The following is a 57,019-nucleotide window of genomic DNA, read 5'->3' as shown; positions in this document are numbered from 1 at the left end:
GGATGAGGCTCTCGATCTCGCGGCAGAGCGTTTGCTCGATATCCGCAAGAACTACGGGAGTGGTGCCTTGGCGGGCTTCGGTTCGGCCAAATGCAGCAACGAGGAAGCGTATCTTTTCCAAAAGCTGGTGCGCACGGCCTTTGGCACCAACAACGTCGACCATTGCACCCGGCTGTGTCACGCGTCTTCGGTGACTGCGCTGATCCAGATGATTGGCTCCGCCGCAGTCACGACGACCTTCGGCGATGTCGAAAATTCAGACTTTGCAATCGTCGCCGGCTGCAATCCGACCGCGAACCATCCCGTGGCCGCGACCTTCTTCAAGGACGCCGCGGCCAAGGGGACCAAGCTACTCGTGGTCAACCCCCTCGACATTCCGATCGCCGATCACGCCTGGCGCTTCTGCCAGATTCGGCCGGGTAGCGATGTCGCGTTCTTCAACGCCATGATGCACGTCGTAATCGCCGAAGACCTGCTCGATCGCGACTACATCGAACAGCACACCCGAGAGTTCGACACGGTCGCCAAGACGGTTGAATCCTATACCCCGGAGCTCGTGGCCGGGATCTGCGGGATTGACGCGGAAACCATTCGGGAAGTCTCGAGGGAATACGGCCGCGCCCGGGCCGCGATCACCTTTTGGGGCATGGGGATGAGCCAGCACGTGCACGGCACCGACAACTGCCGCTGCCTCATTTCGCTGTGCTTGATGACCGGCAATATCGGACGCCCCGGCACCGGCCTGCATCCACTGCGCGGACAGAACAACGTCCAGGGCGCATCGGACGCTGGACTCATCCCGATGAGCTACCCCGATTACCAACCGGTATCTTCTCCCGAAGTACGCGCGCACTTCGAAGCGGCCTGGAACATCCCACTCGACCCCAAGCCCGGTTTGACCACGACCGAGATCATCGAAGCGGCTCACAGTGGAAGCGTTCGCGGGATGTACATCCTCGGCGAAAACCCGTTTTTGAGTGATCCCAATACCAACCACGTCCGGGAAAGTCTAGGCAACCTCGACTTCCTCGTGGTCCAGGACATCTTCTTCACCGAGACCGCAGAGTTTGCCGACGTCATCTTGCCCGCGTCGAGCGCACTCGAAAAATCCGGCAGCTTTACCAACACCGACCGTCGAGTTCAGCTCGGCAACCCCGTTCTCAGCCCACCGGGCGAAGCCCGAACCGACTGGCAAATCATCTGCGATCTTTCCACGCGCATGAACTACCCAATGGACTATGAAAGCCCGGCAGAAATTTTCGACGAGTTCGTTTCACTGACCAAGAACTACCAGGGTCTCGCCCATCACAACCTCGGCGCGACGGGCAAGCTCTATCCCTGCCCCAACCCCGAGACCTCCGACGGAACCGTGGTGATGTTCGGCGACGGATTCCCCACCGAGGATGGGCGCGCACGGTTCGTCGCGGCCGAGCACACTGGGGCCGACGAATTGCCCGATCACGAATATCCCCTGATTCTCGTCACCGGCAGGGTGCTGGAACACTGGCACACCGGCGTCATGACCCGCCGCTCGAAGGCCCTGGACGCCATCGAACCCGATGCTTTCGTATCGATCCATCCGACCGACGCGAAGCAGCGGGAAATTGGCCCTGGGGATTGGGTCGAAGTGCGTTCGAGGCGGGGAGCGATTCGCCTCGAGACACGTGTCGAAACGTCGACGCAACCCGGCTCGATCTTCATTCCCTTCCACTATCGCGAAGCCGCTGCCAACATCTTGACGACGGACAAAGTCGATCCGGACGGGAAGATTCCCGAGTTCAAATTTTGTGCGGTCGAGATCGCGCTCGCGAGCGAAGACTAATTTCGCGAGCGAAAGAACCCAAAGGCACTCGTGTAGCCGTGGAGATAGGGTTTCCCCGCAATCGGACCGATTTCTCCATTACCGAAAAATCCCGCCACCGGGATCTCCCCGAGATGCCGACGCAGGGCATCGCTGTCGTGATTGGCGACGCCGTACATTCCGCGGCCGCGACCCATACACGAAAACAGTAACGAGCCGCTGACCGCAGGTCGTTCCTTGGCGTACTTCGAGAGTCTTTCATCGAGTTCATTCGAAGCCGACTCACCGTCGCGCAGGTGAAATTGCACTACCTGGTTTTCAACGAGTTCGGCACCGATCGAAAGCCCACCGTTCACGGGATCGGCGCCCAGCAGATTTCGCACCAGAAAATCGCCGGCCTCGACCGTAACCTTGTTGTGGTCCATCTGAATTCCGATGAACAGCGAGCCCCGGAACAGTGGGATGTCGGCTTCGGGTCCTTCGGCGGCAATTTCTTCGAGGACGTCGATCGGTCGGCGACCGTCGAGTTCGAGAATCTGGTTTCCCCGGAAAGCCGTAACGAACATGGGCGGACCCACAGCGCGACAGCCCTGGGACACGACCGATTCGAGCACGACATTTCCGCTCATCGCAATGCCAATGAAACCATCGCGATAGACCTTTTCGCCCAGGATGAGTTGATTTTCTCCAGGCTGACCGCCGCCGCTTGCGAGTCCCCCGACTTGTACGCTCTGGGGATAGCTGTGCGCGATTCCGCGCAGGATCGCTTCGGCGTCTCCGGAATAGGGATCGCCAAGCAGAAGCAGACCCGGGTCGTTGCAGTTCTCAACACCTACCCGCGCGCGCCACGCGTCGGTGTCGCTGCCCAACGCGTGCAGTTCTGGACCCGAGATGGCAAAAGGCGAGAGTGAGACATCCGGCAGCCGTGCCGCCGCCAGGGCTACCGCAGCACCTTCTTCCATCTCCCTGCCCGCCCCAATAACGCTCGCGGCGGTACAACCAAACAACAGCGCAGTTGGGAACTCGGCCGCAACCATGCACGCCACCTCGCTCGCGCGTTCGGCGTGTGAACCGGACACGAAAATCACCACCAAATCCGCCGGTTGCGAAGCGAGTTCGCGTCGAATCGCTTCGCTCGCCTCGCTCACGGCCGCCTGGCTATCGGACTGCAGCGAGATTCCTGACCCCCAGATCATCCAAACTTCTCCTCGGATCGTTACAGCCCGATCTCTGAAACTGCTGTTGCGCGAAAAATCTCAAAAGGGTGTAGCGATTTCGCCTCCGTCGAGCACAAGAAGCGTCTAGCACCCAAAAGCACCGAAAATCATCGAATATTGTTTACACAGCTTGCGACGCTGCGGGTCTACAATCGTAACAGGATCTGTAAATGATCCGAAAAAGGAGGGCCCCCATGACGAGCTTTACCCGCTTTACCAACGGCCAGTTCTCTTGGATCGACATCATGACACCGGATCTGCGAGCAAGTCGCAACTTCTACAGTGAGTTGTTCGATTGGGACATGGTCGATACTCCGGACGATCAAAGCGGAATCTATGTAGAGTTTCAGTTTGCGGGTCACTCCGTAGCGGGCATGTCGCAAATGCCGGTCGATCTCCGCAACAGCGGAATGCCCGCTGTCTGGTCAAGTTACATCAACGTCGATGATGTCGACGCCACCACGGACGAAGCCGAATTCCTGGGTGCGACCATCGAGCTGCCACCGATGCAAGTCATGGACGCCGGACGCATGGCGACCCTGATCGATCCTGTGGGCGCGCGGGTTTCGCTCTGGCAGCCCGGCGAACACATTGGTGCGGCGCAGGTGAACAATCCCACGTCGCTTTGTTGGAACGAACTCGTCACCCCGACCCCCGAAGAATCGCTTCGCTTTTACGGGGACTTGTTCGATTGGGAGTTTCGCCGATCCGATGAAGACGGTTCGGTTTACTACGAAATTTTCAATCAAGGCCGAGCAAACGGCGGCGTGATCGAAATGACGGAAGAATGGGGAGGCCTGTCGCCTCACTGGATGCCCTACATCTCGGTTTTCGACTGCGACGAGACCATCGAAAAGGCGATCAAGTTGGGAGGCGTCGTCGACATGGACCCGATCGATATCGCAGCCGGTCGCTTTTCCGTCGTCATCGACCCGCAGGGCGGAGCCATTACGGTGATGAAGCTCAGCGAACCGGACTGAAGTCCGAGCGCTCGGAGCTACGGTTCAGTTTTAGACGTCAAGGCTTGAAGGTTGGGTAGTAGGCCTCGCCACCACCCTGGGCTTTGACATCGTCGAGCCAACTGCCCTCATAATCCTCGGTGGGGCCTTGGGCGGGGTCCGCGATCGACCAGGCCTGACGCTTGTAGGTCCAGTTGCCGGGAACCAGGCGATGCGCTTCGCGCCAGTGCTGGATCGCATCCCGCTCATTGCCTCCACGGTACAAGTGCTGGCCGAGTTCAAAGCAGGCCGCCGCGCGAGCCGCATCCATATTGCGCGGCCCCGAGCGCTCGACGACCTCGGCCGGGGACCAGGCAAACTGGCTGTTCACACCCTTCTCAGCCCAATCGCGCAAGGCAGCCAGGTAGGTCTCGTGGTCGGTCTGGATTTTCTGGGCCTCGCGCAATACTTCTTGCAAGTGCGGGGGGATGTCGTCGGTAATTTTCATCGTGCGAATCGGACTTTCCCGGGTAAACGCAGCATCGCCAAGCCGCACCAACATACCCCGCTCGTCGACCCAGGCGGACATGGGTACGTTCACGAAGCCGAGTTTTTCGCCCAATACGTGGGCCGAGTCGATCAGCGAGGGATGGCTCGGCTTTGCGAGTTCGATCCATTCGCGGGCCACGGCGGCACCTTGGGTATCCATCGCAACCGTTACGATCTCCACGCCTTTGGGCCGGAGTTCTTCTGCGAGAGCCTGCCACCCGGGCAGGTCAGCTTTGCAGCCTCACCACGACGCCCAGCTGACGATCACGACCTTGCGCCCGCGCAGGGAAGAAATTGAAAAATCGTTTCCGTCGAGGTCGGGCAGAACAATTTCTGGACACGCGGCGCTCGTCAACAGGGGGCCACCCGACTCGGGGCCGACCGCGTAGAGACCGTGCGCTTCATCGTGCACGATGGGCATGCCCAGGGTCTCGCTCAATATCCGCACGTCGACGGTGTGCGCAGCGGAATCGATCGCCTGAAGCGGTACACAGCGATCGCCTTTGCAGGCGCCCTCTGGCTTGAGCGACCAGCCGGTCTGGGCTTCGAAGTCTGCCTTGGGAATCTCGAGGGACGGAATGATCATGGGTCGAGCATATCACGGGGAGTTCGCTTGGGTTAGAGTCGGAGCCCCAAACCGGAGGAAATCCATGGCACTCGAAACATCGACAGTCGAAATTCTCCTGAGCAGCGGCGGCACCATGGGGGGCTACCTGGCACGTCCCCAAGGCGACAAAACCCTGCCTGGCGTGTTGGTCTTCATGGAGATCTTCGGCATCAACGGACACATCCGCCAGATCACCGAACGCATTGCCCAAGAGGGCTACGTCGCCCTGGCCCCAGACTACTTTCACCGCACCGGCCCCGGCATCGAACTGGCCTACGACGAAGCCGGCATGAACGAGGGCATGGGGCATCTCGAGCAACTCCAGGCCGACTCGATGATCGAAGACGCCCGCGCCGCGATCGACTTCCTGCGAGGCACTTCCTTCGTCAAGGGGGAGAGCATCGGCGCCATTGGATTTTGTATCGGCGGGCACATGACCTACCTCACTGCATGCGAAACGGACATCAAGGCCGCCGCCGCTTATTATGGCGGCGGCATCGCGGCGCCGACGGGTCTCGGCGGGGGTCCGTCCACCGTTTCTCGCAGCGGCAAGATTCAAGGACAATTGATCTGCTACTTCGGCGGCAAAGACACCATGATTCCCTCGGATCAGGTCGACGCCATACGCGACGCTCTCGAGCAGACCGGCGGCAGTCACGAAGTCGTGGTCTATTCAGACGCGGATCACGGCTTCAATTGCGACCAACGTGATTCCTATCACGAAGCTTCGGCCAACGACGCTTGGTCCCGCACCTTGGCACTCTTCTCGAAATCGCTTTGACGGTTTCGGTGTGAGTTGATCTTCAGTTTCCACCTTTTACGGGGCTTGAAGGAGGAGGCTCGGCGGGTCTTGCCGTACTGGGCATGTTGCCAGATGGGCGGTTAGGGAAAAGGGCCGGTTTGGTAGTGCGGACGGGGTGGGCGTCGGCGAGGGGACTGGGTGGGGGAGAGTTCTTAGCCAGGTGTTGCGGAGAGGTCGATTAGGCCGCGTTTGCGCCAGCCTTTGCTGAGGAGCCAGCTCGCTGCCTTGGCGACTCCTACATCTTCCTGGCTGAATACCTTCACGCGCAAGCTTTCGGAGCTTGCGCGCCAACCGTCGAACTGGCTGCCCGAAGATGCTTCATCGATATTCACCGGCGGCGCATGACCGTTCCGCTGCTTGAAGTGCTTCCGAATATTGAGAAGCACGTAACGAAGCGCGTTGCGCACCTGCTGTGGCGAAGTGAGAAGCTGAACGTGATAACGGCCTGCGATCACCTGACCGGTTCGCTTAAAGACACGATTCACAGCCAGTGCAAACCGAGCCGCAATCGACTTCATGCCCCGGGAGAGAGCATCCTGAGACTCAGCCTCAACGATTATGTGAAGGTGAAGGTGAAGGTGAAGGTGAAGGTGATTGTGCTGGATGGAATACTCAACCAACCGAAAGTCGCCGCGCTCACACCCCTGGGCAAAGGTCTTCCGCACTTCCATCACGAGCGATCGTCGCCGAAGGTTCGAGAGCCCCTTTACAACACGCAACGTCACATGGGCGGGAGTGAGTTTCTGAAATCCAATTCGCTGTCGATGAGGCACCTGCCCCAGCCCAACCCGCTTGGCCCCAGCCCCTTTGCGCGGCCCACCATGTCCAGAGCTCATGCGCTTCTGCAAGACATAGTCAGCGAGTTCGAGCTGCTTGATTACTGCCATGTCTTAACAATAGCAGAATCATAGCCCTTATCAACCTAATAATGCGTCAGATATATAAAATAAACACAGCTACAGTTCGCGAACTTTTATTCACCCACTGTCCGCGCCACCGCCACACCCCGCACCAACCCACCACCCCTCAACTACCCTTCCCCTCATTGCCCAAATGGCAACAAGCTCAGTAGAGCAAGACCCCCGAGCCTCATTCCCAAAGCCTCGCAAGCAAACGCCCTCGCGACCAAACCCCCGCCAACCCCCTAAGCCGCCGCCCCGTTCTTTGCCTTTGGGAACGTCTGCAATCCGAGTCCGGCCAGTTCTTCCAGGATGCGTACGACCTGGCGGCTGTAGCCGAACTCGTTGTCGTACCAGACGTAGAGTACGCAGCTTTTGCCCATGCAGATTGTGCTCTTGGAGTCGACGATGGCGGCGTAGCGGCTTCCGACAAAATCGCTGGAGACGACCTCGTCCGAGTTGGTGTAGTCGATCTGGTTTACCAGATCGCCTTCGAGGGAATTCTTGAGCAGGTGGGCGTTGAGTTCCTCGACGGAGACTTCGGTGTCGAGGTCGAGTTTGAGGATCGCGAGGGATACGTTGGGCGTGGGGACGCGGACGGCATTTCCACTCAACTTTCCTTTGAGCTCGGGAATAGCCTTGCCGATGGCCTTCGCGGCGCCGGTCGAGGTAATGACCATGTTGAGGACGGCACTGCGTCCGCGCCTCGCCGTGGGGTGATAGTTGTCGATCAAGTTCTGGTCATTGGTGAAGGAGTGGCACGATTCGATGTGTCCGTGATCGATCCCATACGCCTTGTGGATGACGCTGAGGATGGGCACGATGGCATTGGTTGTGCAGCTGGCCGCGGAGAGCACAGGGCCCATCTGACAGATGCCCTTGTGATTGACGCCGTAGACGATGTTCGGGATGTCGTCCTTGCCGGGGGCGGTGAGCAACACAGACGAAATTCCAGGGGCCTTGAGATGTCGCTCCAGACCTTCGCGGGTCGTCCATTTCCCCGTGTTGTCGACCAGCAGCGCTTCGTCGATTCCGTACTTGTTGTAGTCCACGCTCTCCGGTGCGTCGGAGTAGATGATGTGGATCAAGTTGCCGTTGACGACCAATGCGTTCTCGGATTTGTCGAGCAGCACACTGCCCCGAAAATCGCCGTGTACGGAATCTCTTCGCAGCAAGCTGGCACGCTTTTCGAGATCGTCCTCAGAGCCTTTGCGCACCACGATGGCGGCGAGTCGCAAACTTTCTCCGCCACCGGTCTTGCCGACCAGAATACGCGCGACCAGACGACCGATGCGGCCAAATCCGTAGAGCACAACGTCTTTGGGTTTATCGAGCAGGGGTTTGCGACCGGTGTCGACCTCGGAAAGTTCATTGCCGACGAACTCGGCCGCGCTCTTTACTCCGCCCGTATTTCGCATGTGGGTAAGGAGGTTGCCGATGTCGATCCGCGCTGGCGCCAGGTCCATCGCACAAATTGCTTGCAGCAGTGGCAGCGAATCGGTCGTCTTGATTTCGCTGCCCTCAATCTGGCTGGCCGTCTGGTGGAAGTTCATGATTTCCACCGGGCCGCGATTCACCAGCGAGTTGCCGTAGCAGGTGATGATGACGCCGTGTTCGCGGTAGAGATTCCCGACCAACGGAAGCATTGCCTCCGCACACTGTTCGTTCTGCTTCCATTCGCGAAGGTAGGAATCTGCCTTTTTGTTCCGCATCTGCGTACGTTCCTTATCAAAATCAAAGCTGGGATCTGGACGGGAAATCGAGCCGTATCGGCCAGTCAATTGTCTAATTCGGTGCGCGCATTATAGAACTCGGTGCTCGCCCTGGGGAGACCAGTCAGGACTTCTCCCCTGGGGTATCGGCAAAATGGGGGGGAAAGCTAAGGCCGAAACGCCCCCGACCCAGATTGGGGACGGGGGCGAATTCGGTCTTTCACGGTAGTTCGCGACGGACTTAGCTCAGTAACTGCAGCGCCGACTGGGTCGAGATGTTGGCCTGCCCGAGAATCGAGACCCCCGCCTGTTGCAACACTTGGTTGCGGGTCAATTCGGCCGTTTCCGAGGCGAAATCCACGTCGCGAATCTGTGACTCGGCCGCCGCTGTGTTTTCGAGCGCTACTGCGAGTGATCGAATCGTCGACTCGAGCCGATTCTGCACCGAACCGAAACTCGCGCGCAATGAGGCGACGGTCGAAATTGCACTGTCGATGGTGTCGATCGCATCCGTCGCTCCGGTGGCCGACGACACACTGACGGTGGAGCCGATGCCAATCGCCGACGCCGTCGCCTCCACCCCACTCACCGAAATCGTATCGCTACTCGTTCCTTCACTTCCGATCTGGAATGTGATCGCCGAGGTGTTGTTCAACAAAGAGGTCCCGTTGAACTTGGTCACCGTGGCGATGCGGGTGATTTCTGATGCAAGGTCCCGAAACTCGCTCTCAATCGTGGAGCGCTCGCTACTACCCAGGGTGCCATTGGCCGACTGAATCGCGAGTTCGCGCATGCGAATGAGCAGGTTACTCGTTTCGTTGAGTGCGCCTTCAGCGATCTGCAGCAGCGAGATACCGTCGTTTGCGTTGCGAGACGCCTGGGCGAGCCCACGGATCTCAGCGCGAAAACTCTCGGAGATCGCAAGGCCCGCAGCATCATCCGCTGCACGGGTGATTCGCAGACCGGAAGACAACCGTTGCAGCGACTTCTGCAGTCGCTGCGTAGTATCCGCCAGGTTCCTCTGCGCGTTGATTGAACCAATGTTGGTGTTGACTCGAAGTCCCATACCGTTTGACCCTCCATGCGATTGGTCTTCCGCCCCGCACTTCCGTGGCAGGACGTAGTCGCGGTGTGCACCCTTCCAGACTCACCGCGTAAGTTTTCGCGTTTGTTTAAATGACGAACCCGAGACCTGCCCCGAGCTAGTCCTGTTAGTCAGCCATTCCGGACCTCCGAAGCGGCTGACATTCTCTAAAGCAAAGAGGATGCCAATTCATTCTCGAGCGAAATGGTTCGGGTTTTCACCATCGAGAACGTGCAGCTCGCATCGGAAACATCCGGAATGGGAGAGTCCCCGCAGATGCCGGGTGAGAATGAACTTCCACTGCGAGAAGCACGAAAAAGTGTTTCGGGATGAAACGCGATTGCAGATTGAAACGTCGCTTTGAAACGTTTGGGGCCTGGCCTCGCAATGCCCGGGAAAGCGACGGGCTAATCGGGCTTGGAGCAACCGAGCAGAAGGGGTGCACTCACGTTGCCCTTGCGGAGTACCGCGACCAGGAACCGTGCTTCCAGATTCTCGCTTGACATGAGCTCACGGTCGAGAGTCGCAAGTTGATCAAAGATCTTGCGATGTTCGAGTTCCTTGACTTTGAAGTTCGGGCCAAACTCGGGGCCGGCGAGGGATTCGATCAGGTTTCCCGCGGTGAGTTTGACTTCGAAATCGAAGCGGTCCTCGAGCAGTGCGACGATACGTTGGGTCGTCGAAGCGTCCTGTGATTCCCGGCGGTCGACGAATTCTTCTTCGAACGCGCCTTCGAGCTTGTTCTTTCGCTGCTTCTCGCTGAGTGCCCCGAAGATTCCGCCAATCGCGTCAAGGGCGGCCTGGGGCAGAGCCGTTGCGGTTCCGATCCGATCCGTCATCAAGAAGATCGCTCCGGCCTCGCAGCTCGCCTGAATCCTGTCGAGCAGCGCATCGGGATCCTTGGCCGAGCTGATCGATCCGTCCGCGATCACGAAGTCGCAGGCTGCGTCTGCAGGCCAGTTCTCGAGATCGCCGTCGAGGGTGTCGAACTTTTCTCCCAGTTCGAGCCCATTGACGAGCATGGTGCGCTGTTTCTTGAGTTTCTTGGGCTGGCTGTCGAGTATGTGAAACATGTAGTTCCCGACCTGCTTTTCTTTGAGCAGTGCCGCGACCCTTACTTCGATCTGGGTATCGCCTCCGCCGAGGCTCCAGATTTGAATCGTGTCGTCCGGGCGCGCCTTGCAGCAATCCTCGATCCATTTGTAGAAGAGCGTGTCCACCGAATTGATGGCTTCATCCGGGTGTTCTCGTTCGATCTCGGTGTCTCGCCAGTAGCGAAGCATGGGCGGGATCAGCGGGGGTACGTCCTTGAAGTAGAGTTGTGTTTCTTCTTCTTCCGTTGCGGATGCCGGTTCCGGGCTCGCGGCCGGGGGCGCGCTCTCGGTTGCGGCGTCGACTGTCGTAGTCGGGGTTTCCGCGGCGGGTTCCGCGATCGGCTCTTCGGCAACGGGTTCGGCTGCGCCCGGCGCCCCATCAGGGAGAGCGACTTCGACGGCAGCCGGGTCGGCCTGGAGAGTCTGGGCAGGCGCTGCAGCGGTTGCCGGAGCGGGAACCATCGAGGGCTGCAGGGCGGGGATACTCGCTACTTGGGGGTGGGGCAGGGCTTCTGCTCCAACCGCACCACTGGCGATCTGTTCCAGGCTGCGGAGTGTTTCCTGCAGGAAGGCGATGCGATCGTCGCGCAGGACGATCGCCTGTCGCGAGCTCTCGAGCATCGCGCGCTGAGTCTGGACTTCGCCTTCGAGCAAGGAGAGCTGTTCGTTCGATCGATCGAGCTCTTTACAGAATATGGCCAACTGCTGGTCGCGGTCTTCGATCCCGCGTTCGGCGATCGCAACATGGGCATCTCGCGAAGACATTTCACGATCGCGGCCAGCAAGGGTCGCGAGGGTCGTTTCGATCGTGCTCTGTGCTTCGGCGAGTTCGGCTTCGACGAGACTCACTCGGGCCAGGGCAGCACGATGGTCACCGCGCAGGGCCGTAATTTCGTCTTCACGCAATTCGAGGTCGACGCGCAGCGCATCACCGTGGGCACGTGCAAGCAAACCGGAAGAACGAAGTTCTTCTACCGTTTCGCGCGCCACCGCAAGCGCCGCTTGCAGGCCTTCGATCTCTGCGCGCAGCTCTTCGTTTTCGCCGCCCGGGCGATCATTTTCGTCGTCAGACGAAGTCATTTTCCCCTCATCAAGCCTCGAAAATACGATGGCCAGATCCCTGCTCCTAAAATTCGGCAAGCCCTCGGTGCGGCTTGAACCTCGATCACACTCGTCGTCATGGAAACGCACGCAAGAAGAACGAGAATCGAAGGACATCGAAATTACGCCCGATGAAGTTTCTCGTGATTTACTCGGAGACACTTCTCAGGGTATAGATCTAGAAATCCCTGCTGGGTCACCAAACACGTTTTGCATTTCATTTTGAACTCCACAGGTGTGCGCGGTGGGCCGATGGGTTGTGAAAACCACGATCGTTCAATCTGAAAGTTGCAATATGAAACGTGTCACCGTCATTAAGTGGGGATCTGCTCGGATGCAACACCGCGACGGCTCGTGCGTTGACACGAATCGCGTGACCGGGTTTCACGGGTGGAGAAAGCCATGACTGCGAGTCTCTATCAGATCGATCCAGCTACTGCGCTCGTCAGATCGGCGACTTCGTATACCACCGCGACCACAGCCTTTGGCCAGGGAACATCGGTCGCGGGTACGCTCGCCTCGCAGTTCATCAAACAGCAGGGTTCGCTGATCTACAGCCGCTACTCGACCAGCGATCGCGTGTTCATTCACCAGGGAATTCAGGACCGGGCCCAAACTCTCGAACGAGCCGCTCGAACCCTGTTCTCGCGCAATTACGGGGAGTCGGTGTTCGACCAACGTGAAGTCGTCGTTTCCAGTTCGAGTGCGGTGTCGGGTACCGCGGAGCGCCTCACTTCGCCCTTTACTTTCGGGATCGAAGTCGAGCAGCTCGCCCAGGCGCAAAAAGTCGTCTCCGACGATTTGAGCGATGCGGGGGATAGTTTCACGGACGGAACCGAAGCCTTTTCGTTGACCGTGGAGGGGACGACGTTTTCGTTTTCGATCACCGTCGATGCTTCCGACACCAACTACGACGTCCTCGGGAAGATTGCGGACGAGTTCAATGGGGCCAACAGCAGCGGCATCTACGCCGAAGTCGTGAGCGACAGCACGACCGGTGAGTCGTCATTGCAACTCATTGCGCACTCGACCGGAACGGATTCCGAGTTCACCCTGAGTGGCAGCATTCTATCCGGCATCAACCTCGAGGAGACGGTCTCGGTGGATACGGACGCGGGCACCGGTGGGCTCCAGGTCAGCGCTCAGGACGCCATCTATAATCTGGATTCGGGTTTCTCTGTGACTTCCCAGACCAACACCATCACCCTGTACGACGAAAGAATCGAACTGGTGCTCTCGGCAACGACGGGTGGCGAGGCGGTGACTGTCAGCATCGAACCCAATACCAGCGAGATCGAAGAGGATCTGGAAACCTTCATCACTGCCTACAACGACGCATTGAGTTTTGCCCTCGCGCTGCCGAGCGAAGCGACTACGACTTACGCTCTCGAACTCGCTGCCGCGGTGTCGCCCTTCGTGATCAGCCTGGAATCGATCGGGATTGAGCGCGATGGCGACGGCGAACTATCGATCGACAGCGACGAACTGGCCGAAGCGCTCACCGATGGCCGCTTCGCCCGGGCGAGTGCTTTGTTTATCGGTCCCGCCGGGCTGGCAACCACCACCGAGCGGGTGAGCCGAAACCTGCTCGACCAGGGGGGCAAGTTTCTCACCCAACCGGACAACCTCGTAGAACGCGTCTCCCTGCTCGCCATCAATCGCTACCAGAATCTCGGTCTGCTCGTCAATCTCATCGCTTGATTGAAGCCGTGTTCAGCCGAGAGTCCGGACGGTAGTATCCGCAGCATGCCAATGAGAGTCGATCGGGAAATCGACGGGGGGCGCTGGGGATGCATGAACATCAGGTCGAAATTGAAAAACTTCTCTACCACTACGCGGAGCAGATCGATCTAGGAAACTTCGAAGCCCTGGCCGATCTGTTCGAGCACGCCGTGATCACTTCGCCGGGGATCCCTCCCGGGCCCGGAGGGCGCGATGCGGCGCTCGAGGCCTACACCAGGTCGACCCGCCTGTACGAAGACGGCACGCCCCGAACCAAGCACGTGACCACGAACATCGTCGTCGAGGTCGACGAAGCGTCGGACACTGCGACCGCTCGGTCCTACTTCACGGTTTTCCAGGCCCTCGAGGACTTTCCATTGCAAGCCATCATCGCCGGTCGCTACCACGACAAGTTCGATCGAGTCGACGGACGCTGGCGTTTTTCCGAGCGCGTGATCATTCCAGAACTCATGGGAGATCTGAGTCGCCATCTTCTGATCGAAATCTGATCTGAGAGGAAGGCTCGCGTTTCGGAACGGGCGCCGATGTTTTGACACACAGATCCGTCACATATGGTCGGATGACGACGCCCCGTGGGGGAGCTGGCTCGATTTGTGGGCTATAGGCTCTCTCAGCGGTGTTTCGCCGGGTGCCTGACCAATTGATTTGACGCGGGGGTGACGAATTCAGATTACTCCGCCGCCGACTATTCTGATCACGGGAGAAAGTATTTCCCCTCCAACGTGCAATTCCGACTACATTATTGCCTACACATGGCAGCGCATAATCGTGCGCGACATGGGTAATGTGTGAATATGTAAAAGAAGACTTACGACGACTTAAGACGGCGAACGACGCTTTTAAGACGACGAAAGATTCGGAACGACGCAAGGAGAAAGTAGATTGGCTAAGGGCACCGTTAAGTGGTTCAGTGAACAAAAAGGCTACGGCTTCATTACTCCGGACGAAGGCGGCAAAGACCTCTTCGTGCATTTCTCGAGCATCATCGGGGATGGTTTTCGGAATCTCGAAGATGGCCAGCAAGTCGAATTTGAAGCAGCCGAAGGACAAAAGGGTCCCGAAGCGCAGAGCGTTCGACTGGTTTAGATCACAAAGCCGGTTTTGATGAAGCCCGTTCTTCAACCTGAAGAACGGGCTTTTCAGTTTCAGTCGATCCGGAGCAACAAAAAATAAGAAGTAAAAGCAAGAAATATGAATCCCGAATCGAGCAGGCGCATCGCGAAGAACGTCCTACCGGGAATTTTGGTGCTATTCGGCGTTGCCGGGATCGTTCTCGCGATCAGTTTCAAGAGCGAGCCGCAAACCAGCGCACCTGTCTTCGAACCTCCCGTCGTGCGCGTTCAAGAAATGCGTTCCCAGTCCTGGCAGTACGTGGTGCAGGCCTATGGCAGTGTCGCGCCGCGCAGCGAGAGCAATTTGATTCCCCAGGTCTCGGGTGCCGTGGTCTGGGTCTCGCCGTCCCTCGTCTCCGGGGGATTTTTCGAAGAGGGTGAAGCGCTTTTGCGCGTCGATCCGTCCGACTACGAGGTGAATCTCGAGATGGCATTGGCCGCAGTGGCCCGGGGCAAGAGCGAGCACGCTCGCGCGAACAAGGAACTCAAGCGCCAGCAGCGATTGGCCAGGAGCAGTGTCGCCAGCGATGCCGCCTACGACGACGCCGTCAACCGAGAAGTGGTTGCCGGCGCCGCCCTGCGCGAGTCTCGGGCGCGTTTGCTTCAGGCCGAGCGCGACTTGGAGCGAACGACCATCGTGGCGCCCTACGCGGGGCGCGTGCGTAGCGAAGAAGTCGACGTCGGCCAGTTCGTGAGTCGAGGGGATCTCCTCGCCAAGATCTACGCGGTGGACTTCGCCGAAGTGCGGCTACCGATTTCAGATGCTGAGCTTCAATATCTGGATCTCCCTTTGCATTTTCAAACTGACGATCAGGGTCCGCTGGTTCGACTGAGCGCTCGCTTTGCGGGCAAAGAACGCGAGTGGAGTGGCCGAGTGGTGCGGACCGAAGGAGAAATCGACGCAAAGAGTCGAATGATTCACGTCGTCGCACAGGTCGACGATCCATACCGGATGATGTCCGACGACGAATCTTCCGCGGCGCCTCTTGCAGTCGGCCTGTTCGTCGAGGCCCAGATCATGGGGCGTACCGTTTCCGAGGTCATGCTCGTGCCACGTCGCGCATTCCGGGGTGGCGATCGGGTGCTCGTGGTATCTCCCGACCTTCGCATGCGCTATCGCACGGTCGAAGTGCTGCGCTGGGAACGCGATGTTGCGATCGTCGGTTCCGGCTTGCGGGACGGCGAGCTGGTCTGCGTCTCGCTGATCCAGTCCGTGGTAGATGGAATGCGAGTGCGGGTTGCCGACGAACAAACGGATGTCGCAGCCGCGAGATTGAACCGGTGAACGGCATCATCACCTGGTTCGCCCGCAATCACGTGGCCGCCAACTTGTTGATGTTCGCGCTGATCGTGATCGGCCTGGCTTCCTTTCCCAGCATCGAACAGAAATCATTCCCAGACATAGAGATCGACATCATTCAGATCACCGTTCCCTACCTCGGTGCGGCGCCGGAGGAGGTGGAAAGCGGTGTCTGCATTCGGATCGAAGAGGCAATTCAAGGAATCAACGGAATTGAACTGATCAGATCCCTGGCCGCAGAGGGAGCGTGCACGGTTTCGGCGGAGTTGATCGAGGGTTATTCCAAAGCCCGAGCGCAGAGCGAAATCAAGAACGCGATCGACGCCATCGACAACTTTCCGGTCGAGACCGAGACCCCGATTGTGGCGCAGTACGAGTTGCGCAGGATGACGATTCAAGTCGCACTTGCAGGGGACACTGAAGAACGAACCCTGAAGGTGATCGGCCAGCGGGTCCGGGACGAGATTGCCGCGATCGACGGAATCACCCAGGTCGATCTCAGCAATGCGCGAGCCTACGAGATTTCGATCGAGGTGTCCGAGGTCAATCTGCGCCGCTATCAGCTGAGCTTCGACGAGGTCGTTCGCGCGGTGCGTCGTTCGTCGATCGATCTGCCCGGCGGTGCGCTCAAGACCAGCAAGGGCGAGATCTTGCTGCGCAGCCAGGGACAGGCGTATACCGGGCGGGACTTCGAGAAGGTCGTGATCCGAACCGGTGAAGATGGAACGCGTTTGCTGCTGGGTGAAGTTGCGACGGTGATCGATGGCTTCGAAGAAGACATCCGCTACGCGCGTTTCGATGGCAAGCCGGCCGTGATGATCCAGGTGTATCGCATCGGTAGTCAACGAGTTCTGGATTTGGTTCAAAAGGTTCGCAGCTACGCGGATACCACCCGTGCCTGGTTGCCGGAAGGCATCGAACTCACCGTGTGGCACGACCGTTCGACCAGTCTGCGCGACCGGCTCGATATCCTGACGCGAAACGGGCTGCAGGGCTTTGTGCTCGTCTTCTTGTTGCTGGCACTTTTCTTGCGCCTGCGACTCGCCTTCTGGGTCAGCGTCGGCGTGCCGCTTTCCTTTCTAGGCGCCTTGGCTCTGTTTCCCATAAGCGGAGTGTCGATCAACGTCATTTCGCTGTTTGCGTTCATCATGGTGTTGGGGTTGCTCGTCGACGATGCAATCGTCGTAGGGGAGAACGTGCACTCCCATCAGGAGCGCGCCGAAGATCCTCTCGAATCCGCAATCGCGGGTACCCGCGAAGTTTCGATCCCCGTAATTTTTGGCGTCCTGACTACGGTCGCCGCTTTCCTGCCGTTGATTGTGGCAGACGGCGTGATGGGACAGATCTTTTCAGACATCGGCAAGGTCGTCGTGTTCTGTCTGATCTTTTCGGTGATCGAGAGTCAGCTGATCCTGCCCGCTCATCTCGGTCGTTCGAGGCCTCAAACAGAACCCACCGACATGGGCCCATTGCAGCGGCGCTTCAAGAGCGTTCAGAAATACATGTCCGGGTCGCTGACCCGACTGGCCCGGCAGGGGTACCGCCCGCTGCTGGATCGGGCGATCGAATGGCGATACACGACCCTGGCCATCGGCGTGATGTTGCTCTTGTGGACGTACGCGATCCTCAGGAGCGGATTCCTTCCCACCTCTTTCATGCCGGTCGTCGAAGCCGACTATGTGACGGCGAGTCTCGAAATGCCTGTCGGTGTGCCGGTGGAGTCGACGGCGGAGGCGATCGCTCAACTCGAGGCATCGGCAGAATTGCTGCGAGTAGAACTCGCCCAGGAGTTTCCCGACGCAACCGAACCCGTCATCAAACACATCCTTGCTTCAGTGGGCGCGCATCCCATGGCAGCGAGTCGACACGGCGGGGGCAGGGGGCGTCGGTCATCGGGTGCGAGTCATATGGGTGAGGTGAGCATCGAGCTCCAGAGTTCGGAATCCCGGCCGATCGATGCGACCGAGATCGAAAGACGCTGGCGCAATTCGACGCCCAGAATTCCAGACGCAGTCGAGTTGACATTCTCCGCATCGCTGTTCGATGCGGGTGATCCCGTGGCGATTCGCTTGCAGTCCGCGAACGTGGACGATCTGCGCCTGGCCGCAGACGAGTTGAAGCACAGACTCGAGCAATACCCAGGGGTGATTGAGATCCGCGATTCGTTCCGCGGCGGAAAGGAAGAGATCAGGCTGTCGATCCTCCCCTCGGCCGAGCTTCTGGGCTTGAGCTTGCAGGATCTGGGGCGACAGGTGCGCCATGCATTTTACGGTGCTGAGGTCCAGCGCATTCAGCGCGGTCGCGATGAGCTGCGCGTGATGGTCCGCTATCCCGAGAGCGAGCGCCGTTCGTTGAGCGACCTCGCAGGGATGCGTATTCGCACGCCCGACGGCGACGAAGTTCCGTTCGATCGGGTGGCCCGAGCTGAGCACGGGACCGGCTACGCCTCGATCTGGCGCTCGAATCGCATGCGCGTCGTCAACGTCAACGCCGATGTCGACCGATCGATTGCAAATTCGAATGAGATCATGAACGACCTGCAGACGGGCTTCATGGATCAGCTGCTCGCGGCTCATCCCGGGCTGCAATACGAACTCCAGGGGGAGCAGCGCGAACAATCGAAAGTGCTCACCGGCCTGATGCGCGACTTCGGATTGGCCCTGGTGCTGATCTACGCGCTGCTGGCCATTCCGCTGCGTTCCTATTCACAGCCGCTGATCATCATGGCCGTCATCCCGTTCGGGTTGGTCGGCGCCATAGGCGGTCATGTCTTGATGGGCAAAGGTCTGAGCATGATGTCGGTATTTGGGGTCGTGGCCCTGGCTGGAGTGGTGGTCAATGCAAGCCTGGTCCTGGTCCACTACATCAATACGCGACGCGAACTCGGCCTGTCTCTGGCCACCGCGGTGAAGGATGCGGGGGTGGCTCGCTTCCGGCCCATCGTGCTGACATCGCTTACGACCTTTGTCGGCTTGACCCCCTTGCTGCTAGAAAGAAGCGTGTCCGCCCAATTTCTCATTCCGATGGCGATATCGCTCGCCTTTGGGGTGGCGTTTGCCACGGTGGTGACGCTCTTCCTCGTGCCGTGCGGCTACATCATTCTCGAAGACCTGAAGAAGTTGGCGCGGAAGGCAGCGGGTCGAGCTGATCCAACCGATTCGGATGGCGACCGGGCCGAAGTCGTTTCGATCGGCAGCTCGCGCGCAGTCCGCTGATTGCGCAAGAACGGAGACCCTGATCCAACACCGTCGAGATTGTTCGTCACCAGCGCGTTCGTTGCAATAGGATTGGCCGAGACCTCCAGCAGAATGCGGGGAAATGCTCTTTAACTCATTCAGCTTTCTCGTCTTCTTCGCCATCGCCCTGCTACTCCACCGGCTGCCATTGCCCTGGACGGTCAAGAAGTTCAATCTGGTCGCCGCGAGCTATCTCTTCTACGCGGCCTGGAACCCACCCTTCGTCCTCTTGTTGTGGATCTCTACCGTCGTCGACTGGGTTGTCGGTCGCCGGCTTCACGACGCCGAGGATACCCGCGTGCGGCGGCGCCTGCTGATGGTCAGTCTCGCCGTCAATCTCGGTCTGCTCGGATTTTTCAAGTACGCGAGTTTCGCACTCGAAAATTTCGTCTGGCTCGTGCAGCAGATGGGTTTCGATTTCCACCCGGCTGCCCCCGGCATCATTCTGCCCCTGGGTATATCGTTCTATACCTTTCAAACACTTTCGTACACGATTTCAATTTACCGCCGTGATCTTCGTCCCGCGGATTCCCTGGTGGACTTTGCGCTCTTCGTCACCTTCTTTCCCCAACTCGTGGCCGGACCGATCGTGCGGGCAAAGGACTTTATCTTCCAGCTCGCTTCACCTGTTCAGGCCGACGTGCGTCAATTCGGCTGGGGGCTCGCGTTGATGAACTTCGGCATCTTCGAGAAGGTCGTGTTGTCCGACACCCTGCTCGCACCGGTAGCCGACGAAGTTTTTGCTGCACCCCAGGCGGCGGGGACACTCGATGCCTGGATCGGCGCCCTCGCGTTTGCCGGCCAGATCTTCTTCGACTTCGGCGGCTACTCCTCCTGTGCCATCGGCGCGGCGCTCTGCCTCGGGTTCATCCTGCCCGAGAATTTCCGCAGTCCCTATGCCGCGGTCGGCTTCTCGGATTTCTGGCGACGCTGGCACATTTCACTTTCGACCTGGCTGCGTGACTACCTCTACATCTCCCTGGGCGGAAATCGTCGGGGCAGTGCCCGAACCTACTTCAACTTGGGCGCAACGATGTTGCTGGGAGGTCTGTGGCACGGGGCGTCGTGGAACTTCGTTTTGTGGGGCGGACTGCACGGTTTCTTTTTGATTCTCGAGCGGGCGCTGAAGTCTCTGTTGGGCGAACTCCGAATGATGCGGCTGGTACCGGTTCGTTTCGCCGCCGCCGTGGCGACCTTCCTGCTCGTGACGCTGAGCTGGGTGTTCTTTCGCGCAGAGACCCTTTCGGGCGCGATGAGTCTCGTGAGCACCATGCTGGGGGGCCTTCCCAGCCGGCAGCTTGCGCCCGAGCAGATCACGACGGTCTTGTCGGTGGTAGGCGTCATGCTGCTGTTTCAGCACGCGCTGCGCGATACGGATCTCGAACAGGCTTTCGCGCGGCTTCCCGCCCTCGTGAAGGGTCCCATACTCGCGTTTCCCATCTTGTGTTTGTTCGCCGTTCCCGGAGACAACCGTGCATTCATCTATTTCCAGTTCTGAGTCGACCCCGCGGTCGCTCTGGCCCGCGAGTTGGATGCTGGCCTTCGCGATCGTTGTGGCGTGCATCGGTTCTTGGGAGGCATTTTGGAGAGGCCACGATTTCATCCCCGCAGTCACCGACGATGTCGGCTTGTGGGCCCTCGCTCGTCATCGGGCCAATGTGCACGGCGCCGAATCCGTGGTTCTGGTTGGATCTTCACGCATGCAGATGGACATCCAACAGGATGCATTTGCCCGGGCTACTGGATGGCATCCCGTCGTGCAGCTGGCCGTGGTTCGCGGTCCAACGCTTCCGGTGCTCGAAAACCTGGCCAACGATCCGAAGTTTCGCGGAACCGTGCTCTGTGAGGTCTACCCCGTGCTGTTCTTCGCGAACACCCCCAACATCGACCATATGCTCGATGAACATTTTCGCGTTTTCGAGAATTTGTCGCTGGGGAGGCGCATCGAACAACAATTATCGATGATGTTCCAGCGCAGCTTTGTAACCCGGTTGCCAGATCTTTCCTCGGAACGGGTGTACAAGGCCTGGGGCGCCGGTCGGTTACTGCGGCCCGGATACAACGCATTCATTTCGGACGAACGGTTCCGCTACGGGGACTACCTGAAAATCCCGAACCTCGAGTTGCACAATCGGGCCAACGCCAACTTGTACGCCACCACCAGGCCAAAGATGTTCAACCCGTCTGAACTCGCGAGGCGCTTGCGCAAAGTGGGGCAGTGGGTCGATCAAATTCACGACCGAGGTGGACAGGTCATTTTCGTGCATCTTCCCGCCGCGCTGTTTGTCCTCGAACACGAAGAGCGGTGGTGGAAGCGCGAGAATACCTGGGACAAGCTCGCGGCGGCGACCAACGCAGGCATGCTCCATTATCAGGACTATCCGCGCCTGGACGCGTTCAGGCCGCCTGACGGTATCCATCTCGGACACAGGGCAGCAGACATTTTTTCGGGGCGCCTAGGCGAGATCCTGGTCGAGATGTCCCTGGCCCCCGGCCCTGATTGAGCGAATCGACTTGGGGAGATCCCCGGTCGGAAGTCAATTCCGAGTTGCTGGTTTCAGTTTGGAAACGATCATTCAGCGCGAAATTCAAAACGTGCCGATTCGACCCCCCCCCACCGACCGCGTCCAAAAAACAATCACGACTTCTCGTATGTCTATCTCGGCTGCGGGCGAACTGCAGTGCGCGATACGCAAGCAGCCACCCTGGTAAACGTTCAGAATGATTGGTGACTCACGGATGGCATCGCACTTGCAAATGTCCCCATGGTGATCGCGCACTCGTCTAGTTCGAGGCGCGTGACATTGTTGACTCCGCAGGAAAGCGGATCGCAGGGGAGGACACTGGCATGGGACTTCGAGTCAATAACAACATTTCGTCGATCAATGCCCAGCGCAATCTGGTCATTACAACCGATCGACTGGCAAAATCACTCCAGCGTCTCTCGTCGGGTTTACGGATTACCCGAGCGGCAGACGACGCGGCCGGCCTCGCTATTTCCGAGAGCTTTCGCGCGGAGATCCGCAGCCTGGGGCAGGCTCAGCGAAACGCGAACGACGCGATCTCGCTGTTGCAGATCGCTGAAGGGGCGCTCAACGAAACCAGTGGCCTGCTGATTCGCATGCGCGAACTGGCCATCCAGTCCGCCAATGGAACGCTCGGATCTTCCGAGCGCGGCACGGTCAACGACGAATTCCAGGGGCTCCGGGACGAGATCTCGCGCATTGCCGCGGTCTCTCAGTTCAACGGGACCGCGATCCTGGACGGCGTTTCTGCGATCACCTTTCAGATCGGCTCACAAAATACCAGTGGCGACCGTATTACGATCAGCAGCGTGGACGCCACGGCTTCGGGCATTGGAGTCGCGAATTCTGTTGCGTTGACGACCATTTCGGGTGCACAGAATGCCCTTGCCGTACTCGACAGCGCGGTGGGTACCGTCGCCAGTCTTCGAGCCACCTTCGGTACTGTGCAGAACCGCCTGGAATCGACGATTCGATCCCTCGCCGTCGCGATCGAGAACACGACTGCAGCCGAATCGCGCATTCGAGACGTGGACTTTGCCTCGGAGACCGCCGAGTTGACGAAGAACCAGGTTCTTCAGCAAGCGGGCATCTCGATTCTGGCGCAAGCCAACGTCTCGACCCAGACAGCACTCTCGTTGCTGCAGTAGAGGGTCGGACTCTTTCTTGACGGGGGGTCGAGTCCGGTTCGTTTAGCCTTTTGAGCATTGAGGTTGCGCGGACCGGACCGATCCACCGATTTCATTTCCCGCGCCTGGCGTAGCGAGCGCCCGGGCTGCGGTGCTGCCGGTTTCTTGTCATGATAGGAGGCGGAGGACGGGACCACGGGCGATTACAAAGAATTTTCCATGGGTATCAGGATGTTTTTGCGCGCTTATCCGTGGCGCAAGATCGATCCCATTCCATTCGTTCCGATTCGCAAGCCCGTTTCCGAGAGTCGATTGGCACTGATTTCGAGCGCCGGCTTTGCAACGCCGGATCAACCACCCTTCGACGACGGAATCCGCGGTGGGGATTCGAGTTTTCGCACAATCCCGAATGACATCGACCTGAAAAGTCTGATCAATACCCATCGCAGTGATTCCTTCGATCACGAGGGGCTCGAGCGCGATGCAAACCTCGCGTTTCCCTTGGACCGCCTGCGGGAGTTGTGCGCTGCGGGCCGCATTGGGTCCCTCAACGCCCGGCACCTCTCGTTCATGGGTGCGATCACGGCGCCGGCTCGATTGACCCGTCAGACGGCTCCAGAGGCCGTGTCCATGCTCGTTGCGGACGGCGTCGACCTGGCACTGCTGGTGCCAGTCTGACCGATGTGCAACCAGGCCGTGAGCCTGGTAGCGGCGGAATGCGAACGACAGGGAATCTCGAGCGTGACGATCGTGTTGCTCAAGGAGGTTGCCAAAAAGGTCCGACCCCCGCGCGCGCTGTGGGTGCCCTTCCGACACGGGTATCCCCTGGATTCCCCGGACCAGCCGGCAAAGCAGCGAGCCGTCATCGAAGCCGCATTGGCGTTGTTCGACTCGAATCAAGACACGGAGTCGCCGCCGGTGCTGCTCGACTTTTCCCCCTAGCGCCCCAGAGATTTTGGGCGAAGTTGAATCGGACGAAGGTGTGCCGCTTCGTTCAGACTGGCAATGCTTCGCTGGCCAGTGCTCGCGGCCACAAAGCGGCTGACGCTGGTGTACGCAGCATCCAGAAAGAGCGTTGGCGCAATTCCGAGAACGTACGTGGCCCAGGAGTTGATGACCCCGCCATGGCAAAAGACTGCGATGCGCCGGCCCGGGTTCTGATCGATCAGGTGCTGCAGTCCGGCAACGACCTCTGCAGCAAATGCATCAAAGTCGAGCCCTGACGTGTATCCACCGGCAATGAATTCCCTCCAGCGCTCGGGATCGGTTCGCTTGAGTTCTTCCAACGGGATGTACTCGCTGGCCTCGGCGTCGAATTCACGGATCCGCGCTTCGATTTCGATTTCGAGTCCCAGCTGTTGGGCCAACGGGAAGGCGGTCTCGCGAGCGCGACGCAGCGGGCTCGAATAGATGCGCTGGATGGGTTCTTCTCGCAGCCACTCCGCAACCAGACGCGCCTGTTCGTGACCGGCCTCCGAGAGCGGGGGATCCGCGGGCTTGCCGTCGGGGTTGACGGTATGGATCGGCAATCCGTGTCGAATGAGAAGCATCTCCATGGGGAGCTGAGCTTATCGAATCGAACGAGTACTGCGTCGGGATGGATCGGACCCGGGAAGCGATGGGCTACTATCGCGCGCGCTGCCCCGGGCCGTACTGTGAAGGAGCGTCGCGCCCCGCGAAAATCCATGGCCTACGAACGTGTCGCACTGCGCAAAGACATTCCGACCGGGCGTGGACTGTGTGTTCGCGTGGGATCCCTGGACGTCGGGTTGTTTCGCGTAGACAGTGAGATCTACGCCATGGAAAATCGTTGCCCGCATCGCGATTTTCCGCTGAGCGACGGCCAGCTCACCGGCAGTGTAATCGTGTGCAGTGCGCACGGTTGGGACTTTGACGTGCGCACGGGGTTCAAACCCGGAGATGCCGACGGTTGGCCGATCCCATGCTTCGCGGTTCGTATCGAGGGTGAGCAGGTGTGGGTCGATCTCGCAGACGTCATCAACATGAAGCGCCGCAACCCGCAGGTTTGAGACTGTGGTCTACTCGCCCTTGATGAAGATCCGATCGCGGCCTTCAGACTTTGCGCGATAGAGCTGTTCGTCGGCGAGTTTCATCATGCAGAGAGATTCGGGGAGTGACTGGCCCGGGGGATTCGCGTATCCGCCGATCGAGACCGTGCGCTGCACGGGTTTGTTGTCGTGGGTCACCGAGGTCGCGGCCACCGCTTCTCGCAACTTCTCCGCAAGGATCGCAAGTTCGCTGTAGTCGGTTTCGGGGGCGATGATCGCGATCTCCTCGCCGCCGTATCGACAGACAATATTGCCGTTCCCGGCCGCCTGCTGGATTGCCGCCGAAATGGCTCGTAGCAGGTCGTCGCCGCAGGGATGCCCATGGTCGTCGTTGACACTTTTGAAGTGATCGATGTCGAGCAGCAACAATCCCAACGGGTGACCCGTCTGGCCAGCGCGTTCTCGTTCACTCTCGATCCACTCGTCGAAGTATCCACGGTTGCGAAGGCCGGTGAGGGCATCTGTCGTGGCGCGTTCCTCGAGGGCGACGTTGCGCTTTTTGAGTTCGGCGGAGTCGGCGGAAACTGCTTCGATCTGTTGGTGGAGAGCAATGCTCTGCTTGACCAGATACTCGGTGGCTCGAACCCGTATCGCGGCGATCTCCCCGGGGTCGTCGCATTCGAGTCCCAGCATCTCCCCGATTTCGGCCATGTTTGCTTCGGTGGATTCGAGCAACTCCTGGCACGCGTTCGAGTCCATGCCGAAGTACTCGCTTGCGGCGCTTTGCAGCGCCTCGAGACTGGTGGCCATGTCTGTCCCGGTATAGAGGTCGGCAACCATCGAGGCAACCTGGAGCACCTGCGCCAGAGCTCGGGCATCGTCATCGGTGATCAAGCCTTGTGCGGAGCGTGGTGATGTTGGACGGCATTGCAGATCAGCGTCGGCAATCCCCACTCGCCCAACAGCTCGCTACCGATTTCTGCGTGATCTGTGTCCAGAATTTCCCGCTCGATTTCGTGGAGAGGCGCGCTCGACTTTGCCTTGCGTTGCAGGACTGGGCGATATTTTTTCGTTGCGGCCTCTGCCAGGATGAGTTGTCCGAAGTCACATAGAATGCTCGCCAGGAAGACCTCGTCTTTGAACCGAGAGAGATGTTCTTTCGCCAGAATACTCGAAGCCGTTGTGATGACGGCGGTCGAAGTCCAATACCGCTGGTAGTCGAATCGTCCGCCGCCTTCACCCTTGGAGTACGAGGCGAGTGAGAAAGACAAGGCCAGCAGATTGACACTGCGCAAGCCAAGGGTCATGATCGCTTGTCGGATGTCGGACACCTGTCCCGGCCGGCCAAAGTTAGCCGAATTGGCCATGCGAAGCAGCTTCGCGACGATTGCCGGGTCGCGGGTCACTACTTCGGCGAGCTCATCGATGTCGATGTCGTCGCCTTGATTGAGGTTGAGGATCTCGAGCGCTACACCAGGTGGTGATGGGATCGAACTGGCCTTGCGCAGTTGCTCGAGTAGGTTTGACACTAACGTTCCTGACAGCCACCCATCTGCCGCGCAGGCGCCGCAGTGATTTGGACGAGATCGTTCAAGGATTCTGTCTGTGTCTTCGGATGTCTCGGCGACTCAATTGAGTATCCATTATGAACTCGACGCCAGGGTCTGGGCGTGAACCTACTCAGGGGAATCCCCGAATCAGAAGCCGGGGATTTACTCATTAGACTGCGATTATTGAATCGACGGGAGTTTTTCAGCGGGGGGGCTAGCGCATGAACTGCCCTGCGTTCACGAGCAGTGTTTCGCCGGTGATCATGCGGGCGCGATCGGAACAAAAGAAAATGATCGCTTCGGCCACGTCATCGTCCTTTGGAATTTCTCCCAGCGGCATGTCGGCAGTAATCTCATCAATGATCTCCTGTTCGCTCACCTTCCGCTCGTTCGCCTGCCACTTGACGTAGCTCTCGACCGGGGGACCCCACATCCAAGTGGGAATCACCATGTTGACGCGAATCTTGTCCGGTCCGAGTTCCTCTGCGAGGTGATACATCGAAGAGACCAGCGCCCCCTTCGAAGATGCGTAGGCGATCTGTGGCATCGGCGGAGATACCCACATGGACTGCGAGCCCACCAAAACAAACGAGCCTCCACCGCGACTCTTGAGGTGGGGCAACGCGGCCTTGGCGATCCTCATGGTGCCGATTACGTTGGCATTGAGACAAGTTTGCCAATCTTCCTCGCTGGTCGTCGCGAGGGTGCCGAACTGCGTGTCGAACGCGGCCACCTGCACCACGGCATCCACGCCGCCGAAGCGTGTGGCCGCTTCATCGAGAAAGGAGGTGCAACGTTCGCCGTCGTTGATGTCGACCGCGATGGCAGCAACCCGCTTCCCGCTTGGATCGAGTTCTTTCGCAATTCCCTCGAGCTTGGGTACGTTGCGGGCACCGATCACAACGTTTGCGCCATCGCGCAGGGCCGCCTTGGCCACCTCCCGCCCGAGCCCTGGACCCACGCCACAAACGACGACCGTCTTTCCCTCGAGAATCATTGCAAGCTCCCCGCGCTGTTGACTGCGCCGCGTACGTGGGGAGTTATACAAGTTGCAACCGGCGCCCCGCAACGTTCACCAACCGTCGATTCTGTGCGGAAGTTTGCTGAATGCCGAGTTGGAACTAATCGATGTAGCGGAGACCGGCCTCGATCTGATCATTCTCGGCAGCGCGACACCAGACGACTTCCGCTCGCAGCGGGGCGAGGGTGCCTACCCGGCATATCACGAGTGATCCCTGTGTGAGAGCATCGCTTGCGGCCAGGCTCACACTACAGCCCGAGTAAGACTCATTGAGGATCTCGGCGACGAGATCAGCCGAGAAGGTTTCGGCCTCCGGGTCTAGACAGATCAGTGCCTGGCTATCAGATTCCGCTTCGTAGCGGACGTTCGGTGCCTCGGGAAATACGACCTGGGTCATGTTGGATTGTCCTTGTTCCAGAATCGCACAGCAGGTACGTCCTACCATTCAATCGTCCGATCCTTCGAGGGGATTGAGTGCGACATGAGGCGTGCAGCTGCAATCTCGGAACCCCACATCGACTCCCGATCCGCTGCGCATCGATAGACTGTGGGAATGTTCTTCGTTCGAAATCGATCGCTACGCCTAACTCTGTTTCACAGAGTCCGATATTCGCCCCATCAACTTATAGTACGGAGCAAACTTCTCGATCGAAGCGTCGGGCAGGGGAACGACTTCTCCCAGCACCCTCGCTCCCCAAACAATTTGCGCGGTGCGTTCAACCAATAGAGAAATCTTGAGTGCATCCATTGGGTGCTTGCCTACGCTGAGCAGGCCGTGGTTGGCAATCAAGACCGCTCCGCGGTCGTCCAGGTGTGGAGCCGCTTCTTCTCCAAGTTCGGTTGTTCCCGTCAGCTGATATTCGGTGACGCGAACTTCGCCTCCGACGTAGGCGCTGAACTCTTCGATCGCGCAGGGAATCGTTTGGTGGGTGATTGCGAACATCGAACAGAACGTCGGATGAGAATGCACCACTGCGCCGATGTCACGATGCCGTCTCAGACAGGCGAGGTGCAGGGCCTTTTCGGTGGTGGGAGAACCCTGGCCCGGGAGCACGTCGCCGTCTTCGCTACAGACTACGAGATCGTCCACGCCCATTGATTCATAGGGAACCGAAGCGGGCGTCATCACGATATTACCGTCCGGCAAGCGGGCGGAGACGTTGCCTGCCGTGCCTTCGACCAGGCCCGACGTCACCATCGTCTTGCATACTTCGAGAATGGCTCGCTTGACTTCGTGTTCGGTCAATGCGCCCTCTCATCTTCTTCGCGCTTCGCGCTGGGGCTTTGCGCTAATGAAAACAGCCGCGGAGTCGGCCTCGCAGGGCGCGACCGCACGGCTGAGGAAGATGGCTCCCCGGGTAGGACTTGAACCTACGACAGGGCGGTTAACAGCCGCCTGCTCTACCAACTGAGCTACCGGGGAATGGTATCAGGGCCGCGCTAGGGTAGGGGGTGCGTCGGGAAAATCAACATCGCCGGATCAAGAGTCGATCCGGATTTCAAGTACCTCGAACACCCGAGTTCCCTTTGGGACCCGCACCGTGATTTCGTCGTTGATTTCCTTGCCCATGAGCGCTCGGGCCACTGGTGAAGTGATCGAAAGAAGCCCCTTCGACGCGTCGGATTCGTCCTCGCCAACGATCGTGTAACTGGTTTCTTCCCCGCTCTCCGAATCCGAGAGCAAGACAGTCATGCCAAACCGCACTCGGTCGAGTTCTCCCGAACTCGTATCGATCACCTGCGCCCGGGCCACCTTGTCTTCCACGTAGTCGATGCGACCCGCGAGGTGCCCCTGCTTTTCTTTGGCGGCGTGATACTCAGCGTTTTCGGACAGGTCGCCGTGTTCGAGGGCCAGCTCGATGTCGCGAATGTTTGCCGGACGCTCGACCGTCTTGAGTTGATTGAGCTCTTCTTTGAGGAGTGCGAACCCCTTCGGTGTCATCGGGACTTTTTCGTCCATTGTGGCGCCTCTCGGGTGCTGTAGGTCAGATTTGGTGGCCTGGCCCTACGCAGTCGTTCTCTGCCTCAATATGGGCGACTCGTTTGCCGGTGATCTCGGTTTGCGCTCGAAATCGGGCCCAGTGTCCTGTGCAGAGTTCCTTTGGCAGATGGCAGCTAAAACTAAAACCTGCCGTGCTTGCTGGCGAACCGGGTATCGTCGAAAATTCTCACTCAGGGTTGTCGCCGCAGGCCGCGGATTGACGGCCGCAGCCCCAAATTCGCTACGGTCCCGCGCAGTCTGGATCAATTCGTTCATCAAAAGCAGCGGCCAACGCTCTCCAAGGAAACCGTCGGCCGACGCCCCAACTCTAACTTCCCGGTGGGAATTGGGCAACGAGGACGTTTTCGTGGAGTCTGAGAAGGAAGCGGAGGACCCCCTGGCGGGTCCCCCCGGCCCAAACTTCGTTCGCACCGGATTGCTGTTCTACGGCGTCATGGGAGTCGTCGCCGTGCTCTGGCGAGTTGGCCTGCACGGGGAGCCGATCTTCTTCGCTTCGCCCTCCGCAGGGGCCAGCGGGGTGCACTGGGTCCGGGATCTGGGCATTGGGGTCGCGCTGGGAATCGGCATTGTCCTGCTGTCGAGTCTGCTGACTCGCTTCACTGTGTGGGGCGAAAATCTCGCGCGCTCCATGGCCCGGGCGCTGGGGCCGATCTCGACCCCCGATTGCCTGCTGCTGGCGTTTGCGAGCGGATTCGCGGAAGAGATGTTCTTTCGCGGTGCGCTCCAGCCCAGGGTGGGGTTTGTCATGGCGAGTCTGTTGTTTGGCATCGTCCACTTCGTTCCGCGGCGAGAATTCTTGCCGTGGACGGGATTCGCAGTGATTGTTGGATTTGCCTTGGGCGCGCTCTATAGCGCGACGGGCAATCTGCTCGCTCCGGTTGTCGCCCACACCGTGATCAACGGCATCAACTTGCCGCTGCTCGTCAATCGCTACAGAAGCGAGGACGTCGAGTCGGAAGTCGAGCGCGAACTCGATTAGGAAGTCGGCCGGAAGTCCTGGCTGCTAGTCGCAGCGGGCGATGGCGTCGATCTCGACCTGGGCGCCGAGGGGCAGGGCGGCAACCTGCACGGTGGCTCGGGCCGGAGCGGGGTCCGCAGAAAAATACTCGGCATAGACCGCGTTCACCCTTGGAAAGAAGGACAAGTCGACCAGGTAGACCGTCGTCTTCAGCACGCGGTCCATGGACGAGCCGCCCGCTTCGAGCACAGCCGCGAGATTGTCCAGTACCTGTCGAGTCTGCGCTTCAATTTCACCCTCGACGAGGGCTCCCGTTACCGGGTCGAGGGGGATTTGACCAGAAAGCAGGAGCAAGCCGTCGGACGCGATGGCTTGGGAGTAGGGACCTACGGGTTCCGGGGCCTTCGGAGTCCGAACTTCGGTTCCAGCGCGCGTGGAGTTGGGCATGGGGTTACCCGAGATTGGACGGGTCGGGGAGCAAGCGCTCTTCGAGCACCCGCAGCAGGTAACCGATCAGCATCAGGTTTGCGAGACGCTTGCTCGCGTCGTCTCCGATGTCGGCGTCCTTGGCAAACTCCTGGGCGTACTCGTTGAAGAACTCGAGTCTCTCCAAGGGAATGTTTTTGACCAGTACTTCGTTGATCTGCTCGGGTTCGAGGTCATCGAATACTTCTACGAAATCCCAGGCGATTTCTTCGAACGTCATGAGTTTGGTTTACCTATCGGAGAATCAGAACATTTTATCGATGAACAGCGTTGTGTAGCGTCATCCGCGCTAAACGCAGTGAACCGTTGAGTCGTGAGCTTTGGCGCCCAGTGACTTCGCAGGTCATCGTCGCATTCGCTTTGATCGCTGTCAACGGACTTGTGAGCGCGTCTGATGCGCAAGCCACTGGCGTGTAAAAGTGCTGGCGACTTGCGGGCCATTGCCATGTTGCTGCGCGTACGTCGCAGCCATGAGTCTTGCTTGTTCAAGTATTCCGAGGCGCAAACTCTCGAGTTGCCGGTTGACTGCGCGCCAGACTTGCTACGCGTCTTGCCGTATATGTGCAACTGATGCCTCTTGATTCAAATTGTGCAGGCAAGATCGGGATGGATACGGAGCGCGATCGACACTCGAATGCGACAAAAACTGGCTTTGAGAGATGCCCCAACAAGAAAGGCCTGATGCAATTTGGGCGCAAGCGAGCTGGATGTGGGGTGGAAAAGACTGAGTCGGTAGTCGGTGTTGTGAAGGGTGTTGTGAAGGGTGTTGTGCAGGGTGTTGAGAAAGGTGATCTGAAGGTGTGGTGAAAGCTGGTCGGGGCGACTGGATTTGAACCAGCGACCTCTTCGTCCCGAACGAAGCGCGCTACCAAGCTGCGCCACGCCCCGACTGGCGGCTGAGTATGACGCCTTCTGTGCGCTTGCCAAGTCGCGCAGGCGGATCGCAGCCGAGAATATACAGCTGTCGTCTAGCGCTCTATTCGATTCGTTCCAGTCGAGCGGCAAAGAAACCGTCGGTGCCGTGTTCATGGGGTGTCAGGCGAAGGGATCCCTTCTCATCGACGACGCTGGCCAGGCCCACTGGCAATTCGGAGGCCGGCAGCTGGCGGAAATTTGGATTCTGTTCGAGGAAGCGGCTCACCTGATCTTCATTCTCTTCGGGAAGAATGGTGCAGGTGCTGTAAACGAGCGTGCCCCCGCGCCTCAACACGGCCGCCGCTCGAATCAAGAGAGCCTGCTGCACTTCGGCGAGGCGCCCGGGGTCTGCTTCGCGCACCCGCCAGCGCGCATCGGGGTTGCGGCGCAGCGAACCGAGACCAGAGCAGGGCGCGTCTACCAGAATGCGGTCGAACCGGGGCAAGTCCTGGTTGTCTTCTCTGCCGGGAATCTTGAGGTCGGTCAGCGGCAGCGTCGCGTCTCGCTTCAAGGTGTGGATCCCCGACAGCTCGAGTCGCCGGATCGTTTGCTCCAGCAACTTGAGGCGTTGCGCATTCCGGTCGAGTCCGAGCACGCTGCCCCGACCCTCCATGCGTTCGCCGATTCCAGTGGTCTTGCTTCCGGGCGCGGCGCAAGTGTCGAGGATGAACTCTCCGGGCTGCGGATCGAGCATTTCGATCACGAGCTGAGATGCTTCGTCCTGCACGCTGTAGAGCCCCTGGCGAAATGCGGGGTCGCGACCGAGATCGCCAATGTGACCGAGCTGAATTGCATCCGGGGCGTATTGGCCAGCGCGAGCCTTGGGCGCGGTTTCCTGCAAGGTTTTCAGCAGCGTGTCTCGATCGATTCGCGTTCGATTGGCCCGCACCGTAATTTGCGGCGGTTGATTGCAGGCCCTGGCGAACGCGGCCGCTCCTTCGGCTCCGTAAATGTCGAGCAAGCGCTTGGCCATCCATTCGGGCATCGAAAGTGCGTGGACGAGATGGGCAATCGGGTCTTCCTCGAGTCGCGGCGGAACAATGGTCTGCCACTCTCTCGACAGCCGGCGCAGTACCGCGTTCACCAGACCCGTGGCCCGGGTATTGCCGACGGCTCGGGTGCAGCGAACCGCTTGATCGACCGCCGCGCTGGCTGGGATGCGATCGCTGAAGAGCAGCTGATACGCGCCCAGTCGCAAGATTGTCGCAAGCAGTGGATCGAGGGTCGCGAGTTCCTGGTTGAGCATCTGGGACAGGAAGTAGTCGAGGCGACCGCGCCAGCGCAGGGTTCCGTAGACGAGTTCGGTGGTGAGGGCACGGTCGACGCCAGACAGGGGACTGCGAGACAGGGCGTGGTGCAGGGCGATATCGGCGTAAGCCTGACTGCGCTCCACGCGTTCGAGCACCCGGGTGGCGAGCAACCGGGTCAGCGTCGGGGCGGAGTTCTTCTCCGCTTCGTCCACCGGTTTCGGTGCGGGGCGTCCGCGTCCTTTGCGCGTGCGTCGTTGGTTGGGGCCCCCCACCTTCCCCGTTGAGTCAGCCATCGACAGCATCCAACTTGGGCTCTGCGCCGAAGCGCGCACCGGTGGCGATGTTTCGGCCGCGCAAGAAGGCATCGACGGGCATCTCCTTGCCACCGGCGCGCTGAATCCGGGTCGGCAAGAACCAACCCTGTCCAGTGGCCACTCGCAGGTGCGTGCCAGCTTCAATGTCTACGGTCCCAGGGGTCGCCGCGATGTCTCCGGGCACGCTCTGTCCCGCGAGTATGCGCAGGATTTCTCCATCGAGATGGGTAAAGGCGCCGGGCTTTGGTGCAAACGCACGAACCCGACGGGTGATCGCTTCCGCCGAGTCCGACCAATTGATCTCGGCCATTTCGCGCGTGAGCTTTCCCGCAAAACTCGCCCGATCGTGGTCTTGTTCGGTCCAGTGGAGGGATCCGGTGTCGATCTGCTCGAGCGCTGCTTCGAGTGCCTCGGCGGCGAGCTGCGCCATGCGGTCGGTCAGCTCTCCTGCGGTTTCGTTCTCGCCAATTTCGACCTCTCGGCGGAGGGCGACCGGGCCGGCGTCCATCTCTCGGTCCACGCGCATCACACTGATCCCGGTGGTCTTCTCCCCAGCGAGGATCGCGTGGTTGATGGGCGCGGCGCCCCGATACTTCGGCAGCAGACTCGCGTGGGCGTTGATCAGAAAGCCCTGTTTCGGAAGCTCGCGGATTTGTTCGGGGATGAATTGACCAAACGCAATCACGACGCCGACGTCGGGTGTGAGGGCGGCCAATGCATCGCGAGTCTCAGCGACCTTTTCGGGCCGCAACAGCGGAATGCCGGCTTCGAGTGCAAGCTCTGATACGGGTGACGGCGACAAGCTTCGCCCGCGACCCCGGCGTCGGTCGGGCTGGCTCACCGCGCCGACGACGTCGAAGGGCCCGGCGATCAATCGCTCGAAACTTGGCAACGCGATTTCGGGCGTTCCGAAAAATATGATTCGCATGCTGCGCGCCTATGTGTAATGTGTCTATGTGCTTGTAGGTCAACGGGTCTAGAGTCGACTTGCCCGGGTGTCGATGGGTTCATCGTCGTCTTCTTCCAACGCGATCTGCTTCTTGCGGCGCTTGACGTACAGTCCGCGCTTGAGTCGACTCAGGCGATCGATGAAGAGGATGCCGTCGAGATGATCGACCTCGTGTTGAAAACAGACACTCCGCAACCCCTCAGCGCGGATTTCAATGGGTTCGCCATCTAGCGTGGTACCGCTGACCAGGATGCGTTCGGCCCGGGTGACGTCTGCAACAAAGTCCGGCACCGAGAGACACCCTTCTTCCCAGACGAGCTTGCCCTCCGGCTCGCTGATCTTGGGGTTGACCATCACGGTCGGGTTACGCTCTTCACCCTCTTCGCCCCATTCGGTATCGACGACGATCAGCCTCACGTTGTGGCCGACCTGAGGTGCGGCCAAACCGATGCCCGGCTCGTCGTACATCACTTCACACATGTCTTCCGCGAGCTGACGCAGCCCGTCGGTGACTTCTTCAATGCGTTCCGACTTGAGCTTGAGCCGGGGATCGGGAAATTGGAGAACCTCGAGTAGTGCCATCTCGCCTCTTCGCAGCTTTCTTGGGCAATGGGTCTCGAACTCGACCTTGAGAAGTTTTCGTCCCCAGAGTGGAAACGCTTCGCGATGAGAATCGCTAAGTCCCTGTCTTTGCGGGGTATTCGCCGGTTTATAGCATGCTCACGGGAGCCACGTCCAGCGTAGCGCGCAGGTCCCGGGGCAACCGGGTCAGCGCGGTCGCCAGACGCGTAGAGGCTGCCTGGACGCGTTCGATGTCGCTTCCCTTGATCAGGATCTGAAAGCGGTAGCGGTCGCGCAGGCGAGATAACGGTGCGGGTGCGGGTCCCAGAACTTCGTAGCTCGGTGCGCGGTTCACAATACTGATCTGCGCTTTCGGGTCCGGGTTCCAGTTTTTCGCGGGGGTCGCACCCACCCCGGAAGCAAGCTTCTGGGCGGCCTGCAAGGTCTTGGCTTCGTCCCGACCGGAAATGATGACCTGGGTCACGCGACCGAACGGGGGGTAGCTGAGGGCGCGACGGAACTCGAGTTCGGTTGCGTAGAACGATTCGTAGTCGTGGTTGGTGACCGGAGCGATCGCATAGTGATCGGGAACGAAGGTCTGCAGGATGACGCGACCCGCCAGCTTGGCTCGACCGGCGCGACCGGAAACCTGGGTGAGGAGTTGAAAGGTTCGCTCGGCGGCTCGAAAGTCGGGCATGTGCAATCCCATGTCCGCTGCGATCACGCCGACCAGGCGTACACCGGGGAAGTCGTGACCCTTGGCGACCATCTGGGTTCCGATCAAGATGTCGATCTCACCACTGCCGAGGCCCGCCAGGATCTCGGCGGTGGCTCCCCGGCGCTGGGTCGTATCGCGGTCGAGTCGCGCGATGCGCGCGTTCGGGTACAGCGTGCGGGTCTCTTCTTCGAGGCGTTCGGTGCCGATCCCGAGCAGCGCGCTACCCGGCTGGCCGCAGCCTCCGCATTTTTCGGACGGGGGCTTTCCGTAGTCGCAGTAGTGACAGCGCAGCCGTTCTTGTGCCGCGTGAAACACCAGCGCCACCTCGCAGTGGGGGCAGCGCTCGGCGAAGCCACACTCGAAACAGTAGATCTGCGTCGAAAACCCTCGTCGATTGAGGAACAGAATGATCTGCCCGTTGTCCGCGAGGGTTTCGCTGATTGCCCGCCGCAAGGGTGCAGTCAGGCAGGAGCGCTTTCCCACCGTGGCGACTTCTCGTTCGCGCACTAGATCGACAATCTCGACACTGGGAAGCCCGAGACGGCCGATCCGCTCCGCCAACTCGAGGCGTTCGATTTCTCCAGTTTGTGCTGCGTATCGGGTTTCGAGACCGGGGGTGGCGGAGCCGAGGACGAGCGGGCAGCCCGCAGACTTTGCCAGACGCCGCGCGAGATCGTGCGCCCGGTAGCGAAAGCCTTCGTCGTTCTTGTAGGCGGAATCGTGTTCTTCGTCGATCACGATCAGACCCAGATTGTCGAGGGGCGCAAATAGCGCGCTGCGGGCACCCACTGCGATCGGGGTGTCCCCGGCCCGGAGTCGTTGCCACTGCTCGAGTCGTTCGCCCTGGTTGAGTCCACTGTGGAGTACGGCCAGATTGTCCCCGAAGCGCGCGCGCAAACGCGCCACGAGCTGATGCGTCAGGGTGATTTCGGGCACCAACAACAGCGCCTGTCTCCCCCGTTCCAACACTTCGTGAACCGCACGCAGATAAACTTCGGTCTTGCCGCTCCCGGTCACGCCGTGCAGCAGGAACGTGTCGTTCTTCCCCTCGCGCACCGCGCCTGCGATCTTTGCCAGGGCTGCGTCCTGTTCGGGGGTGAGGTCGAGGGGTCGATCTCGCTCGACCGGCGGGCCGAGCACGTTTCGTGGAGCTGCCTGTGCGCCGAGGGTGACGAACCCGCGCTTTTCCAGGGCGCGCAACAGGTTTGCGTTCTGGGGTCGATCTGCCCGCAACTTGGCAACGGGCACCCTAGCGTCTCGCGCGATTCGCCGCAGGAGTTCTGCCTGTTTGGGTGCCCGGGCCAACTCGCCACTGCAAACCGAATTGAGATCGATTCCCGGGGTGATGGATGCCGTGCGCTCGGTGCGCGCTTTGGCGCTGGGTCCGCGCTCTTGCTGGATACGCATCAAGAGTCCATCGCGTTCGAGGGTGTGGAGCATGGCCTGCGCCTGGGGAACTTTGCGCGCCAGGCTCGAGGGCGTTGCCGGCCCATTGACGAGCAGCGAAAGCACCTTGCGGGCGAAGCCCTCGACGGCGCCCGTGCGCAGCGCCTGCTCGCCTCGGGGACTCAGCGCGAACAGGCGCTCGATGCGGGGCGCGGATCCTCTGGGCAGGGCCGCAGCCAAAGCAATTCCGATCGGACAGAGGATCTCGGCGGCGGCATCGCGTAGCATGCGCATCATTTTCCCGGACACTACGGGAGCCGAGTCGATCACCTTGTCGAGACTTGCGAGTTCGCCCACACGTTCGGGGGCTTCGCGGGCACTCTCGGGTAAGCGCTCGCAAATCAGGCCGACCAGTGGGCGGCCGCCAAAAGAGACCTGGACCCGATGTCCGGGCAAAGCGCTTGCGGCCATGGTTTCGGGCACGCGATAGTCGAAGAGGGAGTCGATGGGAACGGGGAGCGCCACGCGAACGAGGCCCCGGCTGGGCGCGGCAAAGAGCGATTCGGTCATCGGTCAAGTGTATGCGGGCTTTCGCGGTGCGAAAGCCGGGACGGCAAAATGAGTGCGCGTCGTCGTCGACCGGTGCGCGAGCGGCGTCCTCGCGTCGAAGTCCGAAAAAGCGGGAATGGCCTGGCGCTCAAGGTCGAGGGGACATTTGCGAGCTGGTATCAGCCCGGAAGCCTGGTGACCGGTTCGGTCTGGGATGCGATCGCCGCTCCTGTTCTGGCCCTTCCGCCCCAGCGCCGCAGGGAAATTCTGATTTTGGGGGTGGCGGGTGGCAGCGCTGCGCGAGTGGTGCGAGCCATTGCCCCCGAGGCGCACATTGTCGGCGTCGAACTGTTCCAGGACGTAATTGATGCCGCTCGGGAACATTTCGATCTCGATTCGTTGGGTCTGGATCTCGTGGTCGCGGACGCCCTGGATTTTTTGCGCGAAGATGACCGCCGCTTCGATCTGATTCTGGAGGATGTCTTTGTCGGGGTTGGGCGCAGCGTGCACAAACCCGGTTGGCTTCCCGCGCCCGGACACGAACTCGCTCGCGCCCGGCTCGCGCCGGGGGGATTACTGGTGAGCAATACCCTCGACGAGGCCGCGGAGATCACGCGTTCCATGCGCGAACTGTTCCCGGGTGTGCTCCGAATCGGAGTCGACGAGTACGAGAACGTCATCGTCGTCGGCGGGCCGCGGGCACTCTCTGCACTGCAACTGCGCCGTGCCGTTGCGGCGGATCCAGTATTGAAGGAAAGTGTAGCGGCGCTGTCGTTCCGAACGGCTAGCTCGTCCAACGGCTGAGCGGACGCAAGTTCGCCGTATGGGCGTTCTGCCGATATACTGACCAACCGCGCACACCGCGCCCATCCGGAGTCCTTCTATGGTTGACGAAAATCAGGTTCACGAAGACCCGATTCAAAACGAAATCGCGAACCTCGTAAAGAGCAACCCAGTCGTGCTCTTCATGAAGGGCACACCGGCGATGCCCCAGTGCGGTTTCTCCGCCAAAGTTGTCGGCATCCTCGGCGACGTGTTGGACGAGTACGAGACGGTGGATGTGCTCGCGCGTCCGGAGATCCGCAGCGGGATCAAGGAATACACCCAGTGGCCGACCGTGCCCCAGCTCTACATCAACGGAGAGTTCGTGGGGGGGTGCGACATCATTCTCGAAATGGCTGGCACTGGAGAACTCTACGAGAGCCTCGGAATCGAGCTTCCCGAGGTGGCCGAACCAAAGATTGAAATTACCGACCGCGCGCGAGACGTTTTGGCTGACGCGCCCTGTGGAGATGATCAGGGTATTCGTCTGGCGATCAACAAGCAGTTTCAGTACGAGCTGAACGTCGGGCCGATCAACGCCCAGGATTTTTGCGTCGAGTCCAACGGCATCACCCTGGTGATCGACCGCATGAGTGCATCGCGCGCGGACGGGATTACCGTGGATTTCGAGACCAGCGGCGCACAGAGTGGTTTCCGGATCAACAATCCGAACGAGCCCAGCTAGGGTCAGTTCTCTCGGATCAGTGCTCTCGCAGGTCGAGGAACTGCAATATCACCTGGTTGAAGCGTTCCGCCGATTCCATCATCACGAGATGCGCGCCGTACTGCAGGACCACTAGCCGTGCGTTGGGAATGTGGTCGGCGAGTTCCCGGTGAAGCGTCGGCGGTGTCAGTCGGTCTCGTCGGCCGCAGATGACCAGGGTCGGGTGTTGGATCTCTCTCAGGCGGTCGAAGGTGTCGTGGTTGAGGCACGCTTCGCACTGGCGCACGAACAAATCGTGTGAAACCGGGGAACCCTCCGCTTCAAAGAACTTCAGCATGCCTTCGATCAAATCGGTCTGTTCGAGGGTTCGGTCTTCGAGGGTCCAGGCCAGCCGGGTGCGCATCAAGATCTCCTGGCTGATCTTGGCGCGGGCGAGATTCGCCCAGTCTTCGAGTATCAGTCGGCGCTTGGCATCTGGACGCGCATAAGTGCCGAGTAGTGCCAGATGATTCACTCGGTCGGGATGACGCAGGGCCAGTTCCTGAGCCGCCATGCCCCCCATGAAACTGCCGAGCACGTCGGCAGTCTCGATTTTCAATGCATCGAGTAGCAGCGCGATATCGTCCGCGAGATCTGCGGTGGTGAAGGACCCACCGGGATCCTCACTTCCCATCACACCCCGATGGTTGATCAGCACAGTGCGACGTGACTTTGAATATTCGGGGACCTGCAACGGCAGCCAACCGTGACTCGAGCCCCCCATCCCGTTGATCAGCAACAGCGGTTTGGCTTGCACCTCGGCGTCGGGTCCGTGGATCTCGTATTCGATCTTGCGATTCTTGATTTCGGCGATTGGCATTGGGGCGAGTTTAGCGCCCACGAAGGTTGCTGCAGCACTTGTGTGGGGCGGGTGAATCACCTCGCCAGACGCCTCTCCGTGCCGGCTCAGTCGTCGTCCTCATCGTCGTCGCCGCAGAGATCGTCGAAAATTTCGTAGGCTTCCTCGGCCATGTCCATCACGATCTGTCGGGAGGGCAGCATGGTGGTGATGAAATCGACACCCTGGCCCGCCGCCTCGGTCATGAAGTTCTCGAGGTTGTGATCCATCGCGGAGGCTTTGATGTCTGCGAACAACAGGATCTGGTAGGGCGCGGGGGCCGGCTTTGGCGCTTGTGGACTGGCCCATTCTTTGTGCCATTCGCTGCGCAGCGTGCGCATGGTAAAGCCGGAAACGCAGTTGCTGTGCTCGGTGTCGGTGGCCTTGGCCGCGAGCAGCTTCTCTTTGATCGTCATGTTGACGTCCGACTCCCGGCTCGCGAGCCAGACGGTTCCGGTCCAGACCCCGTCGGCGCCGAGTGCGAGCGCTCCCGCGAGATGACGACCGGTGGTGACGCCACCGCCTGCGATCACCGGAGTGCCACTTTCTCGCGCAATCTCCACCACCTGCGGCACGATGGAAAAGGTCCCGATCTTGCCCGTGTGTCCGGCGGCGTCGTAGCCCTGGGCGATGACGGCGTCGACCCCTGCGTCGATCTCGGCCTTGGCCTGACGTGGCTTGCCCACCAGGCCCCAGACCAGCACGCCTTGTTCATGGGCCCGCTTGAGCACGAAGTCCGGATTGCCGAGCCCCGATGCCAACACCGGCACGCGGTTTTCGAGTACGACTTCGAGCTGCTTCTGCGGAGTCTCTTTGTTGAGCCAGCCCAGGTTCCAATCCACCGGGGTGTTGCGCCACTTGGGAATGTTGTGGCGCTTCTTCATGTCTTCGACGAAGTCGAACTGTTCTTTTGGAATATCCGCGCGCAGCTGATCGATGTTGTCCGATGCCGGAACCGATGCCGGAAAAACGAGATCGACGCCAAAGGGTTTGTCGCCGATCTTCTCGCGCATCCAGCGGATGTTCGCATCGATTTCGTCCGGCGTGGATTGAGTCTGACCCAGCACGGCAAACGCTCCCGCATTGATGACGGCCGCAGCGACGTCCTTGCAGTGGGTGAAGGCCACGATCGGATACTCGATGCCGAGTTGATCGCATAACTTGGTGTGTAGAGGATTCTTGCGTCCCACAAACTCTCCTTCGCGCTCTCCTTCGCGACGGCGTCGGGCCGTTCCACTGAAAGTCTGAAACTCGACGCCGGTCGGGGATGCGACAGGGCCAGCTTACCGAAATCGGCGGGCTGCTGAGAAACGGATGCGGACTCCAGTATCATGGGTTGCGACCCCAGGAAATTGAGTCGGTGCGCCCGCGATGGCGTTCCACGTCGGGGCGCGGACCCGGAGCATCATGAGTCAGCATACACTCGACGGGAAGCAGGGCTTCGAAGCCGAGTACGCGGATCAAATCGCCGAGTGCGATGGAGGCGGACCCATCCACGGCACGCGCTACGCGGGCCGACAGGACTTCCAGGGCCGCCTTACGGGGGATTGCGTGGACGTCGGCGACCCACCGAGCCGCTGGTATCTGATGGTGGATTTGACGGTCAAGCCGGACGGATTCGTCGGCGATGCGGTGTGGTGTCTGGCGGGAAACACCTTCCTCGGAGAACACGATGCTCCACTACGGAACGGTCCAGACGTCTAACGGAGATGGCAAGTCCCGAGGACTGGGATCAGGCTGAGCCGAGTCTTTTGAGATCGGTCAAGACATCCTTGGCGACGGCCTTGAGGGTCTCGAACACACCCGTCCCGACGGTGGCGCAAGCTTCGATGCTCGGCGCTCCCTGGGCATTGAGCAGGCGGTTCAGCTCGTCTAGCGGAGCGGCGTTCGGCAGATCTCGTTTGTTGAACTGGATGATGTACGGGACCTTGTCGAGTTCGTAGCCCTGTTCTTTCAGATTGATGCGCAAATTGTCGAGGCTTTCGACGTTGGCTTCCATGCGCTCGATCTGGCTGTCGGCGACGAAGACGACGCCGTCCACACCCTTCAAGATCAGCTTGCGACTGGCGTCGTAGAACACCTGTCCCGGCACCGTGTAGAGATGGAAGCGTGTCTTGAAGCCGCGAATTTGTCCGAGTGCCAGAGGCAGGAAGTCGAAGAACAGTGTCCGCTCGGTTTCCGTCGCGAGCGAGATCATCTTGCCCTTCACTTCGGGATTGGTCTTCGCGTAGATGTACTGAAGATTCGTCGTCTTTCCACACAGTCCGGGACCGTAGTAGACGATCTTGCAGTTGATTTCGCGCGACGAGTAGTTGATGAACGACATTTTTTGTTAGATCAGTCCGAGAAAAGGTTGTCGATATCGTCGTCGGTAATTTCGGCGAAGGGACTGTTGCCCTGCGCTCCCGGAAGTTCTGATTTCTTTTTTACCTCTTCGAAAATGCGGGCCAACTCGCTTCCCGCCTTCTTTGCGCGCAATCGCACGAGCCCAAGCGAACTCCGATCGTCAAAAATGACCATCAGGATCATCCGTTCGCCGACCAACGTAATGTGCAGATTGTCGCGGGAGCCCTGGTGAAAATGGGTCGGGAACTCTTCCTCGCCGACGATCTTGGCCAGGCCCCCGGTAGCGGCAATGCAACCCGCGGTGAGCGACGCGAGGCTGGTGCTGTCCACGTTCTGGAGTTCGCCGGCCTCGCAGATCAACTGGCCGTTCTTGTCCACGATGTAGATGCCTTTGGCATTTGCATCGCGTACGAGTCGTTCACACACCGTCAGGATGCGCGTGTGATCTTCATCGAGTAGCACGAGCTGGGTGTCGAACATCGGCATCCGCCTCTGTAACCAACTGGAATAGAAAGGAGAACAATATAAAAGCTAACGACCGGGATGCAAATGAGCAACCCGACATCACGAACGTGAATCGGCTCTCCGGCGTGCAGGCTTTAGTCCGCAATTCTCAAAATTGGTGGGACTGGAGGATTCGAGCTGCTGGCTAGTTGATCTTGAGGCGGTTCTCGATGGATTTGGCGACGGTCACGTGGTCGGCATATTCGAGATCACCTCCCAGCGGCATCCCGCAGGCGATTCTAGTCAGAGAGATCCCCGCTCCCCGGATCCTCTCGGCGATGAACTCCGCGGTCGCTTCCCCTTCTGCGTTGGGGTTGGTGGCAAAGATCACTTCGCGCACACCCCCGCCGCGAACTCGCCGCTCGAGTTCAGTGATGCGCAGATGCTCTGGCCCAACCCCGTCGAGTGGTGAAAGTGCGCCGCCCAATACGTGATAGCGCCCGCGGAATTGACCGCTGGCTTCGATCGCCAGCAGATCCCTGGGTTCCTCGACGACGCAGATCACGCTGTCGTCGCGTTGGTCATCTGCGCACAGCCGACAAGGTGTTCGATCCGTCAGGTCGTAACAGCCTTCGCACAAGACGGTTTCGCGTTTGAGGCGAACCAGGGCGTCGGCGATTTCGGCGGCGAAATGATCGGGTGCGCTCAAGAGAAAGAAGGTCAGTCGGGTGGCGGACTTCTCGCCAATTCCAGGCAGGCGCTTCAGGCTCTCGACGAGCCTTGTCATTGCGGGGGAGCCGGCCATGTCTATGGCCCGTCGCCGTTGGGATTCAGCATGCTGAGACCGTTGAACGAAAACCTCTGCACCTGTTCTTGAGCATGCCGCTGCGCGTTCGCGAGAGCTGCGTTGACCGCCGCCGCGGCGAGGTCCTGGACCAGGGCGCGATCACCGCTGGCAAAGATGCTGTCTTCGATGCGAATTTCGACAATCTTGAGGTCGCCGCTCGCCACCGCTTTGACCATGCCGCCGCCGGCGGATGCCTCGAAGCGCATTTTGGCGAGCTCGGCTTGCAGCTTGCTCATCTTGTTCTGCATTGCCTGCGCTTGTTCCAGCATCTTCTTCATGTCGGGTGGATTCATGGGGAGGAACTCCCGTTCGATCCGTTTAGCGCCCGAATTTCGATGATCTCACCCCGGACTTCCTTGAGCACCAAATTGATAGAAGGGTGGTTGAGGGCGGCCTGGCGTCGTTGTTTGTCTTGCTCTCGAGATGTGTTCGCCGCCGCAGTCTTTCCCTCTGCCCGGTTGACGGCCTCGCCCAGGGAGATCTCGATTCGCATGCTCTTGCCAAAGAAACTCTGACACAGGGCTTCGAGGTCGCGCCGGCGGTCTTCGAGTCGCTTGAAGTAGAAGTCACCGTTTGCCGCGAAATGCAGGTGGGTCTCACTGCGCGAGAGGAGTTCAACCCGGTCGAGGGAATGAAACAGCGGTGGATCTTTTTCCTTTGCGATCGCTCGCAAACGATCGAGCACAGCTTCGGGGGTCGCGAGCGCTTCGACGGGAGCGACCGCTGCTGGTTCAGGGGGCGGAGACTTCGACTTCGCGGATGACTTCGCGGATGAATCCGAACGGGTCCCAGCAGGCGGGCCACTGGCTCCTGTTGCGGGACGTCCGACCGCGGAGTCACCCCCGCCAGGATTGCTCCCCCCATCCCCAGGGTTCCGGGCGAGATTTTGCTCGAGGGAGTCGAGTCTGGCGATCAACTGAGCGATGTCGCCGCCTTCGGGCAAGCTCGCCAGGCGCACCACCGCCATTTCGAGAACGGCAAATGGCTGGGGCGCCCAGGCGAGGTCTTCTTGTTCGGCAACCAAAATGCGAAACATTCGGCGCAGGCGAATCGTGTCGCTCTGTCCCGCCAGTGCGATGAGTTCCGCGATGTCTTCCGCGCTGCCGTCCACGAGTTCAGTAGCGGCGTCGGGCGAGATGCTGAGCACGACCAGATCGCGCAACTGCTGGATGAGCGAGGCCCCGAGACGCTTGGGGTCACTTCCCTTGATCTCGGCTGCCGCACAAGCTTCGAGCGCGGCCCTGGGATCCGATTCGATGCACGCCCGCAGAATTGCCAGCAGCACCCTGCGGTCGATGAGGTCGAGTACCTGGCCGACGGTTTCGTCATCGACCACATCGCCGCCGTACGAGATCACCTGGTCGAGCAGGGTCTGGGCGTCGCGCATGGAGCCGTCTCCTTCTCGCGCCAGGGCGAGCAGGTTCTGCTTCGAGATCGTGATTCCTTCGGCTTTTGCGATGTTCTCGAGGCAGCGGGCAATTTCCGGGGCGGCTATGCGTCGCAGGTCGTAGCGCTGGCAGCGCGAAAGTACGGTAAACGGGATGGCTTCGGGGTTGGTCGTGGCAAACACGAAGAGACTTCGCGGGGGTGGTTCTTCGAGGGTCTTCAACAGGGCATTGAATGCGTGCTTCGAGAGCATGTGAACTTCGTCGATGATGAAGATTCGATATTTTCCCGGTGAGGGGGCGTAACGGATCGATTCGATGATCTCTCGGATGTCGTCGACACCGGTTCGGCTCGCGGCGTCGATTTCCTGGACGTCGGTCGAGCGTCCATCGAGGATGTCTTTGCAACCCTGACAGGTGCCGCAGGGCTCGTCCGTCGGCCCTTTTTCACAGTTGAGGCAGCGGGCCAGAATGCGCGCGAGGGTGGTCTTGCCGACGCCGCGAGGTCCTGCCAGCAACAGTGCGTGGGGCACCCGATTGCTGCGAATGGCGTTGCGCAGAGGGGTGGTCACGTGGGATTGCCCCGTGACGTCGTCGAAGCTCTGGGGTCTCCATTTGCGCGCGATGACCTGATAGCTCACGGGGGTTCTCTTTTTGCCTCTGGCGCTGTTTCGCCTGTGGCGAGAGAAGACCGCAGGGCCAGATCGCTCGCAGTCAAATCCCCATTGCGGCTGCTTCCTTCCGGACCTGACCGGGTTCACGAAGCTCTAACTCGAACGGGACCCTGCGATCAGTGCTCGCCACAGGCCACCCAAATCTACACGTGGCGCCGTGAACGGTCAAACGCAGCAGGGCGCATCCGTGTTCGGCTGCGAGAGTGAATCGAGGCCCTGTGACGGCCGGGGAGGCGTTAAACTCTGTGCTCTGAGAGGGAGAAGCGAATGGCAATTTTGAAAGTCGCGAGGATGGGACATCCGATCTTGCGTGAGGTGGCGAAGGAGGTGTCGTCCGCTGAGATCGCGACCCCGGCCTTCCAGGAATTCGTCGACAGCATGATCGACACCATGCGCGAATACGACGGAGCGGGGCTGGCAGCTCCCCAGGTGCATGTTTCTCAGCGGGTCGTGGTAATGGAAGTTGCGGACAACCCGCGCTATCCGGACGCCGAGTCGATGCCACTCTCGGTCGTGATCAACCCGCGCATTCATTTCCTGACCGAACGGCGGGTCGAGGGCGTCGAGGGATGTCTATCCATTCCGGACCTGCGCGGCATGGTCTCGCGCATCGCCGAAGTCGAGCTCGAGGCCCTCGATCGAAACGGCGACCCCATCCGTCTGCGCTTCGACGGTTTTCCCGCCGCCGTGGTCCAGCACGAGTGCGATCACCTCGATGGCATCCTCTATCTCGATCGCGTTACGGATACGAGAACGCTCTCATTTGTGCGTGAATTCCAGCGCTATCACAGCCCGTCCGGAGCGGCGTCCCGGGCGGCAGAAACCCCAGCATAGCCGGGTCCCCACACCGGAAATTGGCCGAGCCACGGGCTGGCTGAGACGCCTCCTGAGATGCGGGTTCCCCCCCAGGTCTGTCTAGGGTTCTCGACTATTGTGGCGGTATTGCGAACTCGATAGCTTTTCCTTCATCAACTCAGGCCACCTCGCCAAGGAGGGGAAAAGGAGGAATATGAACATTCAGAAAATCCTAGAGAATCCGCGGTTCCGGTTGGAAACAATGCAGCCAGCCGGAGAAGCGGTAGTCAACGAATTTCTCCAACGAGCGCCGGAGAATCTTCCCGTCAAATACCTGCACTTCATGCAGGCCACGGACGGAGCCAAAGGAAGCGTCCCCTACGATTCGGGATACCTTGAAATCTGGCCCCTCGAAGAGGCGATCGATAAACAAGCCGGGTACGGAGCCGATGATTCCTTATCCGGCTTTTTTGCGTTTGGAAGCGACGGCTCGGGTCGCAGCTACGTTTTCGATCTGCGGGAAAGCGATGGTGCGGCGGTTTACTCGGTTCCCGACGAAAAGCCAGGCGAAGCAGAGCTCGAGCCGATCGCGGCCAGCTTTTCTCAGTTCCTGGAACACATTGCACTGATGGGCGGCGGCGCTTAGCCGGATCGTCCCCTGGACCGCGTAGAGAGGCATTGCCGAGAGGCACTGCCGAGTGCCAGCGAATCACATGCTACCGGGTGAGCCTTGCGGGCTGGCCACTCGGGGCGCACGCACGACTCCGGAGTCGATGTTCCCGGAGCCCGCATCCCCACAACAGCTTGGCAGTCCGCCGCGCTACAGTGCTGCCGCTGCAGTTCTCGCACGAAATAGGAGAGGGAAGATCAATATGGCCAAGCGTACGATTTTGCTGACCGGCGGGTCCGGATCCATGGGCAGCGAGGCGTTTCAGGAACTCTTGCGCCGCAGCGATCGACTGAAGACCCGTCTCATCCTTCGGCCCTCGAGGATCAACAAGAAGAATTTTGGGCGCTACGACGGCAGGCAGGGCGTGGAGATCGTCTGGGGGGACCTCACCAATCCAGAGGACGTCAAGCGAGCGGTGGCTGGGGTTGACGTGGTGTTGCATCCCGCAGCGATGATTTCTCCGGCCGCAGATCGCAATCCACAAATGGCGCGCAAGGTCAACGTGGGCGGGACCCAAAACATCATCGACGCGATCAAGGCAGAGCCGGGTGGCGTCGAGAACATTCCACTGGTTTACGTGGCGTCCGTCGCGCAGTACGGCGATCGCTTGCCGCCGAACGAATGGATCAACGTGGGCGACCCCCAGAAGCCCAGCGTGCACGACTACTACGCGCTGACCAAGATGGAGGCGGAAACCGCGGTCATCGAATCCGGCCTCAAGTACTGGGTGAGTCTGCGCCAAACCTATATTGCGATCCCCGACACACTGTCGTTGCTCGATCCGATTCTGTTTCACCAACCACTGGGCCAGCGCATCGAACTGATCACCAATCGCGACGCGGGCTATGGCCTGGTCCAGACGATCGACGCGCCCGACGAGTTCTGGTGTCGTGTCTATAATATGAGTGGCGGGCCGAGTTGCCGCGTGACCTACTTCGAATACATGGAGCGGGTATTCTCGCTGCTCGGGCTCGGCAACTATCAGTCGATCTTCGACCGCAACTGGTTTGCACTGCGCAACTTTCACTGTGGCTACTATCAAGACGGCGACGTGCTGAACGGCTATCTCGGCCATTTTCGCGACAGTCTCGAGGACCACCTGAAGCAGCTCGGCGACGCGTTCCCGCGCTGGATGAAGCTCGGCGGATCGATCTGTCCCAAGCCGCTCATCAAGGCCTACATGAAACGCATGGCCGATCCCCTGAAATGGATAAAACAGGGCAATGATTCCTATCTGAATGCGTTCTTTGGTTCGAAGCAAGCGTGGGAAGACATCCCGGGATGGGACGGGCCGTCCTTCAAGGGCGTTGCGTCGGCTCCGCCCGACTCCCCACCGGTCGGTCGACCCGAAGCGATGGATCTCGCCGATCTGAAGGCCTTTGCGGTGTCGCGCGGCGGTCGCTGCGAAGCCGGAGCTTTCGAAGGCCCTGGGCAGCGACTCGATTGGACTTGCGGTCGCGGGCATTCCTTCCAGGCGAGTCCGCGCTTGCTGGTCGGTGCGGGCTACTGGTGCCCGACCTGCGCGCCGCGGCTCGATGATGTTTCGGGCTGGGACTACGAGACGAGCGGCCAGCAGGATCCCCTGCTGGCAGCTTTTATATGATAAGTGTAGTTAAATCAATTACTTACTGGATTTTTGGCGCCGAGGAATGAATCCTTTGGCCAGCCCGTGCGTCCAATCGGGGAACCAGAGTCGAAGGCGGTGAATCCCATGACAGCGGCAGCCACAATTGCGACAGTGGCCACGAACGCGGGGGGCTACAGGGATTTGTCGGCGCGACTGTCAAGCGACTACGAAGTCAGCGACCACGAGATCGTCCTGCGAGCCAGGGACGGCGACCACGAAGCGTTTCGCATCCTGGTCAAGCGTCATGAGACTCGGGTCCACGCGCTTGCCCTGCGTCTGTTGCGAGACCCCGACTGGGCCCAGGACGCGGTCCAGGAAGCCTTCATCAAGGCGTATCGCGCCCTGCGCAAATTTGAAGGTCGCTCGGCCTTTGGCACCTGGATGTACCGACTCACCTACAACCATTGTCTCGACATGCGCCGCGCGGACAAGTCGGGGCGTTATGTCGAGTGGGAGGAAGAGCGGACCCTGGGCGCCGACATCGGAGCGTCGGATTCCCCTGCGCTCGCCTCATCGATCCGGGGACCCGGAGAAGAAATGGAGCGCGGCGAACTTCGCGAACAACTGCAAAAGGCGATCGAGACGTTGCCCGAACCGATTCGACAGACGCTGGTCATGCGCGAAGTAGATGGACTGCGATACGGCGAAATTGCGGACTTGCTCGAGATTCCGAAGGGCACCGTGATGAGTCGCTTGTTTCACGCGCGCAAACGCTTGCGCGAAGTTTTGCGCGAACAGGGGGTGACTCCCTTCGAGTTCGACGACAACCAGAGTCCGGAGGAAACAGCGTGAAGTTGGACGAAAAACGATTGCTCTCGCTGCACGCGTATTGCGACGGTGAACTCTCGCGCTTTGCACGCTGGCGAATGGAGCAGAAGCTTCGCAGTTCGCCGGAGCTGCGGCGGGAACTCGCCGAACTGGTCGATTTGTCGAAGTGGATTCGAGAAGTCGATGCGGCCGACACCTCCTCTCAGCGGACGCTCGATTCCTGGTCGGAAATCGGTCCGGCGCTTTCGGGGATCGACAGGGAAATTGAATCGAACCGCGGAGGCATTCGAGCTGGTTTGTCCACGGGGTATCGATCCTCCAAGGCCTGGGTCGATTGGAATTGGGCTCCACTGGCGGTTGCTGGCGCCGTCGCTGTGCTTGTGCTCGCGGTGATCTCGCTGGACGGCGAAGACGAGATGTCGAAGCTCGGGACGCCGAGTCTCCAGACCGACATTGCAACCCAAACCGCGAGTGGGTCCCTGCGCTACTTGAAGACCAATGGGGTCTCCTATCTAGTGGCGAGAGACTCCGACAATGTCACCATCATCTGGTTGATGGATTCAGACGGGGCGCCAGAAGAAGGTGCGTAAAATCAGTACGAGTATCGGCGAGGAAGTACGGTGACAACGGGTCTAGACACGCTAATTCCCGCGCTGCGGGGAGTGGTGGCGGCGCTGGCCATCGGATGTCTCGCGGCCGGGGCCGTGCAGGCTGACCCGGGCCCTGGCTTCGAACTCGAAGTGCTGGTTGCCCGCTTGACCACTGAGCGCGGCAAGATCGACAAGGGTGCAGAGCGTCTCCACGCAGAGTTGAAGCATCAGTTCCGCTACGAGGGCATTCGGGTCCTGGAAACGAGGCGAGTGAAACTCGTTGTCGACCAAGTCTGGGATCTGAACCTTCCGACGCGCCGCAGGCTTCGGATCAGACCCCTCGTCGTCGAAGCGACGGGGGCCCTGATCTCGATCGAGATTAGCGGGCTGGTCCAGACGGACCTTCGAATCAGAAAAGGTCAGATGGTCATCATTGGAGCCGAAAAGTTTCGCGATGGAAAACTCGTCATTGCGTTGCAAGCGGGCCGCTGACCCGCCAGTTTCTGTCGAGCCCGTCAGTGAAGCCACCTTCACTCAATTTCGTGTAACGACAAAATTTCATTTCCTACAAATTGTTGGCTTGTTCCGGTGATTCGTTCTCCGCGATGCGGGGGATAGGCCACACTAACGGATTGACCGAGTTGAGTCTGACGAAGTCCTCTTGATTCTACAAAGTCGAATGACTACACATGGACGGACCCTTGCTGGCTGTGAATCGATCGGCACGAGCCTCGAGGGTTCTGCATATGTCGATCACAAAAAGCAAATGACAGGAAGAGTCAAAGTGGCAGCAAAAAAAGCGAAGAACGCGGCGAAAAAGACAGCAAAAAAAGCCAAGACCCCCTCAACGCGTAAGGCCTCTGCAGTGAAATCTCCGCGGAAGAAGGCCGGAGCCAGGAAGAAGGCTCCGGCGAAGAAGATCGCCGCCAAACGAGGTCCCGGGAGGCCCCCGGGTGGTGATTCCAAGACTCGCGGAAGTCAGACCAGCCGCCGCCAGATCCGCCAGATCGCTCAGTGCATCCTCCAGGAATCCAAGGGCAAGACTCGCGGTGAAGCCTCCGCCCTGACCGGCGCCCACGTCGACGACATCAAGAACCTCAAGGCGGGAAATCTGCCCAGTCTGAAGTTGCTTCTGCGCGTCATCCGCAACGGCCATTTCGATCCAGAGGCGCTGATCAAGAACAGCAACTTCAAGAAGTTGCCGAGCAATGTGTCGACCCGGAACGCTCGTTCGAAGTTGATCGCCGCGCGCATCCGAAAGCTCGCCAAAGAGCGCGAGCCCGCAAAGCTGGCCAAACAGACGGGTTTGTCGATCTATACGATCTACCAGCATCGGGTGGTGAACAAGCGAGTCGGCCTGCATACGATTCTCTCATTCATCCAGGCGGATGCGGTATCGGCTCGAGAGATCTTTTTGGGGCGCTGATCGACCCGACGCGGATTTCCTGCTCTCCCTTGCGTGGTATATTCACCAGCGGCACCGTCTCCGGCGGACCCGCCCGGGCAAGCCATCGCAAGAAATCGAGAGATCGAGAGGACGTCCAATGTCGAACCCCATTCCGTCGGCGGGACCCGAGCCGACCTATGAGCGCGTGGTTTCCGGATACGAAACCCTTCACTCACAAAAAACCTTTCGCTGCGAGTGGGGCAAGGTTCTTCCCGAACTCAACATTGCCTACGAGACCTGGGGCGAGTTATCAGATCGGCGAGACAACGCGATTCTCCTGCACACCGGTCTCTCGGCGTCCTCCCACGCCAAGAGCCAGCCCAAGAATGGACACGACGGCTGGTGGGAGCGCTTCATAGGCCCGGGGCTGTCTCTCGATACGGATCGATTCTTTGTCATCTGCACGAATATTCTGGGCGGTTGCTACGGAACGACCGGGCCTTCCTCGACCGATCCGCGATCCGGTGTTCCCTATGCATTGGATTTTCCGATCATTACCGTGCGCGACATGGTGCGGGCACAACTCTTGTTGATCGATCAGCTGGGGATCGACCGACTTCACGCTTCTGTCGGAGCGTCGTTGGGCGGGATGCAATCGCTGATGCTGGCGTCCATCGCCGCGGACCGGGTAGACCGCCTCGTCAGCATTTCTGCTCCACTGCGCTCCCATCCGCAATCGATCGCCATGCGCTTCGTGCAGCGGCAAGCGGTGATGTCGGATCCCGACTGGCGAGAGGGCAACTACTACGGGGAGGCTTTTCCCCACCGCGGACTGCGGGTGGCGCGCGAGATGGGCACGATCACCTATCGTTCGGGCCCCGAATGGCTCGATCGATTCGGTCGCAACAGGGTAGAAGAGGGCATTGTTCCGAGCCTGGCCGAGGATTTCGAAGTTGAAAAATATCTCGCCTACCAGGGCGACAAGTTCTGTCTGCAATACGACCCGAATTCCTATCTCTATATTTCCAAGGCAATGGATCTGTTCGACCTGACCGCGCCGGAGCAAGGCAGCGAGATCGACAGCGGGAGCCCGCAGGCAGGAAATCGCGTGCGGGCGCCTGCTCTCGTGATCGGGGTGGAGTCGGACCTGCTGTTTCCGGTCTGGCAGCAACGGGAATTGGCGGACCATCTCAGGGACATCGACTGTCCGGTGACGTATCTCGAACTCGACGCACCGTTCGGCCACGACACCTTTCTGATCGACCTGGAGCGAGTTGGCGGTGCCGTGAAACGGCACCTCGAATCGGATCATTCCAACCTGTAGACCGGTCGCTCCAATGCAGTCGGGGGGCGGCGAACGATGTCAGGATCCGATGGCGTCGCGCAGGGCCGAGAGGATCTCTTCTTCAGTGAAGGGCTTGGCGATCCAGTTTGCCGCTCCGGCCGCCATGGCGGTTTCAATTATATCTGGGTCAATGCGCCCGGATGTGATGATCACCGGAATCGATTGCAGTTCGGGGTCGTTCTTGATCGCCAAGCAGATGTCGATTCCATCCTTGCCCGACAACCCGTGATCGGTGAGTACCGCCCGAGGCGAAGCGTCAGCGATCAGTGCCAGGGCCTCGTCGCAGGAACTCGCTGCGATCGCCTCGAAACCGTGATCTTCGAGGGTCAGGCAGAGCAACAGGCGATTCGACTCATCATCGTCGACGACCAAGATTTTTGGTTTCATCCGTGTCGAGTTCCCAGGGCGGATCTGCGTGATTCGCTATTGAAGAATCGGCGTTTCGCCGAGCGAACTCAATCAGCAAACCCCAACGGAGATGGGCTGAGTACGATTTTATTTCGAGGGCGAGGTTCTCGTCAACGATTCACGGGGACACGCGATGCTGAAAAATAGTGGCGGTGGGGGGAGTCTGGAGCGAACTCGTCTCTGCGGGTGTTTCCCTGATCAATAGGGAAAATACAGGGAAATTTTTCAATATCTGACTCCCCTGCTGGAACCAGAGCCGAAATTCCCACGCCTTTCCACGGCCGTAGCGACCAATTCCCTGTGATTGGGAGCAGGGAATACGTTTCGACGAGCAGGGTAATCCTGGAGGCGCTACCGGCCCTCAAGCTGCGGCGATGGTGCGGCAGAGACGGATCGGGTCCGCGGACGAATCGTGAGTGCGCACAGGGAGATCGAGAAGGCAAGAGCCTAATAATTCCGCGTCGTACCGATATTGAGAACTCACAGGAAATTGACTGGTAATTCAGTGTGGCCGTGGATGAACGACGGGCTCCGGGAACACCCCACTCCGGAAAATGCCCGGGAGGGATACTGAGCACGAAGACGGAGCCATCCGATGCTTGTAGATCATTGCTTCCGCTTCCAAAACCGAGCGGCGTGATTCTCGACCCGCAGCGCCAACCCGGAATCGGGCTAAGCTCCCGGCGCCACAGAATAGGAGGAACTGGGCCCATGAAACTTCGTCCGCTTCAAGATCGGATCCTCGTCAAGCGCATCGACGAGGAGGAGACCACCAAGGGGGGCATCATCATTCCCGATTCTGCCAAGGAGAAACCGCAGGAGGGAGAAGTTGTCGCCGTTGGCAAAGGAAAGATCCTCGACAACGGCAAGCTCCAGAAGCTCGACGTCAAAAAAGGGGACCGCGTGCTCTTCGGCCAGTATGGGGGTACCGAGGTGACCCTCGATGGCACCGAGCACGTGATCATGCGTGAGGACGACGTCCTCGGCGTCTTGAAATAGACTTGGAATAGAGAGGAGGAACAGAAAGCATGGCTAAGGAAATTCGTTTTCACGAGGACGCTCGCTCGAAGCTCCTCACCGGCGTGAATGGGCTCGCCAACGCAGTGGGGGTAACGCTAGGTCCGCGGGGTCGCAACGTGCTGCTCGAGAAAAGCTTTGGCTCGCCGACGATCACCAAGGACGGCGTCACCGTCGCCAAGGAGATCGAGTTCGAGGACAAGTTCGAAAACATCGGCGCCCAGATGGTGAAGGAGGTCGCGAGCAAAACTTCGGACGTTGCCGGCGACGGTACGACTACGGCCACGATTCTTGCCCAGGCGATCTTTCGCGAAGGTAGCCGGCTTGTGGTTGCGGGCATGAACCCAATGGAGCTCAAGCGCGGCATCGAGAAAGCGGTGGTGGCCGTCACCGCGGAACTCGAAAAGATGTCGAAGCCGACCCGTGATGCGGAGGAGATCGCGCAGGTGGGTGCAATTTCGGCCAACAACGACAAGACAATTGGCAAGATCATCTCCGACGCCATGGAGAAGGTCGGCAAGGAGGGCGTGATCACCGTCGAGGAGGGCAAAACCCTCGAGACCGAGCTCGAAGTGGTCGAGGGCATGCAGTTCGACCGGGGCTACCTCTCACCCTACTTCGTGACCGACCCCGAGCGGATGGAGATTCTACTCGAGGATGCGCTGATCCTGCTTCACGAGAAGAAGATCGGCAACATGAAGGACTTGCTGCCGTTGCTGGAGCAGGTCGCGCGGCAGGACAAGCCGCTCTTGATCGTGGCCGAAGACCTCGAGGGCGAGGCGCTGGCCACGTTGGTAGTGAACAAGCTTCGCGGCAACCTCAGGATTGCGGCGGTCAAGGCCCCGGGCTTCGGCGACCGCCGCAAGGCGATGCTCGAGGATATGGCCATCGTCGCGGGTGGCCAAGTTATCGCCGAGGAGCTCGGTCTCAAGCTCGAGAACGTGACCATGAAGGAGCTTGGAAAGGCCAAGCGGATCCTGATTGACAAGGACAACACCACGATCATCGACGGCGGCGGCTCGAAGAAGAAGATCGAGGGCCGCTGCAACGAGATTCGCAATCAGATCGAGGACACCACTTCGGACTACGACCAGGAGAAGCTCCAGGAGCGGTTGGCAAAGCTAGTGGGCGGCATTGCAGTGGTGAAGGTCGGTGCGGCCACCGAGACCGAGATGAAGGAGAAGAAGGCACGGGTTGAGGATGCGTTGCACGCGACCCGCGCAGCGATCGAAGAAGGCATTGTGGCTGGCGGCGGCGTGGCGCTGCTGCGTGCACAAAAAGCCCTCGACACACTGCAGGGCAACCAAGAGGAGCAGGCGGGCATCCAAATCGTACGCAGGGCGATCGAGGAGCCCATGCGCCGGATCGCGGAGAACGCCGGCGTCGAGGGTTCAATCGTTGTCGACAAGGTGAAGGGCCTGAAAGGGTCCCAGGGCTTCAACGCGCAAACCGAGGAGTACGAGGATCTGCTCGAAGCGGGCGTCCTCGACCCTACCAAGGTGGTCCGCAGTGCGCTCCAGAATGCCGCGAGCGTCGCCTCACTGCTGCTCACCACCGAGGCGCTGATCGCCGACAAGCCCGAGAAGAAGAAGGGCGGCGGCGGAATGCCAGACATGGGTGGGATGGGAGGCATGGAAGGTATGATGTAACTCCCGCTGACACGGTGAGGTACAACCGGTAATTGATTTTTTCGGCTGGCGATGTGGCGAGTTGGGAATTGTGAGTTCGACATCGTCGCGGATCAGCAGGCGAGTGCTGTGTAGCTTATTTCTTGCTCACCGGGTTGCGCCCTTCACCGAGGCGAATCAAGAGCGAACCCGAACCGCCCAACTTGGCAACAGAGATAAACGCGGGCCGCTGTGCTTTTTGAGCGCGAAACCCGCCGTCTCCGGTTCGGGTTGGCCATGGCTTAATGGCCAACACCCCGCGGAATCGCGGAGTTTTCTCAGGCTGTATCCGAATGCGCGCGCGAAGTCTCTGCAACACCAGACTGAATGGCGGTGCAGGCAGTATGGTGCGAACTCGTCTCCGCACCGAAATCCCTGATCTACGAGGAAAATACAGGGAATTTATCTGCAGTCCGGCCTCCTTGGCCCGTCCAGCTGCGCCGAAGTATCCGAAGTTCGGTGTGTAGAGGTCGTATTTCATCGATGCCTTCAGTTGAAATCCCAGCTGATGATTCGTTTGGGTGAGACCACGATGAGCGCGCTCGGACCCTGGTCAGCAATATAAGCCTCGTAGCGATGTGCGTCTTCATCGCTCTCGTGATAGCGCCGCAAAATTCGCCATTCGAGATCCGACCGTTCAGGGCTCTCTTCGGTGATGAGCTCCCCGAAGCCAGTATGCCGGGTCACAAGAAGGGCGCGAATCGCATCACCGCCCCACTTCCTTCACTTACGCCGACTCACGCAAGCGCCAACAAGGAGTCAGACCCCATTATTCGGTCAGTCTTTCAGGGCGGCCAACAGCCAGTCTCGGTAGGTCTTTACATCGTATTCTTCGGGCATCAACACGCCCTGCTTCATCGGTGCGGAGTGCATTCCGGCTTGGTTCACCTCACTGATCTCGCCGTCCTCGCTCAGTACCTGTTTGATGAAATCGGTGACGTTCGAGATGTCGTAATTCGGGTCCGCCAGCGCCTCGGGCTGGAACAACCACTCCACCTGCATTTCGATCGACTCGGGGCCCGTGGGCAAAACGCGGGTCACGCGCGCATGGTCGGGATGGGTCGCGATATAGGCACTCGGCAGCGTCAACGCAAAAGTGGCGCCGCGCTCGAGTTCCTCCTTCGTGTATTGGGATCGATCGATATAGCCCTGGGCGCTGCCGTCCAGGGAA

The 57,019-nt window shown here is 59.8% G+C and carries 57 protein-coding genes, 2 tRNA genes and 1 other RNA gene (1 of these 60 cut by a window edge); 28 read left to right on the top strand and 32 right to left on the bottom strand.

The features are described from left to right. Window positions 1-1,822, top strand: partial view of a formate dehydrogenase subunit alpha gene (gene fdhF / locus IH881_01860; GenBank protein MCH7866411.1) — the 3' portion only. 1,019 nt of this gene lie to the left of the window's left edge; 1,822 of the gene's 2,841 nt are visible here — the last part of the coding sequence; the start codon falls outside the window, past its left edge; its stop codon occupies window positions 1,820-1,822. Here the strand turns inward: fdhF and IH881_01855 are convergent. Next, window positions 1,819-2,997, bottom strand: a complete 1,179-nt coding sequence (locus tag IH881_01855; GenBank protein ID MCH7866410.1) for an FIST C-terminal domain-containing protein — start codon at window positions 2,995-2,997, stop codon at window positions 1,819-1,821. The two genes, fdhF and IH881_01855, sit on opposite strands and share 4 nt — an antisense overlap. A 215-nt stretch (window positions 2,998-3,212) precedes the next feature. Here IH881_01855 and IH881_01850 point away from each other — a divergent pair, with 215 nt between their 5' ends. Then, complete coding sequence (locus IH881_01850; GenBank protein MCH7866409.1) at window positions 3,213-3,998, top strand: VOC family protein; 786 nt, start codon at window positions 3,213-3,215, stop codon at window positions 3,996-3,998. A 37-nt stretch (window positions 3,999-4,035) separates the two neighbouring features. Here the strand turns inward: IH881_01850 and IH881_01845 are convergent, their stop codons facing one another. Beyond that, the gene (locus IH881_01845) at window positions 4,036-5,091 is read right to left on the bottom strand and encodes a redoxin family protein (GenBank protein MCH7866408.1); all 1,056 of its coding nucleotides are present in this window, start codon (window positions 5,089-5,091) and stop codon (window positions 4,036-4,038) included. A gap of 64 nt (window positions 5,092-5,155) precedes the next feature. Between IH881_01845 and IH881_01840 the strand changes: the two genes are divergently transcribed. Further along, complete coding sequence (locus IH881_01840; GenBank protein MCH7866407.1) at window positions 5,156-5,893, top strand: dienelactone hydrolase family protein; 738 nt, start codon at window positions 5,156-5,158, stop codon at window positions 5,891-5,893. Between the two features lie 173 nt (window positions 5,894-6,066). Here the strand turns inward: IH881_01840 and IH881_01835 are convergent, their stop codons facing one another. From IH881_01835 to IH881_01820, 4 genes are all read right to left on the bottom strand, one after another. Next, complete coding sequence (locus IH881_01835; GenBank protein MCH7866406.1) at window positions 6,067-6,801, bottom strand: hypothetical protein; 735 nt, start codon at window positions 6,799-6,801, stop codon at window positions 6,067-6,069. A gap of 257 nt (window positions 6,802-7,058) precedes the next feature. After that, on the bottom strand, window positions 7,059-8,525 hold the full coding sequence (locus tag IH881_01830; protein ID MCH7866405.1) for a glyceraldehyde-3-phosphate dehydrogenase: 1,467 nt from the start codon (window positions 8,523-8,525) through the stop codon (window positions 7,059-7,061). A gap of 241 nt (window positions 8,526-8,766) precedes the next feature. Next, window positions 8,767-9,591: a flagellin FliC gene (locus tag IH881_01825; GenBank protein ID MCH7866404.1), complete on the bottom strand. Its 825-nt coding sequence runs from the start codon at window positions 9,589-9,591 to the stop codon at window positions 8,767-8,769. Window positions 9,592-10,016: 425 nt separating this feature from the next. After that, window positions 10,017-11,783: a hypothetical protein gene (locus tag IH881_01820; GenBank protein ID MCH7866403.1), complete on the bottom strand. Its 1,767-nt coding sequence runs from the start codon at window positions 11,781-11,783 to the stop codon at window positions 10,017-10,019. A gap of 423 nt (window positions 11,784-12,206) precedes the next feature. Here IH881_01820 and fliD point away from each other — a divergent pair, with 423 nt between their 5' ends. The 10 genes from fliD (at window position 12,207) to IH881_01770 (ending at window position 23,789) form a co-directional block, all read left to right on the top strand. Then, window positions 12,207-13,505 carry a flagellar filament capping protein FliD gene (gene fliD, locus IH881_01815; GenBank protein ID MCH7866402.1) on the top strand — a complete coding sequence of 433 codons (1,299 nt, stop codon included), beginning with the start codon at window positions 12,207-12,209 and terminating at the stop codon, window positions 13,503-13,505. An 89-nt stretch (window positions 13,506-13,594) separates the two neighbouring features. Then, window positions 13,595-14,035, top strand: a complete 441-nt coding sequence (locus IH881_01810; protein MCH7866401.1) for a nuclear transport factor 2 family protein — start codon at window positions 13,595-13,597, stop codon at window positions 14,033-14,035. 394 nt (window positions 14,036-14,429) lie between these two features. Then, window positions 14,430-14,633, top strand: a complete 204-nt coding sequence (locus tag IH881_01805; GenBank protein MCH7866400.1) for a cold-shock protein — start codon at window positions 14,430-14,432, stop codon at window positions 14,631-14,633. A 105-nt stretch (window positions 14,634-14,738) separates the two neighbouring features. Then, complete coding sequence (locus IH881_01800; protein MCH7866399.1) at window positions 14,739-15,944, top strand: efflux RND transporter periplasmic adaptor subunit; 1,206 nt, start codon at window positions 14,739-14,741, stop codon at window positions 15,942-15,944. Further along, window positions 15,941-19,174, top strand: a complete 3,234-nt coding sequence (locus IH881_01795; GenBank protein ID MCH7866398.1) for an efflux RND transporter permease subunit — start codon at window positions 15,941-15,943, stop codon at window positions 19,172-19,174. Before IH881_01800 ends, IH881_01795 begins: the two co-directional genes overlap by 4 nt. 103 nt (window positions 19,175-19,277) lie before the next feature. After that, on the top strand, window positions 19,278-20,693 hold the full coding sequence (locus IH881_01790) for an MBOAT family protein (GenBank protein MCH7866397.1): 1,416 nt from the start codon (window positions 19,278-19,280) through the stop codon (window positions 20,691-20,693). Then, complete coding sequence (locus IH881_01785) at window positions 20,668-21,699, top strand: hypothetical protein (GenBank protein MCH7866396.1); 1,032 nt, start codon at window positions 20,668-20,670, stop codon at window positions 21,697-21,699. The genes IH881_01790 and IH881_01785 overlap by 26 nt, the downstream gene beginning before the upstream one ends. 344 nt (window positions 21,700-22,043) lie before the next feature. Beyond that, window positions 22,044-22,868 (top strand): flagellin FliC, encoded by an 825-nt coding sequence (locus tag IH881_01780; protein ID MCH7866395.1) that lies wholly within the window; start codon window positions 22,044-22,046, stop codon window positions 22,866-22,868. Window positions 22,869-23,066: 198 nt separating this feature from the next. Next, entirely contained in the window at window positions 23,067-23,525 is a 459-nt protein-coding gene (locus tag IH881_01775) for a selenoprotein B glycine/betaine/sarcosine/D-proline reductase (GenBank protein ID MCH7866394.1), read from the top strand. Between the two features lie 18 nt (window positions 23,526-23,543). Continuing rightward, window positions 23,544-23,789 carry a hypothetical protein gene (locus IH881_01770; protein MCH7866393.1) on the top strand — a complete coding sequence of 82 codons (246 nt, stop codon included), beginning with the start codon at window positions 23,544-23,546 and terminating at the stop codon, window positions 23,787-23,789. Here the strand turns inward: IH881_01770 and IH881_01765 are convergent. Continuing rightward, complete coding sequence (locus tag IH881_01765; protein ID MCH7866392.1) at window positions 23,786-24,403, bottom strand: histidine phosphatase family protein; 618 nt, start codon at window positions 24,401-24,403, stop codon at window positions 23,786-23,788. The two genes, IH881_01770 and IH881_01765, sit on opposite strands and share 4 nt — an antisense overlap. A gap of 129 nt (window positions 24,404-24,532) precedes the next feature. Between IH881_01765 and IH881_01760 the strand changes: the two genes are divergently transcribed. Beyond that, window positions 24,533-24,877: a Rieske (2Fe-2S) protein gene (locus IH881_01760; protein MCH7866391.1), complete on the top strand. Its 345-nt coding sequence runs from the start codon at window positions 24,533-24,535 to the stop codon at window positions 24,875-24,877. A gap of 9 nt (window positions 24,878-24,886) precedes the next feature. On the opposite strand, the gene IH881_01755 is transcribed toward IH881_01760, so the two are convergent. From IH881_01755 to greA, 7 genes are all read right to left on the bottom strand, one after another. Then, complete coding sequence (locus IH881_01755; protein ID MCH7866390.1) at window positions 24,887-25,714, bottom strand: GGDEF domain-containing protein; 828 nt, start codon at window positions 25,712-25,714, stop codon at window positions 24,887-24,889. Window positions 25,715-25,746: 32 nt separating this feature from the next. Then, window positions 25,747-26,385 carry an HDOD domain-containing protein gene (locus IH881_01750; GenBank protein MCH7866389.1) on the bottom strand — a complete coding sequence of 213 codons (639 nt, stop codon included), beginning with the start codon at window positions 26,383-26,385 and terminating at the stop codon, window positions 25,747-25,749. A gap of 235 nt (window positions 26,386-26,620) precedes the next feature. After that, window positions 26,621-27,403, bottom strand: a complete 783-nt coding sequence (locus tag IH881_01745) for an SDR family oxidoreductase (GenBank protein ID MCH7866388.1) — start codon at window positions 27,401-27,403, stop codon at window positions 26,621-26,623. A 124-nt stretch (window positions 27,404-27,527) separates the two neighbouring features. Then, a complete protein-coding gene (locus IH881_01740) occupies window positions 27,528-27,824 on the bottom strand; it encodes a hypothetical protein (protein ID MCH7866387.1) in 297 nt (98 codons plus the stop codon). A gap of 186 nt (window positions 27,825-28,010) precedes the next feature. Beyond that, window positions 28,011-28,625: a class II aldolase/adducin family protein gene (locus IH881_01735; protein ID MCH7866386.1), complete on the bottom strand. Its 615-nt coding sequence runs from the start codon at window positions 28,623-28,625 to the stop codon at window positions 28,011-28,013. A gap of 149 nt (window positions 28,626-28,774) precedes the next feature. Further along, a tRNA-Asn gene (locus IH881_01730) sits at window positions 28,775-28,850 on the bottom strand. A 57-nt stretch (window positions 28,851-28,907) separates the two neighbouring features. Continuing rightward, window positions 28,908-29,387, bottom strand: a complete 480-nt coding sequence (greA, locus tag IH881_01725; protein ID MCH7866385.1) for a transcription elongation factor GreA — start codon at window positions 29,385-29,387, stop codon at window positions 28,908-28,910. Between the two features lie 388 nt (window positions 29,388-29,775). On the opposite strand from greA, the gene IH881_01720 reads away from it, so the two are divergent. Further along, the gene (locus IH881_01720; GenBank protein ID MCH7866384.1) at window positions 29,776-30,408 is read left to right on the top strand and encodes a CPBP family intramembrane metalloprotease; all 633 of its coding nucleotides are present in this window, start codon (window positions 29,776-29,778) and stop codon (window positions 30,406-30,408) included. Between the two features lie 24 nt (window positions 30,409-30,432). Here the strand turns inward: IH881_01720 and IH881_01715 are convergent, their stop codons facing one another. From IH881_01715 to priA, 7 genes are all read right to left on the bottom strand, one after another. Beyond that, the gene (locus IH881_01715) at window positions 30,433-30,834 is read right to left on the bottom strand and encodes a RidA family protein (protein MCH7866383.1); all 402 of its coding nucleotides are present in this window, start codon (window positions 30,832-30,834) and stop codon (window positions 30,433-30,435) included. Between the two features lie 4 nt (window positions 30,835-30,838). Then, a complete protein-coding gene (locus tag IH881_01710) occupies window positions 30,839-31,093 on the bottom strand; it encodes a hypothetical protein (GenBank protein ID MCH7866382.1) in 255 nt (84 codons plus the stop codon). Window positions 31,094-31,684: 591 nt separating this feature from the next. Beyond that, a tRNA-Pro gene (locus IH881_01705) sits at window positions 31,685-31,761 on the bottom strand. Between the two features lie 88 nt (window positions 31,762-31,849). After that, window positions 31,850-33,331 (bottom strand): 16S rRNA (cytosine(967)-C(5))-methyltransferase RsmB, encoded by a 1,482-nt coding sequence (gene rsmB, locus IH881_01700; GenBank protein MCH7866381.1) that lies wholly within the window; start codon window positions 33,329-33,331, stop codon window positions 31,850-31,852. Further along, window positions 33,324-34,280, bottom strand: coding sequence for a methionyl-tRNA formyltransferase (locus IH881_01695; protein ID MCH7866380.1), 957 nt, complete (start codon window positions 34,278-34,280; stop codon window positions 33,324-33,326). The genes rsmB and IH881_01695 overlap by 8 nt, the downstream gene beginning before the upstream one ends. Window positions 34,281-34,328: 48 nt before the next feature. After that, entirely contained in the window at window positions 34,329-34,883 is a 555-nt protein-coding gene (gene def / locus IH881_01690; GenBank protein ID MCH7866379.1) for a peptide deformylase, read from the bottom strand. Window positions 34,884-35,010: 127 nt separating this feature from the next. Beyond that, window positions 35,011-37,536 carry a primosomal protein N' gene (gene priA, locus IH881_01685; protein ID MCH7866378.1) on the bottom strand — a complete coding sequence of 842 codons (2,526 nt, stop codon included), beginning with the start codon at window positions 37,534-37,536 and terminating at the stop codon, window positions 35,011-35,013. A 48-nt stretch (window positions 37,537-37,584) separates the two neighbouring features. Here priA and IH881_01680 point away from each other — a divergent pair, with 48 nt between their 5' ends. Continuing rightward, entirely contained in the window at window positions 37,585-38,319 is a 735-nt protein-coding gene (locus IH881_01680; protein ID MCH7866377.1) for a hypothetical protein, read from the top strand. A 79-nt stretch (window positions 38,320-38,398) separates the two neighbouring features. Then, a complete protein-coding gene (gene grxD, locus IH881_01675; protein ID MCH7866376.1) occupies window positions 38,399-39,022 on the top strand; it encodes a Grx4 family monothiol glutaredoxin in 624 nt (207 codons plus the stop codon). Window positions 39,023-39,038: 16 nt separating this feature from the next. Here grxD and IH881_01670 read toward each other — a convergent pair whose 3' ends face one another. Both IH881_01670 and IH881_01665 read right to left on the bottom strand, forming a co-directional pair. Continuing rightward, the gene (locus tag IH881_01670) at window positions 39,039-39,860 is read right to left on the bottom strand and encodes an alpha/beta fold hydrolase (protein ID MCH7866375.1); all 822 of its coding nucleotides are present in this window, start codon (window positions 39,858-39,860) and stop codon (window positions 39,039-39,041) included. Between the two features lie 86 nt (window positions 39,861-39,946). Then, window positions 39,947-41,068: a nitronate monooxygenase gene (locus IH881_01665; GenBank protein ID MCH7866374.1), complete on the bottom strand. Its 1,122-nt coding sequence runs from the start codon at window positions 41,066-41,068 to the stop codon at window positions 39,947-39,949. A 217-nt stretch (window positions 41,069-41,285) separates the two neighbouring features. Here IH881_01665 and IH881_01660 point away from each other — a divergent pair, with 217 nt between their 5' ends. Continuing rightward, window positions 41,286-41,582 carry a hypothetical protein gene (locus IH881_01660; GenBank protein MCH7866373.1) on the top strand — a complete coding sequence of 99 codons (297 nt, stop codon included), beginning with the start codon at window positions 41,286-41,288 and terminating at the stop codon, window positions 41,580-41,582. Between the two features lie 28 nt (window positions 41,583-41,610). On the opposite strand, the gene IH881_01655 is transcribed toward IH881_01660, so the two are convergent. From IH881_01655 to ffs, 6 genes are all read right to left on the bottom strand, one after another. After that, window positions 41,611-42,204: a GTPase domain-containing protein gene (locus tag IH881_01655; GenBank protein ID MCH7866372.1), complete on the bottom strand. Its 594-nt coding sequence runs from the start codon at window positions 42,202-42,204 to the stop codon at window positions 41,611-41,613. 11 nt (window positions 42,205-42,215) lie between these two features. Beyond that, entirely contained in the window at window positions 42,216-42,704 is a 489-nt protein-coding gene (locus IH881_01650) for a roadblock/LC7 domain-containing protein (protein ID MCH7866371.1), read from the bottom strand. 169 nt (window positions 42,705-42,873) lie between these two features. Next, window positions 42,874-43,473, bottom strand: a complete 600-nt coding sequence (gene recR / locus IH881_01645) for a recombination protein RecR (protein MCH7866370.1) — start codon at window positions 43,471-43,473, stop codon at window positions 42,874-42,876. A 2-nt stretch (window positions 43,474-43,475) separates the two neighbouring features. Continuing rightward, window positions 43,476-43,808 (bottom strand): YbaB/EbfC family nucleoid-associated protein, encoded by a 333-nt coding sequence (locus IH881_01640; GenBank protein ID MCH7866369.1) that lies wholly within the window; start codon window positions 43,806-43,808, stop codon window positions 43,476-43,478. After that, window positions 43,805-45,541, bottom strand: a complete 1,737-nt coding sequence (gene dnaX / locus IH881_01635) for a DNA polymerase III subunit gamma/tau (protein ID MCH7866368.1) — start codon at window positions 45,539-45,541, stop codon at window positions 43,805-43,807. Before dnaX ends, IH881_01640 begins: the two co-directional genes overlap by 4 nt. Window positions 45,542-45,590: 49 nt before the next feature. Next, window positions 45,591-45,688: signal recognition particle sRNA small type (gene ffs, locus IH881_01630), an RNA gene on the bottom strand. 153 nt (window positions 45,689-45,841) lie between these two features. Between ffs and def (IH881_01625) the strand changes: the two genes are divergently transcribed. The 8 genes from def (IH881_01625) (at window position 45,842) to IH881_01590 (ending at window position 52,735) form a co-directional block, all read left to right on the top strand. Then, window positions 45,842-46,408, top strand: a complete 567-nt coding sequence (gene def, locus IH881_01625; GenBank protein MCH7866367.1) for a peptide deformylase — start codon at window positions 45,842-45,844, stop codon at window positions 46,406-46,408. Between the two features lie 223 nt (window positions 46,409-46,631). Next, window positions 46,632-47,015 (top strand): SMI1/KNR4 family protein, encoded by a 384-nt coding sequence (locus IH881_01620; protein MCH7866366.1) that lies wholly within the window; start codon window positions 46,632-46,634, stop codon window positions 47,013-47,015. Between the two features lie 226 nt (window positions 47,016-47,241). Beyond that, the gene (locus tag IH881_01615; GenBank protein MCH7866365.1) at window positions 47,242-48,642 is read left to right on the top strand and encodes an NAD-dependent epimerase/dehydratase family protein; all 1,401 of its coding nucleotides are present in this window, start codon (window positions 47,242-47,244) and stop codon (window positions 48,640-48,642) included. Between the two features lie 108 nt (window positions 48,643-48,750). Then, window positions 48,751-49,458 carry a sigma-70 family RNA polymerase sigma factor gene (locus IH881_01610; GenBank protein ID MCH7866364.1) on the top strand — a complete coding sequence of 236 codons (708 nt, stop codon included), beginning with the start codon at window positions 48,751-48,753 and terminating at the stop codon, window positions 49,456-49,458. Next, window positions 49,455-50,024 (top strand): hypothetical protein, encoded by a 570-nt coding sequence (locus IH881_01605; GenBank protein ID MCH7866363.1) that lies wholly within the window; start codon window positions 49,455-49,457, stop codon window positions 50,022-50,024. The genes IH881_01610 and IH881_01605 overlap by 4 nt, the downstream gene beginning before the upstream one ends. A gap of 30 nt (window positions 50,025-50,054) precedes the next feature. Then, the gene (locus tag IH881_01600) at window positions 50,055-50,516 is read left to right on the top strand and encodes a hypothetical protein (GenBank protein MCH7866362.1); all 462 of its coding nucleotides are present in this window, start codon (window positions 50,055-50,057) and stop codon (window positions 50,514-50,516) included. A 292-nt stretch (window positions 50,517-50,808) separates the two neighbouring features. Further along, a complete protein-coding gene (locus IH881_01595; GenBank protein MCH7866361.1) occupies window positions 50,809-51,450 on the top strand; it encodes a hypothetical protein in 642 nt (213 codons plus the stop codon). Between the two features lie 118 nt (window positions 51,451-51,568). Then, window positions 51,569-52,735 (top strand): homoserine O-acetyltransferase, encoded by a 1,167-nt coding sequence (locus IH881_01590; GenBank protein ID MCH7866360.1) that lies wholly within the window; start codon window positions 51,569-51,571, stop codon window positions 52,733-52,735. Window positions 52,736-52,774: 39 nt separating this feature from the next. Here IH881_01590 and IH881_01585 read toward each other — a convergent pair whose 3' ends face one another. Beyond that, a complete protein-coding gene (locus IH881_01585) occupies window positions 52,775-53,143 on the bottom strand; it encodes a response regulator (GenBank protein MCH7866359.1) in 369 nt (122 codons plus the stop codon). Between the two features lie 732 nt (window positions 53,144-53,875). Here IH881_01585 and groES point away from each other — a divergent pair. Both groES and groL read left to right on the top strand, forming a co-directional pair. Then, the gene (gene groES / locus IH881_01580) at window positions 53,876-54,163 is read left to right on the top strand and encodes a co-chaperone GroES (protein ID MCH7866358.1); all 288 of its coding nucleotides are present in this window, start codon (window positions 53,876-53,878) and stop codon (window positions 54,161-54,163) included. Between the two features lie 29 nt (window positions 54,164-54,192). Beyond that, window positions 54,193-55,830 (top strand): chaperonin GroEL, encoded by a 1,638-nt coding sequence (gene groL, locus IH881_01575; protein MCH7866357.1) that lies wholly within the window; start codon window positions 54,193-54,195, stop codon window positions 55,828-55,830. Window positions 55,831-56,337: 507 nt separating this feature from the next. Here the strand turns inward: groL and IH881_01570 are convergent. Both IH881_01570 and IH881_01565 read right to left on the bottom strand, forming a co-directional pair. Next, complete coding sequence (locus tag IH881_01570; GenBank protein ID MCH7866356.1) at window positions 56,338-56,535, bottom strand: hypothetical protein; 198 nt, start codon at window positions 56,533-56,535, stop codon at window positions 56,338-56,340. A gap of 90 nt (window positions 56,536-56,625) precedes the next feature. Then, window positions 56,626-57,019: aromatic ring-hydroxylating dioxygenase subunit alpha (locus tag IH881_01565; protein ID MCH7866355.1), on the bottom strand; the 394-nt coding region annotated here is incomplete at its 5' end.

It is taken from the genome of Myxococcales bacterium (assembly GCA_022563535.1).
Classification (GTDB): Bacteria; Myxococcota_A; UBA9160; order UBA9160; family UBA4427; genus DUBZ01.
This window is presented reverse-complemented; position numbering and strand designations above follow the sequence as displayed.

Excerpts from the sequence above, each read along its gene's own strand:
- IH881_01585 (MCH7866359.1), bottom strand. The coding sequence starts at position 53,143 with ATGAAACCAAAAATCTTGGTCGTCGACGATGATGAGTCGAATCGCCTG.
- groES (MCH7866358.1), top strand. The coding sequence starts at position 53,876 with ATGAAACTTCGTCCGCTTCAAGATCGGATCCTCGTCAAGCGCATCGAC.
- IH881_01590 (MCH7866360.1), top strand. The coding sequence starts at position 51,569 with ATGTCGAACCCCATTCCGTCGGCGGGACCCGAGCCGACCTATGAGCGC.
- IH881_01810 (MCH7866401.1), top strand. The coding sequence starts at position 13,595 with ATGCATGAACATCAGGTCGAAATTGAAAAACTTCTCTACCACTACGCG.
- IH881_01745 (MCH7866388.1), bottom strand. The coding sequence starts at position 27,403 with ATGATTCTCGAGGGAAAGACGGTCGTCGTTTGTGGCGTGGGTCCAGGG.
- greA (MCH7866385.1), bottom strand. The coding sequence starts at position 29,387 with ATGGACGAAAAAGTCCCGATGACACCGAAGGGGTTCGCACTCCTCAAA.
- def (MCH7866367.1), top strand. The coding sequence starts at position 45,842 with ATGGCAATTTTGAAAGTCGCGAGGATGGGACATCCGATCTTGCGTGAG.
- IH881_01640 (MCH7866369.1), bottom strand. The coding sequence starts at position 43,808 with ATGAATCCACCCGACATGAAGAAGATGCTGGAACAAGCGCAGGCAATG.
- IH881_01650 (MCH7866371.1), bottom strand. The coding sequence starts at position 42,704 with ATGTTCGACACCCAGCTCGTGCTACTCGATGAAGATCACACGCGCATC.
- IH881_01715 (MCH7866383.1), bottom strand. The coding sequence starts at position 30,834 with ATGCCCAACTCCACGCGCGCTGGAACCGAAGTTCGGACTCCGAAGGCC.
- IH881_01820 (MCH7866403.1), bottom strand. The coding sequence starts at position 11,783 with ATGACTTCGTCTGACGACGAAAATGATCGCCCGGGCGGCGAAAACGAA.
- priA (MCH7866378.1), bottom strand. The coding sequence starts at position 37,536 with ATGACCGAATCGCTCTTTGCCGCGCCCAGCCGGGGCCTCGTTCGCGTG.
- IH881_01680 (MCH7866377.1), top strand. The coding sequence starts at position 37,585 with ATGAGTGCGCGTCGTCGTCGACCGGTGCGCGAGCGGCGTCCTCGCGTC.
- grxD (MCH7866376.1), top strand. The coding sequence starts at position 38,399 with ATGGTTGACGAAAATCAGGTTCACGAAGACCCGATTCAAAACGAAATC.
- IH881_01670 (MCH7866375.1), bottom strand. The coding sequence starts at position 39,860 with ATGCCAATCGCCGAAATCAAGAATCGCAAGATCGAATACGAGATCCAC.
- IH881_01655 (MCH7866372.1), bottom strand. The coding sequence starts at position 42,204 with ATGTCGTTCATCAACTACTCGTCGCGCGAAATCAACTGCAAGATCGTC.
- IH881_01840 (MCH7866407.1), top strand. The coding sequence starts at position 5,156 with ATGGCACTCGAAACATCGACAGTCGAAATTCTCCTGAGCAGCGGCGGC.
- IH881_01780 (MCH7866395.1), top strand. The coding sequence starts at position 22,044 with ATGGGACTTCGAGTCAATAACAACATTTCGTCGATCAATGCCCAGCGC.
- IH881_01710 (MCH7866382.1), bottom strand. The coding sequence starts at position 31,093 with ATGACGTTCGAAGAAATCGCCTGGGATTTCGTAGAAGTATTCGATGAC.
- IH881_01760 (MCH7866391.1), top strand. The coding sequence starts at position 24,533 with ATGGCCTACGAACGTGTCGCACTGCGCAAAGACATTCCGACCGGGCGT.
- IH881_01615 (MCH7866365.1), top strand. The coding sequence starts at position 47,242 with ATGGCCAAGCGTACGATTTTGCTGACCGGCGGGTCCGGATCCATGGGC.
- IH881_01835 (MCH7866406.1), bottom strand. The coding sequence starts at position 6,801 with ATGGCAGTAATCAAGCAGCTCGAACTCGCTGACTATGTCTTGCAGAAG.
- IH881_01660 (MCH7866373.1), top strand. The coding sequence starts at position 41,286 with ATGAGTCAGCATACACTCGACGGGAAGCAGGGCTTCGAAGCCGAGTAC.
- IH881_01775 (MCH7866394.1), top strand. The coding sequence starts at position 23,067 with ATGGGTATCAGGATGTTTTTGCGCGCTTATCCGTGGCGCAAGATCGAT.
- recR (MCH7866370.1), bottom strand. The coding sequence starts at position 43,473 with ATGGCCGGCTCCCCCGCAATGACAAGGCTCGTCGAGAGCCTGAAGCGC.
- rsmB (MCH7866381.1), bottom strand. The coding sequence starts at position 33,331 with ATGGCTGACTCAACGGGGAAGGTGGGGGGCCCCAACCAACGACGCACG.
- IH881_01850 (MCH7866409.1), top strand. The coding sequence starts at position 3,213 with ATGACGAGCTTTACCCGCTTTACCAACGGCCAGTTCTCTTGGATCGAC.
- IH881_01790 (MCH7866397.1), top strand. The coding sequence starts at position 19,278 with ATGCTCTTTAACTCATTCAGCTTTCTCGTCTTCTTCGCCATCGCCCTG.
- IH881_01740 (MCH7866387.1), bottom strand. The coding sequence starts at position 27,824 with ATGACCCAGGTCGTATTTCCCGAGGCACCGAACGTCCGCTACGAAGCG.
- IH881_01855 (MCH7866410.1), bottom strand. The coding sequence starts at position 2,997 with ATGATCTGGGGGTCAGGAATCTCGCTGCAGTCCGATAGCCAGGCGGCC.
- IH881_01825 (MCH7866404.1), bottom strand. The coding sequence starts at position 9,591 with ATGGGACTTCGAGTCAACACCAACATTGGTTCAATCAACGCGCAGAGG.
- IH881_01830 (MCH7866405.1), bottom strand. The coding sequence starts at position 8,525 with ATGCGGAACAAAAAGGCAGATTCCTACCTTCGCGAATGGAAGCAGAAC.
- def (MCH7866379.1), bottom strand. The coding sequence starts at position 34,883 with ATGGCACTACTCGAGGTTCTCCAATTTCCCGATCCCCGGCTCAAGCTC.
- IH881_01765 (MCH7866392.1), bottom strand. The coding sequence starts at position 24,403 with ATGGAGATGCTTCTCATTCGACACGGATTGCCGATCCATACCGTCAAC.
- IH881_01735 (MCH7866386.1), bottom strand. The coding sequence starts at position 28,625 with ATGGTGACGTCGGGCCTGGTCGAAGGCACGGCAGGCAACGTCTCCGCC.
- IH881_01610 (MCH7866364.1), top strand. The coding sequence starts at position 48,751 with ATGACAGCGGCAGCCACAATTGCGACAGTGGCCACGAACGCGGGGGGC.
- IH881_01800 (MCH7866399.1), top strand. The coding sequence starts at position 14,739 with ATGAATCCCGAATCGAGCAGGCGCATCGCGAAGAACGTCCTACCGGGA.
- groL (MCH7866357.1), top strand. The coding sequence starts at position 54,193 with ATGGCTAAGGAAATTCGTTTTCACGAGGACGCTCGCTCGAAGCTCCTC.
- IH881_01695 (MCH7866380.1), bottom strand. The coding sequence starts at position 34,280 with ATGCGAATCATATTTTTCGGAACGCCCGAAATCGCGTTGCCAAGTTTC.
- IH881_01620 (MCH7866366.1), top strand. The coding sequence starts at position 46,632 with ATGCAGCCAGCCGGAGAAGCGGTAGTCAACGAATTTCTCCAACGAGCG.
- fliD (MCH7866402.1), top strand. The coding sequence starts at position 12,207 with ATGACTGCGAGTCTCTATCAGATCGATCCAGCTACTGCGCTCGTCAGA.